This window comes from Rhodococcus sp. NPDC004095, from assembly GCF_053604015.1.
The window spans coordinates 1-56695 of the sequence record NZ_JBSGGS010000008.1 but is presented as its reverse complement, the minus strand read 5'-3'; the positions used below and the strand labels follow the sequence as shown (position 1 = coordinate 56695).

Below are 56695 nucleotides of genomic sequence, written 5' to 3'. Positions count from 1 at the left end.
GGGCCCGCGTCACCGAGGACCGCGGGGGTTCCTACTGCCGGGCCGACGCGGTGGAGATCATCTCGGCTTCGGCCGATCGTGTCGATCCGTTGTGCCCGATCTCCGGGCCCGGCGGCGCGGGCTGCTGTGATCTGTCCCACGCGACACTGTCCGCGCAGCGGGCGATGAAATCGTCGGTGGTCGCCGAGCAACTGCACCGTCTCGCCGGGATCGAGCGCGACGTCGAGGTCGAGGAGCTGCCGGGAACCGGGGCAGGCGCGGGTTGGCGCACCCGGCTGCGGCTCGCTGTCGACGCCGACGGCCGCGCCGGCTTCCACGGCTATCGCAGCTCGGACGTGATCACGAATCTCGCCTGCCCGCAACCAGTTTCGGGTGTCTACGACGGGTTGGCCGAGCGGTCGTGGCGTCCCGGTGGCGAACTGCAGGTCACCGTGGACGCGGCGGGGGACCGGCACGTGGTCGAGATCGAACCGGCCCAGGTGAGCCGCACCGGCCGTCGGAGCCCCGGCAGGCGCGGCGCGACCGCCCGCAGGGCGGCGACGGCCCGGCCGCGCCGCGAACACGTGGTACTCGGGAGCGGGCGCGCCGTGCAGCGTGTCGGTGACCGGGAGTGGGAGCTGTCGGCGACCGGATTCTGGCAGGCGCATCGCGGGGCGGCGCAGCGGTACTCGGAGGTGGTCGCCGAATGGTCGGGGCTCGGCGTGGGTGACACCGCCTGGGACCTGTACGGCGGGGTCGGTGTGTTCGCCGCCGCGCTCGCGGGGCAGGTGGGGGAGCGCGGCACGGTCGTCTCGGTGGAGTCGAGCCGCGGAGCCGTCGAGGACGGCAGGCGCGCGCTGTCGGATCTGCCGCAGGTCCGGCTGGAGTCGTCGCGGGTGGAGAAACTGGTCACCGCGCTCCCGGGCCCGGTGTCGACGGTCGTCCTCGACCCGCCGAGGTCCGGCGCGGGCCGTGCGGTGATCGAGGCCGTCGCGTCCGCCGGGCCGCGCACGGTCGTGCACATCGGCTGCGATCCCGCGGCCTTCGGCCGGGACGTCGGCCTCTATCTGGGGCAGGGGTACCGGCTCGCGCAGGTGCGGGCCTTCGACGCCTTCCCCCTCACCCATCACATGGAGTGCATCGCGCTGCTGCAGCGCTGAGGGTCCGCGCCGCGGCGCGCTCGCCTCGCGGGCCCGGACGTGTGGCCCCCGCCGGGAGGTGGGGTGTGAATCACACCCCGGAGACCCTGCCTCTACTTGCTTGCATAATGCAATCAATATATACTTGCATAACGCAAGCATATTAAAGTTGGCTTTACTTTTCCTGGGGGCTTCCCGTCATGACCGTGCAGACCACCACCGCGCAAGACCTGGTGGAGGAGGTGTTCCTCTTCGGTCGTACCCTGCGCAACCTGCTGGGCAACGCCGACGAATCCGGGCTGCCGCCCGCATTGCTGGGCGTCCTGCACGTTCTCGCGGGTTCCGCGCCGTGCAGGCAGAACGAGCTCGCCGTGAACCTGTGCGTCAGTCAGTCGTCGCTAAGCAGGCAGATCGCCGACCTCGTCGACGCGGGTCTCGTCGAACGCCGCACCGACCCGGCCGACGGTCGGGCCTCGTTGGTGCAGTTGTCCGACGCCGGAGTCCGGTTCCTCGCCGACAACAGGGAACTGCGAGCCGCCCGTCTCCGGCGGATGCTCGCGGACTGGAGCCAGGGCGAGGCCGAAGACGCATTGGCTGCCCTTCGGCACCTCAAACTGACCTTCTCGTCACCGGCTCGGACCCCCGTGACCGGCGCCACCGCACCACTCAAAGGGGGATTTCGCGCATGACCACCACCGAATCCACCGTCGGGCACCACGCCCCGCCGGAGCAGCTGATGACACACCGGGAGATCCTCGAGGTGCTCGCCGGACTGCTCGCCGCACTGTTCACGGCGTTGATCAGTTCGACCATCGTGTCCACGGCGCTGCCGACGATCATCGGTGACCTCAACGGCAGCCAGACCCAGTACGCGTGGGTGATCACCACCTCGCTGCTCGCCACCGCGGCGTCCACGCCGATCTGGGGCAAGCTTTCGGATCTCTACAACAAGAAGTTGCTGGTCCAGTCCTCGATCGTCATCTTCGTCATCGGGTCCGTCATTGCCGGCCTGTCGTCGACGGTGCCGATCCTCCTCGGTGCCCGGGTGATCCAGGGCATCGGCATGGGTGGTCTGACCGCGCTGGTCGTCGCCATCATCGGAACGATCATCCCGCCGCGCGATCGCGGTCGGTACTCGGGCTACATGGGTGCCGTCATGGCGGTGTCGATGGCGGGTGGGCCGGTGCTCGGCGGTGTGATCGCGGACAGCCTCGGCTGGCGCTGGTGCTTCTTCGTGTGCGTGCCGCTCGCTGTCATCGCCCTGTTCCTGCTGCAGAAGACGCTGCACATCGACACCACGCGTGTCGAGGGCGTGAAGATCGACTGGCTCGGTGCCACCCTGCTGACCGCGGGCGTGTCCGTGCTGCTCATCTGGGTGTCCTTCGCAGGCAAGGCCACCTACTACGACTGGATCTCCACCGAGTCCGCACTGATGGTCGGTGCCGGCCTGCTGCTGCTGATCGCCACCGTCGTAGTGGAGAGCAAGGCGTCGTCGCCGATCATCCCGCTCAAGATCGTCGTCGAGCGGACCACCGCCCTCGCGATCATCGCGTCGGTGGCTGTCGGCATCGGTCTGTTCGGTGCCACCACCTTCCTCACCCAGTACTTCCAGACCGCGCGTGGCTTCTCGCCGACGGAAGCGGGCCTCCTGACCATTCCGATGGTGCTCGGCATGCTCACCGGCTCCGTGGTGTCGGGTCTGCTGATCACCCGGTTCGGTAAATGGAAGGGATTTGTCGTCGCGGGTGCCACGCTGCAGGTGATCGGCTTCGCGTTGCTCTCGACCGTCGATCACGAGACCGCGATCCCGGTGATCGGGCTGATGATCGCGCTGCTCGGCCTCGGCACCGGCATGTTGATGCAGAACGTGGTGCTCGCGGTGCAGAACACGGTGAGCGTCCACAACGTCGGCGCGGCGTCGAGCGTGGTCGCGTTCTTCCGCACGTTCGGCGGCGCGATCGGTGTCTCGGTGCTCGGTTCGGTCCTGGCCACCCGGGTCACGGAGCTGACGGCCGCCGGCTTCGCGAAGCTCGGCATCGACTCGCACACCCCGGGCGGCGGCGGGAACCTCAATCTCGCCGCCCTTCCCGAGCCGGTGCGTGAGGTGATCCGGGCCTCCTACGGCGACGCGACGGGCCGGATCTTCCTGATCGCCGCCGTCGTCTCCGTGGTCACCCTGATCGCCGTGAGCCTGCTGCCGAACAAGGCGTTGCGCACCACGATCGACCTGAAGCCGTCCGAGGCGGATCAGGAATACGCCAAGGTGTAGGCGCACACGAAAGGCCCGGTCCCACACCAGGGGCCGGGCCTTTCGCATGTTCAGGACTTGCGGTTGTACAGCCGCATCGTGATCGGCCCGAAGACGATCACGAAGCCGGCGCACCAGGCCAGCACGACGCCCAGTTGCGCGGCGTTCACGTCACCGGCCATCAGCCCGCGGATCGCGGTGACCAGATGACTGATCGGGTTCACGTTCACGAACGACTGCAGCCAGCCCGGCATCGTCGACGGGTCGACGAAGATGTTGGACGCGAAGGTGAGCGGGAACAGGATGAACATCGACACGCCCATCACCGCCTGCTCGGTGCGCATCAACATCGCGAACATCGTCCAGACCCACGACATCGAGAACGAGAACAGCAGCAGCAACGCCACGGAGGCGACCACACCGACGACTCCGCCCGCGGGCCGGAACCCGAGGATGAGGCCGAGCACCATCACGATCACCGACGCGATCGTGTAGCGGACGAGATCGCCGAGCAGCGCGCCCACCAGCGGGGCCGGCCGCCAGATCGGCAGCGACCGGAACCGGTCGAAGACGCCCTTCTCGATGTCCTTGTTCAACGTCAGCCCGGTGTACATCGTGATCATCACGACCGTCTGCACCAGGATGCCGGGGATCAGGAACTGCACGTACGCCTCGGTCGAGCCGGCCAGCGCGCCGCCGAACAGGTACGTGAACATCAGCGTGAACATGATCGGGAACATGGTCACGTCGAACAGTTGCTCGGGGACGTGCTTGATCTTCAGCAGGGCCCGCCACCCGAAGGACAGCGACGCCGCCACCGCGCCGGAGCGCTTCGGCCGGGGTCCGTCGAGGGCAAGGGCGGCGCTCACCGCGGCGGCGGGTGAGGTGGTGACTGTGGTGGTCGTCATGCCGGGGTTTCCTCGAGGTCGGAGTCGGCGGGCCGGCCGGTCAGAGCGAGGAACACCTCGTCGAGGCTCGGCTGCCCGAGGGCGAAGGTGGTGACCGTGATCCCGGCTTCGTTCAGCGCGGGCAGGGCGCGGGCGACGCGCTCGCTGTCGTCGATGCGGGCGGTCAGTGCGGCGGGATCGGATTCAACGGTGACGTCGACGCCGAGCGCCGCCCTGAGCACGTCGGCGGCGTCGGCGCGTCGGCTCGGGTCCGCGACCCGCACGTGCAGGGCACCGGACCCCACGGACGCCTTCAACTCGCCGGTGGTGCCCTCGGCGATGACGCGCCCGTGGTCGATCACCGCCACCCGGTCCGCCAACTGGTCGGCCTCGTCGAGGTACTGCGTGGTCAGCAACACGGTGGTGCCGCCCGCGACGAGTGCGCGCACGATCTCCCAGACCTGGTTACGGCTGCGGGGATCGAGACCTGTGGTCGGTTCGTCCAGGAAGATCAGTTCCGGGGTGACGAGGATCGAGGCGGCGATGTCGAGTCGGCGCCGCATGCCGCCGGAGTAGTTCTTCACCTGTCTGCCGCCCGCCTCCGACAGTTCGAACGCGGCCAGCAGCTGGTCGGCGCGGGCGCGGGCGGCGGATCGGGAGAAGCCGTACAGGCGGGAGAGCAGGACGAGGTTCTCGGTGCCGGTCAGGTCCTCGTCGAGCGATGCGAACTGCCCGGTCAGGGCGACCTTGCTGCGGACGGTGTCGGCCTCGCGGACCACGTCGTGTCCGAGGACCCGGGCGGTCCCGCCGTCGATGTCGAGGAGGGTGGCCAGCATGCGGATGGTGGTCGTCTTGCCTGCACCGTTCGGGCCGAGTACGCCGTAGACGCCGCCGCGGGGAACGGCGAGGTCGACGCCGTCGACCGCGACGTTGCTGCCGAAGCGTTTGACGAGTCCCTTGGTGTCGATCGCGAGGTCGGACATGGGGTTCAGACTGTCCGATTTCGGCGGACCGGGCAACGCAATTACCGAATGACGGCGTCGCCCGGCGCGGTGTCTCCTTGCACGGAAATGCCGCGAATCGCCGAATCGAGCTGCGCATACGCGCCGGTCACCAGCCGGTTCAGGATGGACAGTTTCAGGGTCGGCGCGGCATCGGTGAGCTTCGCGAATCGGCCGGGGCCCATCACCGCGATGCGGGCCGGTGTGTCGGCACGGACGTCGTTGAGGAAGGTGCGGCCGGTCAACGTGGGAATCTCCCCGAACGTCATGCCGGGAGCGAGCGTGGAGATCCTTTTCCCGGTGCCGTTCGGTCCGGCGACCACGGTGCTGATCCGTCCGGACAGGATCAGCGCGATCCCGATGCCCTCGTCGCCGCGGTGGACGATGGTGTGCCCGCCGGGCACGTCGACGAAATCGAGTTCGGCTCGCACCAGCTCGAGCTGGTGCTCGTCGAGGTCTGCGAGCAGCGGATGGTCCGTGAGCTCGATGGACTCGGGGATACGGCCCGCGGCGCAGTGCCGGTCCAGCACCACGGTCTCCGCCCATTCCAGAGCGCTGTCGAGGTCGACGAAGACCCGGCCCTGTCCGGACGGGTCGAGGCTGGAAGCGGTGTTCCCGAGGTGGCTGTCGGGATCGACGAAGGCGCAGGGCAGGCCTCGGGCATCGAGGTCGGTGCGCATCTCGGTGAGCATGCGGCGCGCGACGTCACCGACCTCGTCGACGCGACGAAGGTCGACGACCAGGGCCTCCAGGTCCTGTACGCGCTCACTGATGGCCCGGACCGCGGACTCGGCGCCCGCGAACAGCAGGTCCCCGTGCAGTTCGTAGATGCGCGTCCGGTGACCGACTCGATCGAGTGTCGCCCGCTCGGCATCGGTGCGACGCTGCCGCGACGGCGCCTCCGCGACGGTGTAGCTGGACCGGATCGCCGACCGGGCCGCGCGGGTGACGTGCAGGAAGTGCAGTTCGAGAGACCTCGACAACTCGCGGCACGCCTGGACCCCGCGCACGCTGTTGCCGTGCGAGTCCAGACGGGGGGAGTGCACCGCGATCCCGATCTGGCCCGGCAGTACCGCGAGCACGCCGCCTCCCACCCCGCTCTTCGCGGGTAGCCCGACCTGGGTGATCCACTCGCCGGCCGCGTCGTACATGCCGCAGGACGTCATCACCGAGAGCACCTGCTCGACGTGGGCGGGGGACAGGGCGACGCGGCCGGTCCGCGGGTGGGTGCCGTTGTTCGCCAGGGTCGCCGCGATCAACGCGAGGTCGCGGCAGGTGACGTTGATCGAACACTGCCGGAAGTACAGGTCGACCGCCTCGTCGGGATCATCGGCGATGATGCCGAACGAACGCAGCATGTGGCCGATCGCCCGGTTTCGGTGCCCGGTTCGTGCCTCCGACGTGTAGACGGCCTCGTCGACTGTCAGCTCCCGCCCCGCGTATGCCGAGTAGCACCGGCGGATCCGCTCGAACCGCGCGGCCGGGCCGGCACCGGCGATCAGGGACGCGGCGGTGATCGCACCCGCATTGATCATCGGGTTGCGGGGCCGTTCGGTGACGGGGTCGAGGCTGATCTCGTTGAAGGGCTCTCCGGACGGTTCGACGTCGATCTTGGCGGCGACGGAGTCCGGGCCGTTGTCGGCGAGGGCGAGTCCGTAGGTGAGTGGTTTGGAGATCGACTGGATGGTGAACTCGACGTTCGACGCTCCCACCTCGTAGACGTGGCCGTCGGTGGTGGCCACACACAGTGAGAACGTGTCCGGCGGTACCTCGGCCAGCTCGGGGATGTAGTCGGCGAGGGCGCCGGCCCGGTTGCCCAGACACCGCTCGTACACCTCGCCGATGATCGTGTCCACGACAGTGCGCATGCCGACCAGGTTGTCACTCGCGGCCGCGCCGTGCAGGTTGAGCCCGTCCCGGGCCGTGCAGGTCGAGCCCGTCCGGGGCGGCGCGCGCTGTGAGGTGACTCACCGCGGAAGGCATAATGGACCAGGCAGCGCGGCCGCACGACAGCGTCCGACGGTATGCCTGGCGGTGTTCGGATACCGGGCTCCGTAGACTGACCGGGTCGACCGGTGGTCGGTCGGCGGGTTGTTGTGCAGTACTGCGGAGGGAGCGATCTCGTTGGGTGTTCTTTCTCGAGTTCAGACGCCCGGTGATCTTCGTGGTCTGACCCTCGCCGAGATGCGTGAGCTCGCCGCCGAGGTGCGCGAGTTCCTGGTGCAGAAGGTGTCCGCGACGGGCGGGCACCTGGGACCGAACCTCGGCGTGGTCGAGCTGACCCTCGCGGTGCACCGGGTCTTCGACTCGCCGAAGGACGCGGTGCTCTTCGACACCGGCCACCAGGCGTACGTGCACAAGATCGTGACGGGTCGCCGGGACGGGTTCGACTCGCTCCGCAAGCAGGGTGGTCTGTCGGGTTACCCGTGCCGGGCGGAGTCCGAACACGACTGGGTCGAGTCCTCCCATGCGTCGGCGGCGCTGTCGTACGCGGACGGGCTGGCGAAGGCGTTCGCGCTCACCGGGCAGGACCGGCACGTCGTTGCCGTCGTCGGTGACGGTGCGCTGACCGGTGGCATGTGCTGGGAGGCCCTGAACAACATCGCCGCGGGCAGGGACCGCTCGGTGGTCATCGTGATCAACGACAACGGCCGCTCGTACGCGCCGACCATCGGTGGCCTCGCCGACCATCTCGCGGCGCTGCGGCTGCAGCCCGGCTACGAGAAGGTCCTCGACAACAGCCGGCGAATTGTCAAGAAGATGCCGTGGATCGGCCGCGCCGCCTACCAGTTCCTGCACGGCATGAAGGCCGGAATCAAGGACATCGTCAGCCCGCAGGTGATGTTCACCGATCTCGGGATCAAGTACCTGGGCCCGGTGGACGGCCACGATCAGGCGGCGATGGAGTCGGCGCTGCGGCGGGCCAAGGACTTCGGCGGCCCGGTGCTCGTGCACGCCGTCACCCGCAAGGGCATGGGATATGCGCCGGCCGAGAACCACAAGGCCGACCAGATGCACGCGACCGGAGTCATCGATCCCCGGACGGGTCGCTCGACCAGCGCCCCGGTCCAGGACTGGACTTCGGTGTTCTCCGACGAGCTGATCGCCCAGGCGCGGACACGCGAGGACGTCGTCGCGATCACCGCTGCGATGCCCGGCCCGACCGGCCTGGCCGCGTTCGGCGAGGCGTTCCCGAACCGGATGTTCGACGTCGGGATCGCCGAACAGCACGCGGTCACGTCCGCTGCGGGCCTGGCTCTCGGTGGCCTGCACCCGGTGGTCGCCGTGTACTCGACCTTCCTCAACCGCGCCTTCGACCAGTTGCTGATGGACGCCGCACTGCTCAAGCAGCCGGTCACGCTGGTCCTCGACCGCGCCGGCGTCACCGGCCCCGACGGCGCCAGCCACAACGGCATGTGGGACTTCTCGCTGCTGGGGATCGTGCCGGGCATGCGGGCGGCCGCGCCGCGGGACGCCGCCACCCTGCGGGAGGAGCTCGGTGAGGCACTCGCGGTCTCGGACGGCCCGACGGCCGTGCGGTTCCCGAAGGGCGCGGTCGGCGACGACATCCCGGCGCTCGAGCGGATCGACGGGGTCGACGTGCTGGCGATGCCACCATCGCGGCGCGAGGACGTGTCACCGCAGCGGCGCGGCGACGTGCTGATCGTGGCGGTGGGCTGCTTCGCCGCGATGGCGCTGGAGACCGCGAACAGACTGGCGCAGCAGGGCATCTCGGCCGCGGTCGTCGACCCCCGGTGGGTGTTGCCGGTGCCGCGTCCGGTCGTCGAGATGGGCCGCGACTTCTCGATGGTCGTCACCGTCGAGGACAGCGGTGTGCACGGAGGCATCGGTTCGGCGGTCTCCGCTGCGTTGCGGGCCGCGGGCATCGACACCCCCGCGCGCGACGTCGGCGTTCCGCAGCGGTTCCTCGACCACGCCTCGCGGGACCAGGTGCTCGCCGAGGTCGGCCTGACCGCTCAGGACCTCGCCCGCCAGATCACCGGCTGGGTGGCCGGGCTCCGGTCCGAGGAGGACGCGCCGGCCGCCCCGAACGCCGCGGACAGCGACATCGTCACCCCGAAGCCGTGACCGGGTGTGCCGGGGCCGCGTGACGGCCCCGGCGCCGGGCCTCAGCCGGCGGCTTCGAGTGTGCGGCCGCGGGTTTCGGTCACGAGCTTCCACACCACGAAGAACGAGATCGCGGCCATCACCGCGTAGGCGCCGTAGGTGAGCGAGAGGTTCCAGTCGGCCAGGGCCGGGAACGTCGCGGAGACCAGGAAGTTCGCCACCCAGTTGGACGCGGTCGCGATGCCGACGGCCGCCGCGCGTACCCGGTTCGGGAACATCTCGCTGATCAGCACCCACACCACGGGGCCCCAGGAGAAGGCGAAGAAGAACACGAACGCGTTGGCCGCGATCAGCGCGACGGTGCCGGCGGTGCCTTCGAGGGTGGCGACCGACTCGCCGATGTCGTTGGTGGTGACCGTTGCCGAGCTGAAGCAGATCGCGGCGGTCGCCAGGGAGACGGCCATGCCGACCGAACCGATCAGCAGCAGCGGCTTTCGCCCGATCCTGTCGATCACGGCGATCGCGACGAAGGTGCCGACGATGTTGACCAGTGCACTGACGACGCTGATCAGCAGCGACCGGTCCTCACCGAAACCGACCGCCTCCCACAGGGTTGCCGAGTAGTAGAAGATCACGTTGATGCCGACGAACTGTTGCAGCGCGGCGAGCGCGATGCCGACCCACACCAGCGGCGCGACACCAAGCGGCTTCGAGAACAGTTGGCGCAGTGTGGTCTTGGTGCGGTGCTCGCTGAGCGAGGCGCGGATCTCGCCGATCCGGGCGGTGACGACATCGTCCCCGCCACCTTCCAGATTCGCGAGGATCTTCCGCGCCGCGTCCTCGCGTCCGCGCAGCACCAGGAACCGGGGCGACTCGGGGATGGTGAAGCTCATCAGCAGGTAGAGCAGGGCGGGTACCGCTTCGAGGGCCAGCATCCACTGCCACGCCTCGATGCCGGCCAGGTGTTCCCGGGCCCCGCCGGCGGCCTGGTTGAGTGCGTAGTTGACGAGCTGCGAGATCGCGATGCCGAGCACGATGGCCAGCTGGTACATCGACCCGAGCCGGCCGCGGATCGCCGCGGGGGCGATCTCCGCGATGTACGCCGGTGCGATCACGGATGCGAAGCCGACCGCCACACCACCGACCACTCGCCACGCGGTCAGGTCGTAGATGCTGAAGGGGAACGCCGAGCCGAGCGCGCCGACGAGGAAGAGGATCGCCGCCAGCTGCATGACCTTGATCCGGCCGAGCCGGTCGGCGATGTCGCCGGCGATCCAGGCGCCGAGTGCGGCGCCGAGCAGTGTCAGCGAGACGGTCAGACCCGTTCCGCCGGCACCGATGTCGTATTTGTCGCGGATCGCGCCGACCGCGCCGTTGATCACGGCGGTGTCGTAGCCGAAGAGGAATCCGCCCAGTGCCGCCGTGGCGGCGATCATCAGCGCGTGCCCGACGGCGGCCCTCGCGGCCCCGGATCCCGTGCCGCCGAAGGCGGTGTCGCTCGTTGCCATGTCAGCCCCCAGACTCTCGGCCTGAATGCCTCCGGGCCGACGCGCCGTTGCGTCGTGACACACCCGCAGCATTCTGACGCTACTGCGAATCCGGCTCGTGCGCGCGGTGGCCACGCGACTGCGCCCCGGGGCCGAGGCTCCCGGGGCGCAGTCGCGGATCGACGTGTCGCGAAATCAGCCGATGTTGGCGGACAGGTCGGGAATCATCCGGTTGACCTGGTCCTCCCAGTTCTTCCAGTTGTGTACGCCGGTGGCGGGGTAGTCGTAGTGGGCGTTCGCGCCACCGAGGGTCGACATCCGGACCTCGAACGCGCGGGTGTTGGCCAGCGCCAACGCCTCGAGGGGCACCGACTGCACGATGCCGAGGGCGTCGCTCACGTCGCCCGCGCCGGGGACGCCGCTGCCGGAGGCGATCCACAGCCGGGTGTTGTTCACCTTCAGCATCGGCGCGAAGACGAAGGGGTCCATCCGCAGCCACTGCGGTCCCCATGGGGGCGCCATCGCGTCGATGTTGAAGCCGCCGGCCGAGATCATCGCGGCGCGCAGCGCCTCCCGCATGCCCGGAGCGGAGTTGTTGAGGAACCCGGAGTACGACCCGGCGAAGCTGAACTGCTGCGGGTGGTACGCGGCCAGGGTCAGGGCCGCGCTGCCGCCCATCGAGAGACCGAACACACCGTTGCGGTTCGAGCTGAAGCCCAGCCGGGAACCCAGTGCGTCGGGAAGCTGCTGCGTGAGGAAGGTCTCCCACCGGTACGTGTTGGCCTTGCCGTCGACGTTGCCTCCGGCATCCGAGCTGCCCAGCGCCGACGACCCGCCCGAGCTGCCGGTGGAGGACCCGAGATCGCCCGGGCCCCATGTGCTCGGCGCGTTCCAGTCCGCGTAGAAGCTGGACTGGCCGCCGACCGGCATCACGACGTTGATGTTCGCCGCGGTCAGGGCCCGTGCGACGTTGGTTTCGATCTCCCAGCCGTTGAGATCGTCGCGGGCCCGCATGCCGTCGAGGGCGTACACCACGCGATCGGTGTTGCCGTTGGCCGCGCGGAAGATGCGTGACTTGATGTCCCCCATGTCGGATCTGACCCAGAAGTCGAAACCGAAGTTCGGGTCGTATGCCGCGTTCGCGGTGCCCACGGGACCTGCTACCGACGCCCCGAGCGGTAGCACGATCGCCATGGACACCAACACCGAGCGTTTGAGCCAGGACCCGGCTCTTCCGCCCTTCACTTGTCTGACTCGCATCCCTTTACTGGCCTTTCGTCCGTGCGGCCGTGCACAGCCGCAGGTTCACGGGTTCGTGCACTGTATCGCGGTGTGCGCGCGGTGAAGGCCGGACGACACGATCGTGATGCAATCGGTGACAGGGCCCATTGCAGTTCGCCGCCACGCCGATGCGGGGAAGATCGCAGGTCGCAGGTGTGCCCGGGAGAGCGTGCATGCACCGGCGGGCGCGGCACGGGAGACACCCGTCGCCGCGCCCGCCGATGCGGTCTCGCGCTGCCGGTCAGACGCTGGCAACACCCTCGGCCAGGAACCGCTTGCCGTTGACGGCCTCGGAGGTGCCGGTGCGGTCCAGGTACGGGGTGATGCCGCCGTTCCAGAAGCCGAAGCCGCCACCGAGGATCAGGCACAGGTCGATGTCCTCGGGGGCCGCGACGACGCCTTCGTCGAGCATGATCGCGATCTCCTCGGCGAACGCGCGCCGGGTGCGCTCGAGGACTTCCTCCGCGGTGGACGGCTTGTCGCCCTGCGGCCACAGTGCGGCGACCTCGGGGTCGACGACCTGTCCCTCCGGACCGTAGGTCCACACGCCGGGCTTGCGGGCCTCGACGAGGGCCTCGAGCCCGGGGGAGGACTTGAACCGGTCGGGGTACGCGGCCTGCAGGGTCTCGCCGGTGTGCAGCGCGACGGCCGGTCCGACGAGGGCGAGCAGGGTGAACGGGCTCATCGGCATACCGAGTTCGGCGACCGCGTTGTCCGCGACCTCGAACGGGGTGCCCTCGTCGACGGCGGTCATGACCTCGCCGAGGGTGCGGGTGACGAGCCGGTTGAACACGAACCCGGGCTTGTCGGCGCACAGCACCGCGGACTTGCGCAGCGTCTTGGCGGTCGCGAACGCGGTTGCGAGGGTGGCGTCATCGGTCTTCTCACCCTTGATGACCTCGAGCAGCGGCAGCACCGCGACCGGGTTGAAGAAGTGGAAGCCCACGACCCGCTCCGGGTGCTTCAGGTCCGAGGCCATCTCGGTGATGGACAGCGAGGAGGTGTTGGTCGCCAGGACGGTCTCGGGGGCCACGTGCTCCTCGAGTTCGGCGAACACCTTCTTCTTGACGTCCATGTTCTCGAAGACGGCCTCGATGACGAAGTCGGTCTTCGCGAACGCGGCCTTGTCCAGCGAGCCGGAGACGAGCGCCTTGAGGCGGTTCGCGGCGTCGGGGGACAGCCGGCCCTTGCCCTGGAGCTTGTCGATCTCGGCGTGCACGTAGCCGACGCCCTTGTCGATGCGCTCCTGGTCGATGTCGGTGAGGATCACCGGCACCTTGAGCTGCTTGACGAACAGCATCGCGAGCTGGCTGGCCATGAGGCCGGCGCCGACGATGCCGACCCCGGAGATCTTGCGGGCCAGGGACTTGTCCGGTGCTCCGGCCGGCCGCTTGGCGCGGGAGTTGACGAGGTTGAACGCGTACAGGCCGGCGCGCAGTTCGTCGGTCATGAGCAGGTCCGCCAGGGCCTCGTCCTCGGCCGCGAAACCGGCGTCGAGGGTCGCCGGGTCGGTGAGGTCGATGGACCGGGCGGCGTCGAGCAGTGCGACGGTGCGCACGGCGCCGGGGGCGTTGTTCTTGGTCTTGCCGGCGACGATCGCCTGCGCGCGGGCGATGGCCTCGTCCCAGCCGGCGCCGCGGTCGATCTCGGGGCGGGCGGGGACGATCTCTCCGGCGAGGACCTTCGCCGCCCAGGCGAGGGACTGTTCGAGGAAGTCGGCGGAACCGAGCACGACGTCGGCGAGTCCGAGCTTGGCGGCCTGGGCCGCATTGATCGTCTTGCCGTTGTTCAGCGGGTTCTCGACTGCGATGGTCACGGCGTTCGCGGGCCCGACGACGTTCGGCAGCAGCTGGGTTCCGCCCCATCCGGGGACCAGGCCGAGCATGGCCTCGGGCAGGCCGAGGGCGGGCACGTTGTCGGCGTAGGTGCGGTAGTGGCAGTGCAGGCCGACCTCGAGGCCGCCGCCGAGCGCGAGGCCGTTCACGAACCCGAAGGTCGGGACGGTGGACTCGCGCAGCCGGCGGAACACCTTGTGGCCCAGACGGCCGAGTTCGAGGCCCTGCTCGCGGGAGCTGATCGACGGGACGCCCTTGAGGTCGGCACCGGCGGCGAAGATGAACGGCTTGCCGGTGACGGCGATGGCGGCCGGGTTGGCGGCGAACGCCTCGTCGAGCGCGGCGTCGAACGCGAGCAGGCCGCGCGGGCCGAAGGAGTTCGGCTTGGTGTGGTCGAAGCCGTTGTCGAGGGTGATCAGCGCGACGGGGCCCTCGATGCCGGGGACCGAGACCAGCTTGGTGTAGGCGTTGGTCACGACCTCGTCGGCGAAAGCGCTTGTGATGTCGGTCATTTACTTGGCTCCCGCCTGGTAATCAGCGTGGTTGGGGTTCTCCCAGATGACGGTTCCGCCCATGCCGAGGCCGATGCACATGGTGGTCAGGCCGTAGCGGACGTCGGGGTTCTGCGCGAACTGACGCGAGAGCTGCGTCATCAGGCGCACACCCGAGGATGCGAGCGGGTGGCCGCATGCGATGGCGCCGCCCCACTGGTTGACGCGCGGGTCGTCGTCGGCGATGCCGAAGTGCTCGAGGAACGCGAGCACCTGCACGGCGAACGCCTCGTTGATCTCGAACAGGCCGATGTCCTCGATCTTCAGGCCAGTGCGGGCGAGCAGCTTCTCGGTCGCCGGGACCGGGCCGATGCCCATCACGGCGGGATCGACGCCCTGGAACGCGAAGCCGACCATCCGCATGCCGACCGGCAGGCCGAGCTCGGCGGCGGTGTCCTCGCCGGCGAGGATGCAGGCGGTGGCGCCGTCGTTCAGTCCCGCGGCGTTACCGGCGGTGATCCGGCCCGCGGGGCGGAACGGGGTCTTGAGCGCGGCGAGGTCCTCGATCGTGGTTCCGGGACGCGGCGGCTCGTCCTCGGTGGCCAGGCCCCAGCCGTTCGCGGCCCGGGTGGCGACCGGCGTCAGGGTGTCGGCGATGAAGCCGGCCTTCTTCGCGGCGTCGTACTTGTTCTGTGAGGCAACCGCGTAGGCGTCGGTGCGCTCCTTGGTGATCGACGGGAACCGGTCGTGCAGGTTCTCGGCGGTGTTGCCCATCACCAGGGCGGATGGGTCGACAAGCTTGTCGGTCATGAACCGCGGGTTCGGGTCGGCGCCCTCACCCATCGGGTGGCGGCCCATGTGCTCGACGCCGCCGGCGATGACGACGTCGTACTGGCCGAAGCCGATGCCGGACGCGGTGGTGGTGACGGCGGTCATCGCGCCCGCGCACATGCGGTCGATCGCGAAGCCGGGCACGGTCTCGGGCAGGCCCGCGAGGATGGCGGAGGTGCGGCCGATGGTCAGGCCCTGGTCGCCGGTCTGCGTGGTGGCGGCGACGGCCACCTCGTCGACGCGCTCGGGCGGCAGCTGCGGATTGCGGCGCAGCAGCTCACGGATCGCCTTGACGACCAGGTCGTCGGCGCGGGTCTCGGCGTAGATGCCCTTGGCCCCGGCCTTGCCGAACGGGGTGCGGATGCCGTCGACGAAGACGACGCCCCGCCCCTGCGAAGTGGATGGAGACACGCTGATTCCTCCTGGTGGAGACTGCTCACCGCCAAGGTCCGGGGTGAGGCTCGGGTTGCCCTCGTAGCGAGTCGTCCCGCATTCGCTACCGGTCAGTAACTTACCCTACGTCAATACCGCGGGTACCGACACTGGGGAGGTGTCGGGGTGGTGTCCCACTGCTCGCGCGGGCGCCGGCCGGTTGCGGTTGGGCCGTTCACTCGTGATTCGCCTCGCTACCGCTGGGTAAGGTTGCTCGTCGAGCATCGGTTCGACGAGGGGAAGGTGGCGCAGTGGTGTTCACCAGATACGTCGCGATCGGCGACAGCCAGAGCGAGGGGCTGAACGACGGCGACGACGACGGCGGCTACCGCGGCTGGGCGGATCGGCTGGCCGAACGGATCGCCGTGGTCGAGCCGGACGTCCGCTACGCGAACCTCGCGATCCGAGGCCGGTTGGCCCGGCAGGTGCGGGAGGAGCAGCTCGCACCCGCCCTGGCGATGCAGCCGGACCTGGCATCCGTCGTGGCCGGCGTGAACGACCTGCTGCGCCCGAAGTTCGATCCCGCCGCGGTCGCCGCGGAACTGGAGATGGCGTACTCGGCGCTGAGCGCCGCCGGCGCACGCGTGCTCACCATGGCGTTCCCGACGCTCGGCGCCGGAATGCCGGGCGGCGGCGCGATCATGGCGCGGATCTCGGCGTTGAACACACAGATCCGGGCGGCGGCCGGCCGCCACGGCGTCGTGGTTGTCGACCTCGAGGCGTACCCGGTGTCCACGGATCCGCGGCTGTGGAGCTGGGACAGGCTGCACCTCAACGAGGTCGGACACGACCGGCTGTCCGCCGCCGCGGCAAGCGCGCTCGGCCTCCCCGGTGCCGATCTGAGCTGGCAGGAGGACCTGGGGCCGTTGCCGCCGAGGGCGCTGCCCGACCGGGTGCGCGGCGACGTCGAGTGGGCCGTGCGATTCCTCGGTCCGTGGCTCGGGCGGCGCCTGCGCGGCACCTCCTCTGGAGCGGGCCGGACAGCGAAACGGCCGCAGCTGACGCCGGTGCGGTGAATCCGGGCGGTGCCGCCCGGGTCAGTTGGCCGAGTACCGGTACTCGAGCACCGGCTCACGAGCGAGCACGTCCCCGCGTTCCGTGATCGTCAGCGCGGTCGGGTCGAGGGCGTACTTCACCGACCGGTTGGTGACCGTGAAGCCGTCGTCGGTCGCCTTGGGGTCGTCCAGTTCGATCTCCGACCCGTCGTGGTCGCGTCGGCCCATGTAGTAGTAGCGCCCCGCGTCGGTCCGGCAGACCACGATCGTGGACTCGTCCGTCCGCGCCACCACGACCGCCGGGTTGGTGCGGTTGCAGCGCGGACCGCTGCCGTCGGTGAATCCCTGCGCGTCCGCACCGTCGACGTGGCCGACGAAGTCCATCGGCGCGCCCGCGGCCTCCGACGACTTGGCCGCCTGACCGGGCGGCACCTTCTTGGTGGTGGTGGTGGCCTTCGTGGTCGTCGCCGGTGCCGGGACGAGGACCGTCTCGGTGTGTGTCGGCGCGGCGGTGGTCGTGACCGGCGCCGGCGGCGCCGAACTCGCGGTGACCGACGATGCCGACGCGGCGTCCGGACCGCGGTCACCGAGCAGCCATGCGGTGGCTCCGGCCGCCGCGAGGGCGGCGACCGCCGCACCGGCCGCAACCGGAACCAGGAGTCGGCGAGGACGAGTCGGGGTTGCAGTCGCCGGCGCGACGGTCGTCATGGTCGGTGCGACGGCCGTCCCGGCCGGCGTGACAGTGGTCACGGTCGGCGCGACGGTCGTCGGGGGCACCGGCGTCGACAGATGGGTTGTCGGCGTCGGCACCGCGACGGTGGCGGGGGCACCGCCGATCAGCGCGGTGTTTGCGGCAGCGGCCAGAGCGCCCGACGACGGGAACCGATCCGTGGGGTTCTTCGCCATCGCCCGCGCGATCACCGCGTCGAGGGCGGGCGGCAGGTCCGGGCGCACCGCCGTGACCCGAGGCGCGGGCAGGTTCAGGTGCGCGTGCACGAGATGGGCAGTGTCGGATCCGGGAAACGGCAGCTGCCCCGTCAGCAGGTGGTACAGCGTGCACCCGAGTGCGTACTGGTCGCTGCGCCCGTCCAGCGTACGGCCCTCGAGTTGTTCCGGCGACGCGTACTGAAGGCTCGCAACGACCGTGCCGGTGCGGGTCAGGGCGGTGGCCTCGAGGCTCTTCGCGATCCCGAAGTCGGCCAGCAGAGCTCGCTCCGGGTCGCCGGGCCGAGGCGAGGTCAACAGGATGTTCGCCGGCTTGACGTCGCGGTGCAGCACCCCGTGCGTGTGGGCGTGGTCCAGGGCGCGGGCGATGTCCGCGACGATCGCGACCGCGCGCGCGGCGGGCATCGGCCCCCGGCGCAGTGGCGTCGCCGCATCGGTGCCGTCCACGTACTGCATCGAGATCCACAGCTGCTCGTCTCCACCACGCGGGTCGCGTTCCGCTCCACCACGCGGGTCGCGTTCCGCTCCACCACGCGGGTCGCGTTCCGCTCCACCACGCGGGTCGCGTTCCGCTCCACGGTCGTAGACGGTGACGATGTTCGGGTGGTCGAGCCGCGCCGTGTGATCGGCCTCGCGCAGGAAACGGTCCCGGCCCTCCGGGTCGCGGGTCAGCGCGGGGTCGGGGAGTTTCAGCGCGACCAGACGCGGCAGGCTCGGATGCGCCGCCAGGTACACGCTGCCCATGCCGCCGGAGCCGAGTCGCCGCTCGATCCGGTACCCGGCGAACACACTGCCCGGCTGTAGTTCTCGCGCGCTGATGCTCCACCCCTGACCTGGTCCGTGCAAACGTCGGTCAGCATATCCGGGCGGGTCGGCACCCTCGGCGGACGTGCGTCTCGGGCCCGGTGGGACCTGGGTGGCACCGGCCCGCCGCCGTTCGGTTTCGCGGACCGCCCTTCCGGGTCCCCGGAGCCCGGTAGCCTCGGGATCCCTGTGTCCGAGCGGCTGATCCGGGAGGGGAGTCGGGGCGAATGGTCAGTTTCTTCACCAGGCAAGGCGATCGGCTGGTCGCGGAGAGGTTGGCGGTCAGTCATTGGGCGCCGACGCAGTTGGGTGGGCACGCCGTGTGCGGTCTGCTTGCCCGGCAGCTCGAAACCCATTGTCCTGCCGGATTCGTCCCGGCCCGGATGACGGTGGACCTCTTCCGGCCCGTGTTGAACGCTCCGATCGAGGTGCGCAGCGAAGTCGTGCGTGAGGGGACGCGGATCGCCGTTGCGGATGCCTCGATCGTTCAGGACGAGCAGGTACGGGCGCGTGCGTCGGTGGTGTTCCTGACTCCCGGTGCGGAGCCGGCCGGCCGGGTGTGGAGCGCCGCGCCGGACCTGCCGTTGCCACCGGAAGGGTGTGTGTCCCCGCACGGTGCCCCGCCGCTCTTCAAGAGTGGTGGTCGTGACTGGTCGCCCGACTACGCCGCGAACCAGAACGCGGACCGCAAGACCTCGTGGCACAGTCTTCCTCCGCTGGTGGCAGGGGAACCGATCTCGCCGTTCCAGCGCGCCGCGGTGCTCGGCGACACGACGAACCAGGTGTGCCACTGGGGTTCGCACGGTGCCGGCTACATCAACACGGACATGACGCTGACGCTGTCGCGACTGCCCGTCGGCTTCGAGCTCGGTCTCCGCGCCGACAACGCCGTCGCGGCCGACGGCGTCTCGATCGGCACCGCGACCCTCTACGACCGCACCGGACCGCTGGGGACCTGTGTCGTCACCGCGTTGTCCAACGCCCGCAGGCAGATCGATTTCACGGCGCCGAGGCCGGTCTGAGGTCCGCCGTGGAACCGCCTGTCGCGGCGGCCAAACGGTGATGGAAGGTGGCGAGAAGGACGGCACCCACCGCCACGGGCAGAAAGTACGGGTAGACGACCACCACCGGAGTGGTGGACGGGCCGATGGTGTTCATCAGCGCCAGCGCCCCCAGCAGCGGGCAACCGGCGAGACCAGCGGCGGCGGCCCAGGCGACGGCGCGCCGGGGGACCGCGGCCGGGGCCAGGCAGAGGACGACGGGGACGGCGAGCACGGCGATCAGACCGAAGCCGAAGTAGGCCAGCGCCGAGGCCGCGCACTCGGCGGGGGACTCGATTCCTCCGGGGTTGCCGACGGCGAAGTGGCCGAGTTCGCAATCGGTGAACTGCAGCATCGGCTCGCGTGCGACCACGACGCCGAGGACGGCCGCGAGGATCGCGAGGACCACCCATTCGGCGCGCAGCAGGATCATTCGGCGATCCTGCCACGGCGCCGCACGGGACGGTCAGATCGACGCGCGTCTCTGCGGTCGTCGGACCAGCGCGCGTCTCCCGGTCGTCAGACCAACGCGCGACCGGTGCGGATCCGCCACCGCAGATCGGCCATCAGGTAGTTGTAGGGGAACTCGCGAACGATGCCGGGCAGGAACCGGTTGACGGTCGCGATCGCCTTCATCAGGCGATCGAATCGGCGCTGGTCCCGGCTCGTCCAGGAATAGTGCATCTGGTCGCGGAACTCCTGCGGGAGAAAGCCTTTGGTGATGAACAGGTTGAGCGGTCCGAGCAGCTTCGCGAGGATCGGGTTGGCGAACCCGGCGCGGGCGATGATGTCGAGGTGGGCGCGAACCGCGTCGTCGATGGACACCTTCTTCATCGCCTCGGTCCAGTACTCCTCGAACGCGTCCCGATTCTCGGGCCACATCTCCTGCTTGACCTGCAGTGTCGTCCCGAACACTGCGCCCCGCTGGTAGTAGTACTCGCGCTCGGCGGGGGTGTACTCGCCGCGCAGGACGCGATGGGTGTCCTCGAATCCGCGGTAGATGCAGGCCGCGACCCACAATTGCAGCTCCGGATCGAACGCGTTGTACTCGACCGGGCTGTCCTCGTTGGACCGGACCTGTGCGTGCGCGCGGTTGACGCCGCGGCGATAGAGCCGCTTCTCGTCGTCGGTACCCATCGACGCCACCGCGAGATACTGCAGCGTGGTGCGGCTGCGTTTGATCGGATGGTCGAACAGGCGCCCCGACTCGACCTTGCTCTCCATCACGCCGTAGCCGACGCCGGGCCACGAGAGTTGCATGATGACGTTCGCCGCGCCGGCCATCAGGGAGACGCCGTCGACCTGGGCGAGCACGGGCCCGCCGTCGATCGCCCGCACGGCGGCGCTCCCCCCGGTCGCGGACCGGGCGGACGCGTCCTGCGCCTGCGTTCCCTGTGTCGACGAGTCGTCGCCGGTCACATCCCCATCAGACTGCTCCAGCACCGACATCTGCCCCTCCAGACCGTTCGATTCTCCGCTATCTGATCACGACCGTACTCACATATATGTGGTGCGTCCAGCGGTCGGTGGAAAGATGATCGCCATGACGTCGTCGGCGCGGGTCTACGCGGGAGTGGAGGGCGATCAGCGGCGCGCCGAGCGGCGCGCCCAGCTGATCGAGGCGGGTCTCGACCTGCTCGGTGGACCGGAAGGGGAGTCGACGCTGTCGGTGCGCGGTGTCTGCAGGCACGCCGGCCTCGCGACCCGGTACTTCTACGAGTCCTTCGCCGACCGTGACGCCCTGACGGTGGCGGTGTACGACCACGCCACCTCGCGCATCGCCGAGTCCACGCTGGAAGCGGTCGCCGATGCGCCGAAGCAGGAGCGGGCACTGGTGCGCGCCGGCGTCGCGACCATCGTCCGCGAGATCTCCGAGGATCCGCGCCTGGGCAGGCTCGTGTTCTCCGGCCCGGTCACGTCCGTTCTGGCACAGCGGCGGCTGGAATCGGCCCGGATGTTCGTCGGACTGACCACCGCTCAGGCGGTGGACTTCTACGACCTGCGGTCGGGTGCCGACGTCGACCTGGCCGCCCACTTCGTCGTCGGGGGCCTGGCGCAGATCCTGACAGCGTGGCTCGACGGCAATCTCGACGTCGCGGCCGATGTGCTCGTGGACCGGTGCACCGACCTGATGCTGGCGGTCGGCACCCTGGTGTAGCTCAGCGCCCGGCTGTGTCCCGGTTCACGCTCAGGGCGTGTGCGAGAACCGGTGTGGTCAGCTCGCGCTGCCACGGTCGGGCGTCACCTTCGGCCAGCGCGGCGTCGACGAAGTCCTCCAGAGCCGAGGCGCTTTCGCCGCGGTGGTCGGCCGGGTCGAAGTCCCAGCACAGCCGGCGGACCAGCTCCGGGGTCAGCAGGTTCTCGACGGGTACGTGCACCCGCTCGCTCAGCGCGGACATCTCGCTGCGGGCCGCGGTGAGTCGATCGGCGGCTTCGGGGTGCTTGCGGGCCCAGCGATTGGCCGGCGGTGGACCGGTGAACGGTTGGGTGAGGGGCGGCAGGTCCGCCTCGGGCAGCGCGCGGGCCCGTTCCAGCGCCTGCAGCCACACCCGCGAGGACCGGCGCTGGCGAGGGCCGCCGAAGACCGGCAGTGCGCGCAGGGCGTCCACCGACCTCGGGTTCGCGCTCGCGGCCGCGACGATCGCCGAATCGGGCAGGATCCGGCCCGGAGCGATGTCCCGTCGGCTCGCGATCTCGTCGCGTGCCTGCCACAGTTCCCGAACCGCGGCGAGCTGCCGGGGTGACTTGAGGGAGTGGATCTGCGAGGTGCGACGCCAGCGGTCGGACTTCGGCTTCGGCGGACCGGCGAGGCGAACGTGCTCGAATTCCTGTGCCGCCCATGCGGCCTTTCCCTGAGCATCGAGCTCGGCGGCCATCGCGTCACGCAACTCCACCAGCACCTCGACGTCGAGAGCCGCGTAGTTGAGCCACGATTCGGGCAGCGGTCGGCGGGACCAGTCGTCGGCGCCGTGCCCCTTGCGCAGTTCGAGGCCCAGCATCCGTTCGACGATCGCTGCCAGCCCGACCCGATCGAAGCCGGCGAGCCGCCCGGCGAGCTCGGTGTCGTAGAGGACGGCCGGGCGCAGGCCGAGCTCCGCCATCCCGGGCAGGTCCTGATCGGCGGAGTGCAGCACCCATTCGAGCGGATTGATCGCCTCGGCGAGCGGGCCGAGATCGGCGGCGATCGGGATCGGGTCGACCAGCACGGTACCGGCACCCGCGCGCCGGAACTGCAGCAGGTAGGCACGATTGGAGTAGCGGAAGCCCGAGGCACGTTCGGCGTCGACGGCGAGCGGCCCGGTGCCTGCCGCGAGGCGGGCCGCCGCCTCCGCGGCCATCCGGGGAGAGTCGACGACCTCGGGCAGTCCGTCCGCCGGGGTCAGGAGGGGGACCGCGGCGTGCGGGGGCTCGGGGTCGCTCGACCCGGACGTGGACGACTCAGCCATGGACAGTGACTTTACGGCTCCACGGTTCGTGGCTGCTGGAGGGTCGTTTTTCGGGGTCGCTTCCGGGATTTCGCGCGCGCCGCGGCGGCCAGGTCGTCGAGTGCCGGCTCGAACGCGTCGGCGAGGTCCCACAGGTGCGGGGCAAGTTCCCGGCACGAGGTCAGACCCACGTTGAGGCTGCCGTCGAGCGACATCACTGTCACGTTCAGGCCGTTGCCGTGGAAGATCGGGCCGAGCGGATACATCGCGGTGATCCGGGCCCCGAGGAGATACAGGGGGACCGACGGTCCGGGCACGTTGGAGGTGATCAGGTTGGTGACCACCGGATGACGCTCCGCGAGACGCAGCGATGCGTACGCCCGCATCACGCCGCCGAACAGGGTGGGGGCCGCGAACTGGGACCAGTCCTGCAGCAGTGTCGCGCCGAGCGACGCGTTGTGCGACTTGACCATCGTGTTGTGGCTGTTGGTCTGCATCAGTCGCTCCACCGGATCGGCGATCTGGGTGCCCAGCTGGGTGAACATCCCCGAGAGCTGGTTGGTGCCCGGCCGATCGGAGAGGTCGTGGACGGACACCGGCACCATCGCCACCAGCGAGCTGTCCGGCAGTTCGTCGCGGGCCTCGAGGTAGCGGCGCAGCGCCCCGCCGACCATCGCCGTGACCACGTCGTTGACCTTGACGTCGAAGGTGTTCTTGACCAGCTTCACCTTCTCGAGGTCGAGTTGTGCCCAAGCGACGGTGCGGTGCCCGGTGATCGCGCTGTTGAAGGAGGTTCGCGGCGCCGTGAACGGCGCGGGCATCGCCTCGCCGCGGCGTGCCCGGCGGATCCACTTGGGCAGCAACGTGACTCCGCCCGGCAGTGCCCGCGCCACCTTCAACGGCCGGGTGGCGAACCCGATCAGCCCGCTGACCGCCAGGTCGAGGGTGCCGCCGGGCCCCGCGCCGCGCTGCTCCGGGTCGGGTTCGGGCCGGGGCGCGTCGGGGGTCAGGCTGCACAGCTGGGCGAGCACCATCGCGGCGGTGACGCCGTCGACGTTGGCGTGGTGCATCTTCGTCATCAGCGCGACCGACCCGTCCGCGACGCCTTCGATCACCCACATCTCCCACAACGGGATCGTGCGATCCATCTGCTGACTGGCGATGTGGCCGCACAGTTCCTCGAGTTCGTCGCGACCGCCCGGCGCGGGTACCGCCACCCGGTGCAGGTGCCGGTCGATGTCGAAGTCGGTGTCGTCGATCCAGGCCGGATGGTCGAGGTTGAACGGCGAGTCGTACAGCTTGCGGCGGAAACTCGGCATGTCGCGCAGGCGATCCGCCAGTTCGGCCTTGAAGGCGGGATAGCTGTAGCCGCCGGGGACGGTCGAGACGTCGAGGATCACAAGGCCGCACACGTGTAGCAACTGTGTGGGTGTCTCGAGGTAGAGGAACGTGGAATCCAGACCGCTCAGTCTCTCCATCGGTACATGCTAAAGCGGGTGCCGGCGTGTGGACCGGCGAACGGACAGGCGGTGACCGATGCCACCTCAGCGACCGAGTTGGGTGATCCCGGCCGGGGGCAGGCCCGCAGCGGCCGCGAGTACCTCGCAGAACGCCTCGACGTGCGGGGCGAGCGATGCGGTCGCGGCGGTCCAGGACGCGCGCAGTTCGAGCTGGTGCGCCCGCGGGGGTCCGGCGATGTCGCCGTAGCGGACCGAACTGGTCGCGGTGACCGTGCCGCCGAGCGCGGTCACGTGCTCGTGGTGGGCGTCGAGCGCGTCGACCAGCCAACTCCACGCCACCTCCGGGAGCAGCGGGTCGGCGGCGAGGTCCGCTTCGAGATCGGCCTGGATGTACGCGACGAGCCGCATCGTGCCGTTCCATGCCTCGTCCCCGGCCGGGTCGTACAGCAGGATCAGCCGCCCGAACGCGTCACCCTCGGATTCCTCGGAGACGATGTCGGAGTCCGGGTGCCGGACCTCCGCGCCGATCGCGTAGCTGTACGGGGCCAGCCGCTGGGGCGGGCGGATGGGGCCGATCTCGATCTGCGGATGGACCGATGCCGTGTGCATCGACTCGACGGCGCTGCGGAACTGCGCTGGCTCGGCGTTGGGTCCGGACATGGTCACCAGTCGGACGGTAGACCGGTCCCGACGGGCCGCGCGGTAGGCGCGCCGGTCCGGGGGTGAGCCCCGGCAAATAAAACTGTCGTCTGACAGGTATTGCGGAAAAGATTCGGGCCGAGACGTGCGGTAATAGCGCGTAGCGTGCGATCGAAGGTCGGACCCGAGGTCCAACAGTGGAGGTGCGTCGAGGCGGCCACCGTGCACCGTCGCGCCGGTCGAGTGGGCCGCCGTCTTTGGGTGTCGCACGCGGGCGTCTGGCAGCATGGCCACCACAGGACGAATCGGGCGACGAGCGTTGGGACACATGAGCGATCTGGAAGACACGAATTCGGCGATGGCCACCGGGGCGCGGTATCCGTACCGCAGGCGCCTGACCGACGCACCGCTCCTGGCGGCCGCATCGGGTCGCCGGCCCGTCCACCGTCCGGTGTGGTTCATGCGTCAGGCCGGGCGTTCCCTACCCGAGTACCGCGAGATCCGCGCAGGCATCGGCATGCTCGAATCGTGCTTCAACCCCGAACTGGTCTGTGAGATCACCATGCAGCCGGTCCGTAGGCACAAGGTCGACGCCGCGATCCTGTTCTCCGACATCGTGGTTCCGCTCAAGGCCGCCGGGGTCGATCTCGACATCGTCGCCGGCACCGGCCCGGTCGTGGCGAACCCGGTGCGCACCGCGTCCGACGTCGCGGCGTTGCCCCGGCTGCGTCCGGAGGAGGTCGGCGCGGTCACCGAGGCCATCTCGCTGCTCACCACCGAACTCGGCGGCACCCCGCTGATCGGGTTCGCGGGCGCGCCGTTCACGCTGGCGTCGTACCTCGTGGAAGGCGGCCCGAGCCGCAACCACGAGCGCACCAAGGCGTTGATGCACTCCGACCCGAAGACCTGGCACGCGCTGCTCGGCGCCCTCGCCGACACCACCATCGCCTTCCTCAAGGCGCAGCTGCACGCCGGCGTCGACGCGATCCAGCTGTTCGACTCGTGGGCCGGAGCGCTGTCGCTGGCCGACTACCGCACGTTCGTGCTCCCGCACTCGCAGCGGGTGTTCGCCGAGATCGCCGAGGCCGGGGTGCCGCGCATCCACTTCGGGGTCGGCACCGGCGAACTGCTCGGGGTGATGGGGGAGGCCGGCGCCGACGTCGTCGGCGTCGACTGGCGGGTCCCGCTCGACGAGGCCGTCCGGCGGGTCGGACCGGGGAAGGGGCTGCAGGGCAACCTCGACCCGGCCGTGCTGTTCGCGGGCTGGCCTGCGATCGAGAAGGAGGTGCGCCGCATCGCCGGGGAGGCCGACCGGGCCCTCGCGTCCGGCGCCACCGGGCACATCTTCAACCTCGGCCACGGCGTGCTGCCCGACACCGATCCGGCGGTCCTGACCGACGTCGTGGAGCTGGTGCATTCGCTGTGACCACCGTTGCGGTCGTCGGGGGCGGCATTTCCGGACTCGCCGCGGCGTACCGGCTCCGGACCCGGCTCGGCCCGGACGCCCGGATCCTGGTGCTGGAGGAGTCCGACCGGTTCGGCGGAAAGCTGCGCACCGTCCCGATCGCCGGTGACCCGGTCGACGTCGGCGCCGAGGCGTTCATCGCGCGCAGGCCCGAGGTGCCCGCGCTGCTCGCCGAACTCGGCCTGACCGATCAGGTCGAGAATCCTTCGGGAGCACGACCGCTGCTCTGGGCGGACGGCCGGCTGCACCCGCTGCCGACCGGCACGCTGATGGGCATCCCCGCGCGGGCCGATTCGCTGGCCGGTCTGGTCGACGCCGCCACCCTGGCTCGGATCGAGGGCGAACCGTCCACGCCGCTGCAGTGGGACCGCGGCAGCGACGTCTCGGTCGCGGCCCTCGTCGGCGCCCGCTTCGGTGAACAGGTGGTGCGCAGGTCCGTCGACCCACTGCTCGGTGGCGTGTACTCGGGCCTGTCCGACACCGCGAGTGTCCGGGCCGCGGTCCCGGCGCTCGCCGCGGCACTCGACGCGGGCGCGACGAGCCTGACCGAGGCCGTCCGGACGGCATTGCCACCCCAGTCGGACGCGCCGGTGTTCGGCACGCTGCGCGGCGGCTACGGGGTGCTGCTCGACGCCCTGCGGACGGCGTCGGGTGCCGAGTTCCTCGATTACACCCCCGCGACCGGCTTGCGTCCCGCGGGCGACCGCTGGTCGCTGGATCCGGTCGGTGAGGTGGACGGGGTGATCGTGGCACTGCCCGCGGACCGGGCCGCCACCCTGCTCGCGGACGCGGCATCGGAGGCGTCCGCGCAGGCCGCCCGCATCCCGCTCGCGTCGTCCGTCGTCGTCGCCCTTGCGCTGCCGAAAACAGCTGCGCTGCCGGAGAACTCGGGGATCCTCGTCGCGACGGGAGAGGATCTCGCGGCGAAGGCGTTCACGCTGTCGTCGCGCAAGTGGCCGCACCTGGCGCAGCGCGAGGTGACGCTCGCCCGCGCGTCCTTCGGCCGGTTCGGTGACGCGGCGATCGTCGACGCGGACGACGACCAGTTGATCACCCTCGCCCGCGCCGACCTGGCGACCGTCACCGGGGTCACCGACCAACCGGTCGCCGCGTTCGTCCAGCGGTGGCACGGAGGGCTCCCGCAGTACCGCGCCGGGCACCTGGAGATCGTCGACCGCCTGGAGGCGGCGATCGCGGGAGTCGACGGCATCGAGATCGCGGGCGCGATGCTGCACGGCGTCGGCGTGCCTGCCTGTGTCGCCTCCGCCACCACGGCGGCGACGCGGCTCGCGGCGCGGGTGGCAGGATAGGGCCATGGCACGCCTCGATTACGACAAGCTCAATTCCACCCTGCGCTACGCGATGTTCTCGGTGTTCCAGGCCCAGCCCGGTGTCCTCGGTGACGACCGCGCCGCCGCGGTGAAGAACGCCCAGGACTTCTTCGACTCGTTCGAGGACACGGACGTCGTCGTCCGTGGCATCTACGACGTCGCCGGCGTGCGCGCCGACGCGGACTTCATGATCTGGACCCACGCGGAGAAGCTCGAGGATCTGCAGAAGCTGTACGCCGACTTCCGGCGGACCACCGACCTGGGCCAGGCGAGCGACCCGGTCTGGTCGAATGTCGCACTGCACCGTCCGGCCGAGTTCAACAAGAGTCACGTCCCCGCGTTCATCGCCGGCGAGGATCCGGGCAACTACATCTGCGTGTACCCGTTCGTCCGGTCCTACGAGTGGTACCTGCTGCCCGAGGCGGAACGCCGCACGATGCTCGCCGATCACGGGAAGGCCGGGCGCGGCTACCCGGACGTGCGCGCCAACACCGTGCCCGCGTTCGCGCTCGGCGACTACGAGTGGATCCTCGCGTTCGAGGCTCCCGAACTCGACCGGATCGTTGACCTGATGCGTGACCTGCGCGCCACCGAGGCCCGCATGCACGTGCGCGAGGAGACGCCGTTCTTCACCGGCCCGCGCGTGTCGGTCGAGCAGCTGGTCAACTCCCTGCCCTGAGGGACGCCCCGGCGGCCGGGACGGATGGATGCCGTTTCCGGCCGCGCCAGGGCCGTGATGTGACATTCTCCGTGGTGGAACGACGGCGGTACCCCACCTGCATGGGCTGAGGTGCCGTCGTCGGGTGTACAGGGCAGGCCACCACGGAGGGACCCACCATGTCGCATCGCTTCTCCCAGGTCACCAGGCGATTGAGCGTCGTTCTCGCTCTCGCCGCAGTGTTCACCGCCGTGGCACCGGCGGCGGCCGCACCGAACAACGGCGCCCCGCCGGGCGAGCCGAACAACAAGAAGGTCACCGTGATGACCAGGAATCTGTACCTGGGCACGGGGCTGACCGACATCGTGACCGCGACGACGTTCCCGCAGTTCGTCGAGGCGGTCACCCGGGCCCGGCAGAACGTGATCGACACCGACTTCCCGGCGCGCGCCGAGGCGTTGGCGACCGAGATCCAGCGCAGCGGCCCCGATCTGGTCGGGCTCCAGGAGGTCTCGCTGTGGCGGACCCAGACGCCGTCGGACCTCAACGGGCCGAACGCGACCACCCCGTTCCAGGACTTCCTCGCGATCCTGCAGACCGAACTCGCCGAACGCGGCCTGTCGTACACCGCGGTCGCGACGTCGACCAACGCGGACGTCGAGGCCCCGTACCTGGACCCGGCCGCGCCGGTGAATCCCGCGGTCGGCCTGCCGCTGTCGGACATCCGGCTCACCGACCGCGACGTGATCCTGGCCCGCTCCGGGGTGGCCACGTCGAACCCGCAGAACGGCCACTACGCCGCGCAGCTCACCGTGCCCACCGCGGCCGGTAGGCCGGTGACCTTCACCCGCGGCTGGACCTCCGTCGACGCGACCGTGAACGGGGCCGCGTTCCGGTTCTTCAACACCCACCTCGAGACCGAGTCCCCGGCGCCGGCCATCCAGGTCGCGCAGGGCGCCGAGGCGCTCGGAATCGTCAACTCGAGTCCGCTGCCGGTGATCGCCGTCGGCGACTACAACTCCGATGCCGCGGGGACGACGACGCCGACCTACGCGAACCTGATCGCCGGAGGTCTCGTCGACGCGTGGCCCGCCGCCAACCGCTCGGCGGCCGGACAGACCTGCTGCCAGAACGAGCTGCTGACGAACCCGGTCTCGGAGAACGGCACCCGGATCGATCTGGTCCTGACCAAGGGCGACTGGCAGGCCAAGAATGCGACGTTGGTCGGCGCGGAGCCGTTCCGTGCCTCACCGGCGCCGCTGTGGGCGTCCGATCACGCGGGCGTGGTGGCCGAGCTCAAGCTGAAATAGGGGCCGGTGGCACACTGGCCACCGTGACTTCGGAGCCGGTACGGCGCCAGCAGATGGCGCACTGGGGGATGTTCGAGGCGGAAGCCGTCGACGGTGACGTCATCGCAGTGCACCCGTTCGCCGGTGACGCAGACCCGTCGCCGCTGCTGGCCAACGCGATCGGTTCGGTGCGGCACCGGTCCCGGGTCGCCGGGCCTGCGGTGCGCCGAGGCTGGCTCGAACGGGGCCCGGGGCCGTCCGATCGGCGTGGTGCCGACGAGTTCGTCGCCGTGTCCTGGGCGGAGCTGACCGAGCTGCTTTCCGGGGAACTGCGCCGGGTGGTCGACACCCACGGCAACCGCGCGATCTACGGCGGCTCGTACGGCTGGTCGTCGCCCGGCCGGTTCCATCACGCGCAGAGCCAGGTGCACCGGTTCCTGAAGATGCTCGGCGGCTACACCCGCTCCGAGAACAGCTACTCGCTCGGCGCCACCAGCGTGATCATGCCGAGGGTGATCGGCACCCACTGGAAACTGTTCGCCCGCGCCACCAACTGGGACGTCATCGCCCGCGAGACCGACCTGATGGTGTGCTTCGGCGGCGTGCCACTCAAGAACACCGCCGTCAACGACGGCGGCACCAGCAACCACCCGACCCGCGGCGCACTGGACGCGCTGCGCGCCCGCGGCGGTGAGATCGTCTCGATCAGCCCGCTGCGCGACGACATGCACGGTGCGGCGCGGTGGCTGGCGCCGCGGCCCGGCAGCGATGTGGCGATCATGCTGGCGCTGGGCCATGTGCTGGCCACCGAGGGGCTGGCGGACCGGGCGTTCCTCGACCGCTACACCGTCGGCTACGACAAGTTCGAGGACTATCTGCTGGGCCGCAGCGACGGCGTCGCCAAGGATCCCGCGTGGGCGGCGGCGCTGTCCGGCCTGCCCGCGCAGACGATCGTGGACCTCGCGCGCCGGATGGCCGCCGGCCGCACCCTGGTGACGGTGACGTGGTCGCTGCAGCGGGTCCGGCACGGCGAACAGGCACCCTGGGCGGGCGTCACCCTGGCCGCGATGCTCGGCCAGATCGGCCTGCCCGGAGGCGGCTTCGGACACGGCTACGGCTCGATGAACGAGCCCGGCCTCGCCCCGGTGCCGTACCCGCTGCCCACCCTGTTCCAAGGCCAGAATCCGGTGCCGGATTCGATTCCGGTGGCCGCGATCTCGGACCTGCTGCTGAACCCGGGGCAGGAGTACGACTACAACGGCGAACGGCGCACCTTCCCGGACATCCGGCTCGTCTACTGGGCCGGCGGCAATCCGTTCCACCACCACCAGGACCTCGGCCGGTTGCGCCGGGCTCTGGCCCGGCCCGAGACGATCGTCGTCCACGATCCCTACTGGACGCCGATGGCCCGTCATGCCGACATCGTGGTCCCCTCGACCACCGCGCTCGAACGCGACGATCTCTCGTGCACCCGCAACGACCCGCTGCTGGTGGCGATGCAGGCCGCCACGCCGAGGTATGCCGACGCGCGTGACGACTACGACACCTTCTCCGCGTTGGCGCACCGGCTCGGGTTCGGGCACCGCTTCACCGAGGGCCGCACGTCGGGGGAGTGGCTCGAGCACCTCTACGAGCAGTGGCGCAGCTTCGTCCTCGCGGACGGCGGTGAGGCACCCGGGTACGACGAGTTCCGGTCCCGCGGTCACGTGGAGATGCGCACCGAGGACGGCCTGACGCTGCTCGAGGACTTCCGCGCCGATCCGGATCGCAACGCGCTGCGTACCCCGAGCGGGAAGATCGAGATCTTCTCCGTCGACATCGACGGCTTCGGATACGACGACTGCGCCGGGCACCCCACCTGGTACGAGCCGCAGGAATGGCTCGGCGGTGAGCGCGCGGCGACCTATCCGCTGCATCTGATCGCGAACCAGCCGCGCACCCGCCTGCACAGCCAGCTCGACCACGGGCGTACCAGTCAGGCGTCGAAGATTCGCGGGCGAGAGCCGATCCGTATGCATCCCGATGCGGCGGACGCGCGGGGTGTCGCCCCAGGCGACGTGGTGCGGGTGTTCAACGACCGCGGCGCGTGCCTGGCGGGTGTCGTGCTCGACGCCGAGATGCTGCCGGACGTGGTGCAGCTGTCGACGGGGGCCTGGTACGACCCGCTGGACCCGGCCGATCCGAATTCGCTGTGCGTGCACGGCAATCCGAACGTGCTCACCCCGGACATCGGGACATCGAGATTGGCGCGTGGCAGCACCGGCCAGCACGTGCTGGTGGAGATCGAGAAGTTCGAGGGGGAGCTGCCGCCGATCCGGGCCTACGACCCGCCGGTGGTCCGGTCGCCCTGATGCGGCGGATGTGACCGCTCTACGGGATTCTCCGCCCGAATCGTGGTCACGCGAACGGCCCACCCCGCAGGATGGACATGCCGGACGACCTGTCCGCGCCGACATCACGGGAGAGGGCACACACGCCAATGGGGGTTTACGCGGTCACCGGATCCGCATCGGGAATGGGCAACGCGGTCGTCGAGAGGCTGACCGCGGCCGGGCACACGGTTGTCGGCGTCGACATCGCCGGCGCGGACGTCGTTGCCGACCTGTCCACTCCGGAGGGCCGTCGCGCGGCGGCAGAGAAGGTGCTCGCGGCCGCCGGCGGGCGGCTGGACGGGGCGGTGCTGGCGGCAGGGTTGGGACCCACGCCCGACCCGGACCGGCCCCGAATGATCGCGCAGGTCAACTACCTCGGAGTGGTGGAGCTGCTGCAGGCGTGGCGTCCCGCCCTCGCCGCGGCCGGGAACGCCAAGGTGGTGGTCTTCTCCAGCAACTCGACGACCACCACGCCCGCGGTTCCGCGCCGGACCGTGCGCGCGCTGCTGGACGGCGACGCGGACCGCGCAGTCCGTTCGCTGCGGTTCCTCGGCAAGGCGGCCCCGCCGCTCGCGTACGCCGCCTCGAAGATCGCGGTCAGCCAGTGGGTGCGGCGCGCCGCGGTCACCCCCGAGTGGGCCGGCGCGGGAATCCGTCTGAACGCGCTGGCTCCCGGCGCGATCCTCACGCCGCTGCTGGAACGTCAGCTGGCCACCCCGGCCGAGGCGAAGCTGATCAACCGGTTCCCGGTGCCCGTAGGCGGCTTCGGTGATCCCGGCCATCTCGCCGACTGGGCGGTGTTCATGCTGTCGGAGGCGGCCGAGTTCCTCTGCGGCAGCGTGGTGTTCGTCGACGGCGGATCCGACGCCTACTTCCGCCCGAAGGACTGGCCGCGGTCGGTGCCGATCCGCCGGATCGGCGGCTACATGTGGCGGATGTGGGCGTTCTCCCGCCGGTAGCAGCGGCGACCGGCCGCCACCGCGATCCGGTCGCGGCCGCCCGAGAACCCGGCGGCGTGCCGCTGTACGGCGTACGGTGAACGTTCATGAGCCGAAACGGTGCATTTCGGGGACGACGAGACCGAGCACTTCGCGGGCGGCCCGCCCGGCTGGTTCGGGGGCGAACCGCCCGTGCGGCCTGCGCCGCGTTCGCTGTGACACTTCTCCTGGGCGCCTGCTCCGACGACTCGGGTGGCTCGGAGTCGGCGTCCGCATCGGGGACGACGCCCTCCGGAACCGGGACGGCGACTCATACGATCGACCAGGCGACGCTGCAGGCGGCGCTCGAGACGGGCGCGACGGAGTTCCTGTTCCCGGGCGCGGTCGCGTTGCTGCGCACCCCGACCGGCACCGTCACCGCGACCTACGGGACCACCGAACGCGGTGGCGGCGCACCGGCGAACCTCGACGACCACATCCGGGTCGGCTCCAACACCAAGACGTGGACAGCGACCGTGATCCTGCAGATGGTGCAGGACGGCAAGATCGCGGTGTCCGATCCGGTGTCGAAGTACCGGCCGGACGTTCCCGGCGGCGACGGCATCACCATCGAGCAGCTCCTGGACATGCGGTCCGGCCTGTACAACTACAGCGAAACCCCGGAACTCAACGAGGCGCTCGACAACGACCCGCAGCGGGTGTGGACGCCCGATCAGCTGCTTGCGCTCGCCTTCGCGCACCCGCCGTACTTCCCGCCCGGCCAGGGCTACCACTACTCGAACACCAACTACGTGCTGCTCGGCCTGATCGCCGAGCAGCTCGACGGCAAGCCGCTGCCGCAGATCTACCGGGACCGGATCTTCGGTCCCGCGGGGCTGACGAGCACCTCGTTCCCCGACGCGGCTGACACGACGATCCCCACCCCGTACTCGCACGGGTATTTCTTCGGCTCGAACATGCTGACCCTCACCGACCCGGCCCTGCCCGCCGACATGCAGGCCGCGGCGAAGGACGGCACCCTCGCGCCCAAGGACGTCACCAACGCGAACCCGTCGTGGACGTGGGCGGCCGGACAGGGCATCTCCACCGCGAACGACCTCGCGACCTGGGTGGAGGCGCTGGCGGGCGGCAAGGTGCTCGACGCGGACATGCAGGCGAAGCGGATCGCCAGCGTGAAGCCGACCGACCCGAGCAATCCCGAGGCCGCCGGCTACGGCTGGGGGATCGCGAAGATGGGGCCGATGTACGGGCACACCGGTGAGCTGCCCGGGTACAACTCGTTCATGGGATCCGACCCGGAAACGGGTGTCACCCTGGTCGTGTGGGCGAACCTGGCGCCAGGCGCCAACGGCCAGGATCCCGCCTCGACGATCGCGAAGGGCCTGATCGAGAAGATCTACGCGGGCTGAGTTCACAGACCCAGGGCGGCCTGGACCTCGCGCAGCGCGCGGGCGGAGGCCAGCAGACCGTCGGCCTCATCTGAGGACAGCGGGACCTCGAGCGCCCTGGTCGCGCCGCGGCCGTCGACGAGGGTGGGCAGCGAGAGGCACACCCCGTCGATGCCGTGGGCGCCGCGATGCAGCGTCGACACCGGCAGAACGCGATGCTCGTCGCGGAGCACGGCCTCGATGATCCGGGCCGTCGACAGGCCGATGGCGAGGTTCGTCGCGCCCTTGCCCTCGATGATCTCGTAGGCGCTGCGCACCACTTCCGTGGAGATCTCGGCGCACGTGGCCGCGCCGAAGAGCGGCCCGTCGCCCGCGTCGTACCGCAGCGCCGGCACACCGCCGACGGTCGCGCTCGACCACAGGGTGATCTCGGAGTCGCCGTGTTCGCCGACGACCAGGGCGTGCACGTTCTCCACCGCGATCCCGACTCGCTGCGCGATCAGGAACCGGAGTCGTCCGGAGTCGAGCACGGTGCCCGACCCGAAGATGCGTGGTGCCGAGTCGAGCCCGACGGCACGGATCGCGGCGAAGGTGACGATGTCGACCGGGTTGCTGACGAACAGCACCACCGCATCCGGTGACAGGTCGAGCAGGGCGGGGGTGAGTGCCTGCGCGAGTTCGACATTCGCGGCCGCCAGGTCGAGCCGGGACTGTCCCGGCCGCTGCTTGGCGCCCGCGGTGACGACGATCAGGTCCGACCCCGCGGTCACGGCGAGGTCGTCGGAGCCCTCGATCCGGCACGGCGGAGCGAACTGGGTGCCGTGATTGAGGTCGAGCACCTCGGCCCGCACCTTGCCCGCGTTGGTGTCGTACAGCGACAGCGCGTCCGCGGTCCCGCGGATCAGGCAGGCGTACGCGACCGCGGTGCCGACGCTGCCCGCCCCGATGATGGAGACCGTGGACTTGCGGGTGGTTTCCGTCATGGTCCGATCGTCCCCGCCGTCGGGGCTCCGCGCAGTCCCAGTGGCGGCCTACTCGGCGGGAACCAGGCGCAGCGAGATCGAGTTGATGCAGTACCGCTGGTCGGTGGGGGTCGGGTAGCCCTCGCCCTCGAAGACGTGGCCGAGGTGGCTGTGGCAGTTCGCGCACAGCACCTCCACCCGGCGCATGCCGAGCGAGTCGTCCGCGCGCAGGACCACCGCGTCGGTGTCGGCGGGGTCGAAGAAGGACGGCCAGCCGCAATGGGACTCGAACTTCTCCCCGGACGTGAACAGCAACGCATCGCACGCCCGGCAGTGGTACTCGCCGACGGTCTTCGTGTCCGTGTACTCACCGACAAAGGGACGCTCGGTGCCCGCCTGCCGGAGCACCACGTATTCCTCGGGAGTGAGCTTCTCGCGCCACTGCGCGTCGGTGAGCTCGAAGCCGGGTCCGCGGCCGGTGTCGTCGGAGGCCGCGCCGCGGCCGGTGTCGGAAGTCATGGCACCACGCTACTCAGGGTGCGCCGGTTCAGCCGACCGGAACCTTCTCCGGTTCGGGTTCGTCGAACACCGGGTCGATGCCGCGGTCGAGTCGGCCCTCTCGCTTCGCGGTGAGGTAACGGGCCACGAGGACACCGCAGATCACCAGAAGCAGCAGGCTCCAGCCGAGGGTGGTCTTCATGTACTCCGCCGCCCGCCCGGTCGCCGGGAAGCGGCCGGACAGCCAACTGTCGAACGTCATGAACCCGTACACCGCCAGCCAGGCCGGCCAGTTCCGCATCACCGAGTTGCGGAGCACCACGCTCATCAGCAGCGGCAGGAGCATCATCGAGTAGTACATCTGGCCGAGCGAGCCGATCAGGAAGTATGCCGTCATCAGCACGCCGGTCGCGGTGGTGAGGAAGAACAGCCGGTCCTCGCGGTAGTAGCGGTACAGCAGCCACAGCGACACCAGCACCACCACCGCGAAGATCGCCCGCAGCGCCAGGATCATCCAGGTCGGCAGGTCGTAGTAGGCGCCGTTGCCGACGATCGCCGAATTGAAGTAGTCCCGCGACTCCATCAGGTACGGCAGCGTGTGGTGCACGAACTCCATCGGGTCCGCGGACAGCGGCCACGCAATCGCCGTCAGCACGAGTGGGACGCCGACCGCCGTGACGAGGGCACGCCACTGCTTCGTCACCAGTGGCAGCAACAGCAGCGGTGCGAGAACGGGTTTGATCGCGAGTGTCAGCCCGATCGAGACACCGGCCCAGGCGTCCCGGCGACGCAGCAGCAACAGTAGGAACGCCACCTCGCCGAGGAGGATCAGCCCGTTGATGTTGGTGAAGACGAGCGTGTTGGTGACGGTCTCGCTGGCGAACATGCCGAGCAGCAGGATCGGCGCGGCGACGGAGTCGAGGGCGAGCCCGAACATCTTCAGCAGCAGGTAGCCGGCGATGATCACCGCGACCGCGTTGCCGAGGATGAACAGCCAACGCGACCGTTCCGGGTCGATGATCGCGATCGGCGAGAGCAGCAGGGTGCCGCTCGGCGCGTACAGGTAGTGCGGGTCGACCCAGTTGAAGTTCGCGGTGTACACCGGCTGCCGGTTCAGGAACGCCAGCGCCGCCTTGTACACCGGCGTGAAGTCATCCGTGCGGGCTCCGTTGACGGCCTTGACCAGCACTCGATGCAGCACGGTCATGATCGCCAGCGGCCACAGCGCGAACTTCACCACCTCGGCTGTCGTCCGGGCGGTGCGTGGTTCGAGCTGTCGAAGGAACACCGGTGGCACGGTACCCGACCGGAGGGGGTGAACCACCCAAGACACCCACCTCGAACTCAGCCCGGGCAGGCTCCGCCGTCGGGCGGCAGGATCCCGGCCTGCGCGTACCCGGCGACCGCGAGTTGCGCACACTCCGAGTGCGGCAGCGCCGGATGCCCGGATCCGAGCCACGCGATGGTCGCCGTGGGGGTGCCGACCGCCGCGAGCACGCCCGTCGCGGACGAGGAACCGTCACCGGCCACCGGGTCGGCGGCGCCGGCGACGGTGAGGGTGGCTGCCGTCGCGGCATTCGGGGCCGGCGCAGGCGGGGTCGTCGGCCACGATGCGCACAGCAGCAGGTCCAGCGCGCCCTCGGGACCGAACACCGGATACCGCTGACCCCAGTCGGTCATCAGCTCCCGCACCCGACCCGGCGTCGGCCACTGGCGGCCGTCCGAACACCGGGCGACGAACTGTCCGTCGGTGCGCGTCGCGGCGGCGGCCGCGTCGATCCGCCACTGCAGGGCGCTCGTGTCGCCACGGCCGGCGGCCGCGAGCGTGTCCGCGAACTCGCGGACCTGGGTGCCGACGTCGCCGCGCGGGGAACCGAACTGGTCGGTGAGCGCCGTGAGCAGGGCGTTCGCCGAGACCTGCCCGAGATCGCCGCGTCGGGCCCGGTTCGCCAGGTCGGTGACCGCGCCGACCGGATCCAGACCGAGCGCACATTCGAGTGCCACGCACTGCCGGGCGAAGCCTGTCAGGGCCGCCTCGCGGCCCCGCACCACGGACTCCGCGCCCGTCGCCGCGTCCGCGCCGACGACGGAGGGGGAGTCGAGGACCAGCCTGCCCACCGCGTCCGGGTACTCGGACGCGTACGCCAGCGCGACGTCCACCCCGCTGCCCGTCGCGAGCACGCCGATCCGGTCCACGCCCCATGCGCGGCGCAACTGGTCGAGATCATCGGCGGCGTGCGGGGAGTCGAAGGACAGCTCGTGGGGTTGCAGGAAGTCGGTGCACGCGGTGGTGGCGTCCCGGCCGAGCGCAAGGACGGTGTCGACGGCATCGCCGCCGGCGACGGGCGGCGGAGTGAACTGGCCGAGGTCGAGCATCGCGCGGCGCAGCTCCGCGGTCATCGGATCGGTGCACTCGATCGGCGTCGAGGTGCCGATGCCCCGCCGGTCCAGCGCGACCAGTGGTCGGGTCGAGAGCAGCGATCCGATCGGAGCCGCGGCCAGCGCGGCGAGGGTGCCGGTCGAGGAGCGGTCGGCGCCGGACGTCAGGACGAGGGGAGCGGCGTCGGTCGGGGTCTGCGGCAGGCGGGCCCGCAGCGCGCCGAGGGAGAACGCGCCGTGCATCGCACTGGCGGCGTCGACGGGCGCGGCCAGTTCGGCGCACTCGAGGACCAGCCCGGCCGGTCCGGGGCCCAACCCGAGCACGTCGAGTGTCGACTGCGTGCAGTCCCGCCAGTCCAGGTCGTGGACCGGGACGGGCAGGTCCGGCACCGATCCGGGCAGGTCGCCGCTCGGCTCGGTGGTCGCACGGTCGCGGTGTTCGACGACTGCGACGTCGGGCCGCACGCTGGGCCCCGCGCCGCACGCCGTGCACAGCGCGATGACCAGTGCCGCCAACCCCAGTGTGCGCATGCGTCACAGCCTGCCAGGTCGCTCGCGCACCCAGCGGGTCAGCATCGTGCCGTCGTCGTCGGCGAGTACGTGCGCACGGCGCATCGGGCGCGGTGTCGCCGACGGAGACGCCGTGATCCGGCCTGAGGGGCCCGCAACCAGAACCGGTGACGTGGTCAGGCACAGTTCGTCGACGGCGTCGTCCGCGAGCAACTGCCCGAACAGTGTCGGACCGCCCTCGCACAGCACCCGGTGCAGCCCCCGTTCGGCGAGCGCGGCAAGGATTCCGGCGGTCGGGACGCTGCGCTCGCCGACTTCGAGCACGGTGGCCCCGGCCCGGGTGAGGGCGCCGGTGCGCTCGGCCGGTGCCTCGGTGCCGGTCAGGATCAGCGGCGCGACCTCCGTGTCCGTCAGCAGTCGTGAGCTCGGATCGAGGTGCGCACTCGCGGTGACCACCGCGATCGGCGGGACCGGTGCCTGCCCCCGCTCGACGCGCCTGCGGCGGGCGTCGGTGTCCGGGGCCGCGCCGCCGTAGTTCTCGGTCCGCACCGTGGACGCGCCCACGAGAATCACGTCCGCGAGTTCGCGGAGGATCGTGAACAATCGGCGATCTGCGGGCGTGCCGAGCCCACCCGAGGTACCGTCGGTGGCCACGGCGCCGTCGATGCTGGACACGAAGTTCACCCTGATCGACGGCGCGCCACGGTCCGCGGGGTAGGGGTACAGCCCGCGGATCTCTTCGTCGCGGAGTGGTGTGAGGTATCCCTCAATATCGATGCGGCGCATACTGTCGATAACAGCACGTAGATACGCTGTTTACATGCAACAGCGCCTTGTCGATCGTAATCCGGTGGTCCTTGCCGACCAATTGATCGCGCAGATGGTCCCGCCGGCGATGTTCGACGAGGTGAGTTTCGGCTCGTACATCCCCGATCCGAACGAGCCGAGCCAGGCCGCCGCAGTCCGCAAGGCGGAGGAGTTCGCAGGCAAGGTCGCGAAGATTCGCTCCGGCGGCCGCCGCGGTCTCTTCGGCAAGAAGGCGCCGTCGACCGGCGCAGGCCTCTACCTCGACGGCGGGTTCGGTGTCGGCAAGACCCACCTGCTGGCGTCGATCTTCCACAGCTCGCCCAGCCCGAAGGCGTTCGGCACGTTCGTCGAGCTCACCCACGTCGTCGGTGCGCTCGGCTTCAACAACGCCGTCGAGCAGCTGTCGAGCCACAGCGTGCTGTGCATCGACGAGTTCGAGCTCGACGATCCGGGCGACACGATGCTCGTGTCCCGGCTGCTGACCGAGCTCTCCTCCCGCGGTGTGTCGATCGTCGCGACGTCGAACACCCTGCCCGGCCAGCTCGGCGAGGGCCGGTTCGCCGCCCAGGACTTCCTGCGCGAGATCAAGAAGCTCGGCTCGATCTTCGAGACCATCCGCGTCGACGGCCCCGACTACCGGCACCGCGACCTGCCGCCGGCTCCGGAGCCGATCTCGTCGGAGGAGCTGCGCGAGCGCGCCGAGTCCACCCCGGGGGCGACCCTCGACAACTTCGACGAGCTGTGCACGCACCTGAGCACCCTGCACCCCTCGCGATACAACAAGCTGATCCAGGACGTCACCGCGGTGTTCCTCGACGGCGTGCACCCCGCACAGGACCAGTCGGTGGCACTGCGCCTGGTGGTCCTTGCCGACCGTCTCTACGACGCCAGCATCCCGGTGACCGTCTCCGGTGCGAAGCTCGACGAGATCTTCACCCCCGAGATGCTGGCCGGTGGCTACAAGAAGAAGTACCTGCGCGCCACCTCGCGTCTGCTCGCGTTGTCGCGTTTCGAGGTCCCGGCCTAGCCTTCGCACCTACCATCTGCGCCATGACGTTTCGCGTGGTGCAGTGGGCGACGGGTGGGGTCGGGAAAGCGGCGATCGAGGCGGTGCTTCGGCATCCGGAACTCGAACTGGTTGGCTGCTGGGTGCATTCGGCCGACAAGTCCGGGCGGGACGTCGGCGAGCTGATCGGCGGCGACCCCGTCGGTGTCCTGGCGACCGACGACGCCGACGCGTTGCACGCGCTCGACGCCGACTGCGTGATCTACAGCCCGCTCGTCGCGGACAAGAAGGTCGTCGCGTCCCTGCTGGCGTCTGGTAAGAACGTCGTCACTCCACTCGGCTGGTTCCGTCCCGCCGAGCGCGACGCCGCACTCGAGCAGACCGCCCGCGACGCGGGGGTCACATTGCACGGCACCGGCATCGACCCCGGTGGCATCACCGACCTGTTCCCGCTCGCGCTGTCCGCGATGACGTCCGCCGTCACCTTCGTCCGCGCCGAGGAGTTCTCCGATCTGCGCGGGTACGCGGCACCGGATGTGCTGCGGTGGGTCATGCGATTCGGCGGCACGCCCGAGGAAGCCGCGGACGGTCCGATGCTCGGGTTGCTGACCGGTGGGTTCACCCAGTCGCTGCGGCTGATCCTCGACGGCATGGGATTCGACCCGGGCGCCGAGATCCGTACCGGCCACGAGATCGCGGTGGCGACGACGCCCATCGACAGCCCGCTCGGGGTGATCGAACCGGGAGCCGTTGCCGCGCAACGCTTCCGGTGGGACGCCCTGATCGACGGCGAGCCGGTCGCGCGGGTCGCGGTGAACTGGCTGATGGGAGAGGAAAACCTCGATCCGCCGTGGACGCTCGGCCCGGCCGGGGAACGCTACGAGGTGGCGATCGAGGGCACCCCGAGTTCGCTGATGACGTTCACCGGGTTCAACTCCGACGCGATCGCCCGAGCGGAACACCCCGGTCGCTCCGCGGGCTCCGCTCCTGCCGACCCCAACCCCGGCATCGTCGCCACCGCCAATCACCTGGTGAACTCGGTGCCGTACGTGTGCCGCGCGGAACCGGGCATCAGGACCTACCTGGACCTGCCGCTGATGACCGGCCGTGCCCACCCGAAGCTGGGGCCGCGCTAGAAACCTCGCTGCAGGACGAAATCGTGATGCAGTTGGTCACCGACCTTGAAGCGTTTGGTCCCCGCCCGGCCGAAGCCCTGCTTCGCGTAGAAGCGTTGGGCCCGAAGGTTCTCCTGGTTGACGCCCAACCAGACACCGGCGACCCCCGCGCTCCGGGCGTGCTCGAGGGCCGCGGCCATGAGGTGGTGCGACACCCCTTCGCCGTGGTGATCGGGGAGTACGTACAGCTTGCTGATCTCGACGGTGGGCAGCACCGTCACCGCGGCCCGGACGTCCGCATCGTCCGGGAGGCCGTCGACGAGCATCGCGTACCCGACGATGCTGCCGTCGATGACGGCCTTGAGCACCGTCCGGTCGGGCGCGGCGAGGTACTCGGTGAACCGCTGCTCGGACAGCACCGTCGCGAGGAAGTCGTCGACGTCGTCGGCGGTGACCGACGGCGGGCAGGCGAGCGGGAAGGTGACCGCGGCGACGGCGGCGAGTTCGGCGGCGTCGGAGGCGGCGGCGGTGGAGACGGTGACGGTCACAGCTGCGCCACCGTGTCCTTGGCCTGGCGCAGGCTCATCCCGGTGTGTTCGCAGAGCAGTCGCGCTGCCTTCGTCTCCTGGCCCGCGTCCTTCAGTGCCCGCAGTTCCGGCGCGAGGTCGGACCAGCCCCCGCTGGGTGGCACACTGTCGGGCCCTGCGGTCGGAACCCATTCGCCGCGCGTGACGGCGTCGATCGCCGCCTTCGCGTCGGCGAGTCCGAGTCCGGTGCGCTCACGCAGCAGCTTGATGGCATGAACCTGCTGGTGGTCGGCGACGAGGCGTTCGATCCGATCTCGGGTCCCGAGGTCGAGGCCCCGGATGAAGGGGTTGTGCGGGTTCGGGAGTGGGGTCTTGCGGCGAGTCAGCAACCACACGGTGACGACGGCGACGTCGACGAGTACGAGCATCACGATGAGCCAGCCCCAGTTCGGCATGGTGCCAGTCAACCACTACCCGGAGCGGTCAGGGGAAGTCGGTGTCCCGGGTTGCCTCGCTATCCGGCGCGGTCCGCGGAGAACGGAGCCCGCCGTACGCGGTCCGGGTGGAACGCAGGCGCGAGAACGATCAGGGCGACGGCGAACGCGAGTGGGATCGCGAAGCCGACCCTCAGGTTGGACACCGCCGCGACCGCCCCGACGATGCCGCCGCCGATCACCGTGCCCGCGTAGTTGAACAGATTCAGGCGTGCCACGACGGCATCTGTCTGGTCGGGCGGGGCGAGACGTCCGGCCGCGCTGAAGCACAGCGGTGCGACGACCGGTGCACCGAGACCGACGACGAGGAACCCGACGATGGCCATCGCGGGACCGGTCGCGAACACGACCACCAGCAGTCCGATCGCGCCGATGGAGGCGCCGACCCGGACCACCGCGATCTCGCCGTATCGGCGCACCCAGAAGTCGCCGGTCAGGCGGGACACCAGCCCGGCGCCCTGGTAGGCGGCCACCGCGAGGGCCGCGGTGCTCGCACTGGCCAGCAGCAGGTCCTTGAGATACAGCGCGGACCAGTTGCCGACGGCAAAGTCGATTGCGAAGAACAGGGCCATCGCGACACCGAGCGCGAGAAACGGACGCAGCGGCACGGACAGCGGGGCGGCGGGGGAGTCGAACTTCTCGTGACCAGTGACGAGCAGTCGGGGGCCGAGCAGCGCGGTCCCGACCGCGACGACCGCGGCGGCGACGAGCAGCGACACCCCCAGGCTCACGTCGAGTCCGGCGCAGGCCGAGACGAAAAGGGCGCCGACGATTGCACCGACACTCCACACCGCGTGGAACGACGACAGAATCGACCGGCCGTACCGGTGCTGGATCGCGACCGCCTGCATGTTGGCGGCGGCGTCGACCATGCCGAGACCGATCCCGTACACGGCGAAGCCGGCGAAGAATGCAACCGTGTTGTGGGAGAACGAGATACCCGCGCCTGCCACCGCGATCACGGACAGTCCCGCGCGCAACGTGGTCCTGCTCAACGTGCGGGTGGCCACGAACTCGGCGAGCACGCTGCCGACGCCGGCGACGAGCGAGACGGTGACGACGGCGACGACGATCGTCGTGTCCGTGAACCCGAACTTGTCCTTGAACTGGGGGAGCTGGGTCAGCAGGACCGCGAGGAAGAAACCCTGAAGCGCGAACGCCCCCGCGGTGGACACGCGGGCGCTGCGGTGCTCGGGCGTGGGGTGCGTCATCAGGTCGTAAGTGCTTTCGCCGGGCCCGCCGACATCAGTGATCGAGCGGGCAGTTGTTCACGAATTGAAACACCACACTGGACGTGCGTCCAGGAAACGGTCAGACTCCGTCCATGACTGTCGCCGAACCGATGCTTCCGAACGACTTCCTGTGGGGGGTCGCCGCGGCCGCCTACCAGATCGAGGGCGCCGTCGACGTCGACGGCCGGGGCCGGTCGATCTGGGACGAGTTCTGCGAGCGGCCGGGCGCGATCGTGCGCGGCGAGAGCGGCGCGGTCGCGATCGACCACTACCACCGGTATCGCGAGGACGTCGCGCTGATGCGTGAACTCGGCGCCGGCGCGTACCGGCTGTCGGTGTCGTGGCCGAGGGTCCAGCCGACCGGCAGCGGCGCCGTCAACGAGGCCGGTCTCGACTTCTACGACCGTCTGATCGACGAACTGTGTGCCGCCGGGATCGCTCCGGCGGTGACGCTGTTCCACTGGGACCTCCCACAGTCGTTGCAGGACACCGGCGGATGGCTCGCCCGCGACACCGCCGCCCGCCTCGCCGAGTACGCCGACATCGTAGGCCGCAGGCTCGGGGACCGGGTCGACATGTGGATGCCACTCAACGAGCCCGTCGTGCACACCCTCTACGGTCACGCGCTCGGCGTGCACGCGCCCGGCCACCAACTCGGGTTCGGTGCCCTGCAGGCGGCCCACCACCAACTGCTCGGGCACGGGTTGGCGGTGCAGGCGCTGCGGGCGGCGGGGTGCGACAACATCGGCATCGCATCCAACCACGCCCCGGTCCACGCGGCCAGTGACGCCGACGCAGACGTCGAAGCCGCCGAGATCTACGACCACATCGTCAACTGGACGTTCGCGGACCCGGTCCTGCGCGGCGCCTACTCCGCGCCCGAACTCGCCGCGATCCTCCAGGGTCCGGTCGAAGACGACCTGAAAATCATTGCGCAGCCGCTGGATTGGTTCGGAATCAACTACTACGAGCCGACCGTCATCGCGGCACCGACGTCGGACGAGGGCAGCACCGGGGTGCTCGAGGTGGACCTGCCGCCCGGCATGCCGTTCCAGCCGGTCTCACTCGACGGCTACCCGCGTACCGATTTCGGGTGGCCGATCGTTCCCGACGGCCTGCGCGAGATCGTGCAAACCTTCGCCGACCGGTATGGTGACGCCCTTCCTCCCATCTACATCACCGAATCCGGGGCATCCTTCCACGACGCCGACCCGGACGGTGCCGGACGCGTGCGGGATCAGCGCCGCATCGACTACCACCGCGACCACCTGCACGCGCTGCGGTCCGCGATCGACGCCGGAGTGGACGTGCGCGGCTACTTCGTCTGGTCGATCCTCGACAACTTCGAGTGGGCGGCCGGGTACCGGGAACGGTTCGGGCTGGTGCACGTGGACTACGACACCCTCGAGCGAACCCCGAAGGACTCCTACTTCTGGTACCGCGACCTGATCGCCGCGCACGCGGCGAGTCGAACGATCACGCCGTGACGGCGTCGAGGTCCTGCCGCCAGTCGTAGACGACCTCGGTGCGCAGCAGGATGTCCTGCACCGAGCGTCGTCGCGGGTCGAGGACCACCCACAGCAGCCCGACCGGGAAGAACACGCACGTCACGGCCCGCAGAACGGCGATCGGCCAGCCGACCCGGCGGTGCTCGCGGGTGGTCACCCGCAGTCCCATCGCCAGTGATCCGACGGTGCGACCGGTCGTGGCCCAGCATCCGGTCAGGTACACCACCGAGGTCGCCAGCCAGGCGGTGAGTGAAAACAGCGGCGCGGGTTCGGGGAACGTGAACTGGTGCGGCGACAGCAGCAGGCGGACGAAGACCAGTGACAGGTATCCGAGTCCGAGCAGTGCCAGCACCACACCGAGGTCGATGGCCGCGGCGAGGACGCGGGTCACGATTCCGGCGGGACGGCGTTCGGGCAGATCGTGTGTCACAGTTCGGACCCCGCGTCGCCGGCCGGGTATCCGTGATTGTGCCGGTCGCGCCCGAACAGTCGCCCGACGAAGCCTGCGACCGCATCGTCGGCCTGCATGCCCTGACTGCGCACCCCGCGCACCGCCTCCTCGGAGAGTGACCCCGTGGAGTCCCGAATGATCTGGGGCAGGTCGACACCGTCGATGACCTCGTTCGCCAGGCCGAGCAGATCCACCCGCGCGATGATCGCGTCGATGTCGATCCGCCGCGCTATCGCGTCGATGTCGATGCGGGCCGCGGCGGCGTCGAGGTCCACCCGGTCGACCTGCCTGCCGAGGTCCACGGTGTCGACGACGGCGTCGAGGTCCACCCGGCGGATCACGTCGTCGACGTCTACTCGGCGCACGATTGCGTCGACGTCGACGCGGGCCGCGACGGCGTCCACGTCGATGCCCTCCGCGATCGCGTCGAGGTCGACGTGGTCGCGGACGATGCGCGTGAGATCGACCTCGAGCAGCGCGGCCGCCACCACCTCGCGGACGACGGTCCGTAGCACCGTTCGGGCCGCGGCGGTCGCCGTGCGCACCGCCGCCTCGCCGCGGTCGATCGTGGCCGTGGTGACGGAGTCGATCAATCCGCCCACCCCGGGGACCACACGGACGGTGTCCAGGGTGGTCCGGGCGGACCAGCGGACGAGGTCGACGGCGCGGGCCGCAGCGCCGACCGCGAAAAGCAATGCGTCGGCGTCTCGACCGACACCGGCCTGCGGGGCCACCGGCGGGTGAGCGCCGGATGCGGTGACCATGGTGGTGTCCTCTCGACGCAGCGATTGTCTGTCTCCACCAAGTACATACCCGATTCGCAACCGGGTCGGGGGTGTGACGCACACAGATGTCCGCTGTTCGGCGCACAGCAGCACAAACACGTCGGGCCCCCGGAGTTCCGGGGGCCCGACGTGTTGAATTATGGTGCGCGATACTGGGATTGAACCAGTGACCTCTTCCGTGTCAGGGAAGCGCTCTCCCGCTGAGCTAATCGCGCGGGCTCACATGTGTGAGAGGTGGAGACGGGAATCGAACCCGTGTGCACGGCTTTGCAGGCCGTTGCCTCACCACTCGGCCACTCCACCGCAAGGGTTGGATACACCCTCTCGAGCGGATGACGGGATTCGAACCCGCGACCCTCACCTTGGCAAGGTGATGCGCTACCAGCTGCGCTACATCCGCATTGCAATCTCGGGGGCGTTGCTTCCTCCGGGCTGCGAGAAGGAACAGTAGCCCATCGAATGCATCCACCACAATTCGGCTGGTCAGGATGTGTTTTGTGGGGTTGGTGTGGTGAGTGGGATGTGGCGCCGGGCAGCACTCGGGCGCCGGCCCGGGGTCAAACGGAGCCGTGGCGCCAAACGTGGCAGGGGCGATGCGTGCCGAGTGGGGTGGGGGGATGGCCCGGGCTCGGGGGCAACGAAACGGGGAGACAACAAAAAGGACCCCGGGAAATCCCGGGGTCCTGTCTGTTCCGAAATGGTGGTGCGCGATACTGGGATTGAACCAGTGACCTCTTCCGTGTCAGGGAAGCGCTCTCCCGCTGAGCTAATCGCGCGCGCTTGGTCGTGCTTGAGAGGTGGAGACGGGAATCGAACCCGTGTGCACGGCTTTGCAGGCCGTTGCCTCACCACTCGGCCACTCCACCGCAAGGTTGAGTCCAACCTCTCGAGCGGATGACGGGATTCGAACCCGCGACCCTCACCTTGGCAAGGTGATGCGCTACCAGCTGCGCTACATCCGCATTGCAACCTCGGGGGCGTTGCTGCCTCCGTGCTGCGAGATGAAACATTAGCCGACGCGGTGTGAGCCGACAAATCGCCTGGTCAGGGTGCGTGAATGCAAACAACACCGGTGCAATTCCCCTGGCGGCGCGAGGTCGCGGGCATCCTGGCTGCTGCAGAAGGAAGGAAGAAGGCAGGAAGAAGGCGCGGAGGACTACATGGCAGGACACAGGGACAGTGCCCCGCCGGCGGATATCGGTTTCTGCGGGCCGTGGGCAGGTTCGCGGCTGTACCGCGTACAGGCTTGTGACCAGCCGGTTTTCCAACCGTCGCGGAGCGTGCTAGTTTTTTCCTCGTTCGGCCGCGAGAGTTCATCCGCGCGGCACGGTCCCGTGGCTCAGTGGGAGAGCGTCCGCTTCACACGCGGAAGGTCGCTGGTTCGATCCCAGCCGGGACCACCACAGAAAAGGCGGTTGCGAGGGTTCTCGCAGCCGCCTTTTTGCTGTCTAATGGTTCGCCATGACGTTGGTTCACGGGTTTCCCGCCGTCGTCGACGACAACGCACACACTCTTGTTCTCGGCTCGATGCCGAGCGCCCCGTCCCTGGTGGCGGGCAAGTACTACGCCAATCCGCGCAACAGTTTCTGGCCGATCATGGGCGAATTGTTCGGTGCCGGACCCGAATACCCCTATCCGCTGCGCCTGCGGACATTGCAGGACCACGGCGTCGCGCTGTGGGATGTGCTGATGGCGTGCCGCCGTCCGGGCAGTGCAGACGCTGCCATCGACCCCGGGTCGGAGGTGCCGAACGACTTCGATGCCCTCTATTCCCGGCACCCCGCGATCGACCGGGTCTTCTTCAACGGGGCGAAGGCGGAGTCGGCGTACCGGACGACGGTGGTGGCGGCTGGGGCGCACCCGAGGGGCGTGGCCCTGGCGAGGCTGCCCTCGACGAGTCCGGCGCACGCCGCGGTTGCGGTGGAGTCGAAACTCGAGGCGTGGCGGGTCCTCGTGCAACGCTGACCGGTCGCTCCCGCGTCGGTACCGTGGATACGGTGACGGAACAGGTGCGCGACGAGAACCGGTGGATGCGGGCGCGACGACGGATCGCGTCGAATCCGGTCATGAATCTGAGCTATCGCATCGCGGTCGGGGTGATCGGCACCCTGGTCCTGGTCGTCGGCATCATCGCCATTCCCTATCCCGGACCCGGCTGGCTGATCGTGTTCGCCGGGCTCGGGATCCTCGGCTCCGAGTTCGGCTGGGCGTACCGCCTGCTGCATTTCGCGAAGGGCAAGTACGACGAGTTCATGGAGTGGTTCGCCCGACAGTCCATGGTCGTCAAGGTGCTGTCGGCGCTGGCGACCGCGGTGATCGTCGTCGCGACTCTCTGGGTGCTCGGGGCGGTCGACCTGGTCGGCGGATGGTTCGGGCTCGAGTACGCGTGGCTGGAATCCCCGCTGTAGCAGGAACGACGGGGGAGCCGCGATGAACGATTTCGAGTCCGGCCTGCCCGGCCGTGTCCTCGCGGACCCGACGTGGCTCGCCGCGCGGGTCGACGACACCGGCCGCAGGTGGGCCTGTCGTGACCGCCGGGTCGGCGCGACCCTGTGGTGGTACTCGGTGAGCTCGGAGCTGGTGGCGACCCTGACCGCCGAGCTGCTGCGGACCGGCGGGGCTCCGGATCCCGCACTCGAACACTGCACCGTCGTCCCGCGCGCGGACGGTCACCTCGACATCGTCCGGAACGACCGGGTGCTGCGTGATCCGACCGAGCTGTCCGGCGAGCTGCGACGCACCCTCGCGGCGATCATCGAGCCACTGGCCCGCGTGAGCGGTGCCGGCGTGCCTGCGCTCTGGGCGATCGCCGCAGATTCGCTCGGGAACCGGGCACTCGACGCCGGGACCGCGCTCGGCTCGCCGGCCTCGGGTAGCGCCCTCGCGGTCCGGCTGGCCGAACTGGTCGGCCCGCCCCTCCCGGTGCCCCGGTTCGTCGACGTCGGGCCACGCCGCTTCCTGCGCCGGACCTCGTGCTGCCTGATCTACCGTGCCCCCGCAGCGGTCGCCGCGGGCGACCCCGACGCGGTCGAACGCGCGAAGTGCGTCAGCTGTCCGCATCAACGACCGGAGGTGCGGCGCGCTCGCCTGGCGGCGCTGTAACGGAGGGTGGGCAGGCCGATCGGTCGGGCGTGCGGGCCGATCCGTGCGGGGTGCCGATAGCATGAGTGCGCATTGCCGCCGCCGACACCAAGGTCGGCCCACCAACCGAGGAGCACATCGCCGTGACCACGCCTGCATCAGTAGCCCCAGCCGCCCGCGTCCGGGTGCCTGCCGGGACTACGGCCGGCACCGCGGTCCGCGAGGCGGGACTGCCCGGCAAGGGATCCGACGCGATCGTCGTCGTCCGGGACGCCGAAGGCAACCTCAAGGACCTGTCCTGGATCCCCGACACCGACGTCGAGGTGGAGGCCGTCGCGGCCGACACCGAGGACGGCCGCAGCGTGATCCGGCACTCGTGTGCACACGTGCTGGCGCAGGCCGTGCAGCAGGAGTTCCCGGACGCCAAGCTGGGCATCGGCCCGCCGATCAAGGACGGCTTCTACTACGACTTCCAGGTCGCCGAGCCCTTCACCCCGGAGGACCTGACCCGCCTCGAGAAGCGGATGAAGAAGATCGTCAAGGACGCGCAGCGCTTCTCCCGCCGCGTCGTCGAGGACATCGAGGACGCTCGGACCGAGCTGGCGAACGAGCCGTTCAAGATCGAGCTGATCAGTGACAAGTCCGGCATCGACGATCCCGAGGTGATGGAGGTCGGCGGCAACGAGCTGACGATCTACGACAACCTCAACCCGCGCACCGGCGATGTGATCTGGAAGGACCTGTGCCGCGGCCCGCACATTCCGACCACCAAGTACATCCCGGCGTTCAAGATCACCCGTAGCTCCGCCGCCTACTGGCGTGGCAACCAGGAGAACGCCCAGCTGCAGCGCATCTACGGCACCGCGTGGGAGTCGACCGAGGCGCTCGACAATCACCTGGAGCTGCTCGCAGAGGCCGAGCGTCGTGACCACCGCAAGGTGGGCGCGGAGCTGGACCTGTTCTCCTTCCCCGACGAGCTCGGCTCCGGCCTGCCGGTGTTCCACCCCAAGGGCGGCATCATCCGGCAGGAGATGGAGAACTACTCGCGGCAGCGGCACGTCCAGGAGGGCTACGAGTTCGTCTACTCGCCGCACATCACCAAGCAGCACCTGTACGAGGTGTCCGGTCACCTCGACTGGTACCGCGACGGCATGTTCCCGGCGATGCACATCGACGAGGAACTGAACGAGGACGGCACCGTGCGCAAGCCGGGCCAGAACTACTACCTCAAGCCGATGAACTGCCCGATGCACAACCTGATCTTCCGCTCTCGCGGCCGGTCGTACCGTGAGCTGCCGCTGCGGCTGTTCGAGTTCGGCTCGGTGTACCGGTACGAGAAGTCCGGCGTCGTGCACGGACTGACCCGCGTTCGCGGCATGACTCAGGACGACGCGCACATCTACTGCACCAAGGAGCAGATGCGCGACGAGCTGACCACCACGCTGCAGTTCGTGCTCGGCCTGCTCAAGGACTACGGCCTCGACGACTTCTACCTCGAGCTGTCGACCAAGAATCCCGACAAGTTCGTCGGCGACGACGCGCTGTGGGAGGAGGCCACCGATACGCTGCGCGAGGTCGGTGAGGCGTCCGGACTGAACCTGGTCCCGGACCCGGGCGGCGCCGCGTTCTACGGCCCGAAGATCTCCGTGCAGGTTCAGGACGCGCTCGGCCGCAGCTGGCAGATGTCCACCATCCAGCTCGACTTCAACCTGCCCGAGCGTTTCGACCTCGAGTTCACCGGCACCGACGGCACCAAGCAGCGCCCGGTGATGATCCACCGTGCCCTGTTCGGATCCATCGAGCGGTTCTTCGGCGTGCTCACCGAGCACTACGCCGGCGCGTTCCCCGCGTGGCTGTCGCCGGTGCAGGTGGTCGGTATCCCCGTCGCCGAGGCGTTCGAGGACCATCTCCACCACGTGATCGCCGGGCTCCGCAAGGCCGGTGTCCGCGCCGAGGTCGACGCCAGTGACGACCGGATGCAGAAGAAGATCCGCAACCACACCACCCAGAAGGTGCCGTTCATGCTGCTCGCAGGCGAACGGGACGTCGAGGCCGGGGCGGTCAGCTTCCGGTTCCGTGACGGTACCCAGGTCAACGGGGTGCCCGTCGCCAAGGCCGTCGAGGTGATCGTCGACTGGATCGCGCGCCGCGACAACGCCTCGCCGACGGCGGAACTGCTCGGGGATCTCACATGACCGAGACCCCCCGGCAGCCGGAGGCTCCGGATTCCACTCGCCGGTCCGAGCCGCCGATGGTGGACACCGGTCCCGGCGACCCGGACCGACTGCAGCGGCTCTGGTCGCCGCACCGGATGTCGTACATCGCGGAGGCACCGAAGGCTGCGGCAACCGACGAGGGGCCGTTCACCGCGATCCCGAAGATGAGCGACGAGGAGGGCCTGATCGTCGCGCGCGGCGAGCACGTCTACGCGGTGCTCAACCTGTACCCGTACAACCCGGGTCACATGATGGTGGTGCCGTACCGGCGGGTGGCGGCACTCGAGGACCTCACTCCCGGTGAGTCGGCGGAGCTGATGGCGTTCACGCAGCAGGCGATCCGCGTCATCAAGCGGGTGTCTCGACCGGACGCGTTCAACGTGGGTCTGAATCTCGGTGCGGCAGCGGGTGGTTCGCTCGCCGAGCACCTGCACCAGCACATCGTGCCGCGGTGGGGTGGGGACGCGAACTTCATCACGGTCCTCGGTGGCACGAAGGTGATGCCGCAGCTGCTGCGGGAGACCCGGGCGCTGCTGTCGGCGGCGTGGCAGGAGCTGTCCACCGGCAGCGGAGGCGAGTAGATGCTGAGCATTCTCGGTCGGGCGTCGGTGTCGAAGGTGACGGCACCGCTGGGCCGGGCGCTGGTGGGCACCGGACTGACGCCGGATGCGGTGACCGTGTTCGGCACGGTCGCCAGCGTGGCCGGTGCGGTGACGCTGTTCCCTTCCGGGCACCTGTTCTGGGGGGCGATGTTCCTCTGGTTCTTCGTGATGTTCGACATGCTCGACGGCGCGATGGCGCGGGCCCGTGGCGGGGGCACCCGCTACGGCGCCGTGTTGGACGCGACCTGCGACCGGATCGCCGACGGTGCGATCTTCGCCGGGCTCGCCTGGTGGGCGGTCTACCACGAGGGCAGTCGCTCGTTGCTGGTCGCGACGCTGATCTGCCTGGTGACCTCGCAGGTCATCTCGTACGCGAAGGCTCGCGCCGAGGCGAGCGGGTTGTCCGCCGACGGTGGTCTGATCGAGCGTCCGGACCGGTTGGTCATCGTCCTCGTCGGCGCCGGGTTGACCGGCATCGCAGGGCATTTCGGGATCGGCTGGCTCGAGTGGGCGGTGTACGTCGCGATGTGGATCCTCGCCGTCGCCAGTGTGATCACGGTGTTCCAGCGCGTGCTGGCGGTGCGCAACTCGCCCGGTGCTCGGGAGCTGCTGCCGACGGGCAAGCCCGACGGTCAGGCGTCGGCGCAGTGAGTCTCGCGGAGCGGGCGAGCGACCTGGGCTACGCCGCCGGATGGCGCCTGGTCCGCGCACTGCCGGACCGGCTCGCCACCAGGATCTTCGATCTCGGCGCCGACTTCGCCTGCCGCCGTATGGAACGCGCGGCTCGCCGCGGCGCCGGACCGGACCAGTTGCGGCGCAACCTGGCCCGTGTCCTCGGCGTCCCGCCCGAGCAGGTACCCGACGAGCTGATTCGGGCGTCGGTGCGGTCCTATGCCCGGTACTGGCGGGAGGCGTTCCGGTTGCCGTCGATGGATCTGGAGGAGCTGGGGCGCCGGCTGGACTCGAAGATTCAGGGCAAGGAGCATCTCGAGGCCGGGCTCGCGGCGGGCAAGGGCGTCGTGCTGGCGTTGCCGCACACCGGGAACTGGGACATGGCCGGTGTCTGGTTGGTGCAGAGCCACGGCCGCCTCTCGACCGTCGCGGAACGGCTCAAGCCGGAGTCGCTGTACCAGCGGTTCGTCGACTATCGGGAGAGTCTCGGTTTCGAGATCTTCCCCCTCAGCGGCGGTGAGGCGCCGCCGTTCGCGCAGCTCGCGGACCGGCTGCGGGCAAACCGGGTCGTGTGCCTGCTCGGTGAACGCGACCTCGCCAAGCGTGGCGTCCCGGTGACCTTCTTCGGCGAGCCGACGCGGATGCCGGCCGGGCCCGCGAAACTGGCGATCGACACGGGCGCGGTCCTGCTGCCGGTGCACTGCTGGTTCGAGGGCGAGGACTGGGGCTTCTCGGTTCACCCCCCGATCGACACCAGCGGCGGGATCGGGCCCGCGACCCAGGCGCTCGCGGACCGGTTCGCGGACAACATCGCCGCGCACCCGGCGGACTGGCACATGCTGCAGCCGCTGTGGCTGGCGGACCTGTCCGACGCGCGCCTGGCTCGAATGGAGTCGTGACGTGAAGATCGGGATGGTCTGCCCGTATTCGTTCGACGTGCCCGGGGGAGTTCAGGCGCACGTCGTGGAGCTCGCGCAGGTGCTGATCGAGCGCGGGCACAAGGTCAGTGTGTTGGCGCCGGCGTCGGAGGGCACCGAACTGCCCGACTTCGTCGTCTCGGCCGGACGTGCCGTCGCGATTCCGTACAACGGATCCGTCGCCCGGCTGACGTTCGGACCGGTGTCCTATGCGCGGGTGCGGCGCTGGATCGCCGACAACGAGTTCGACGTGCTGCACATCCACGAACCGAACGCGCCGAGCCTGTCGATGCTGGCGATGAAGATCGCGGAGGGCCCGATCGTGGCCACCTTCCACACCTCGACCACGAAGTCGTTGGTGCTGAGCACTTTTCAGGGCGTCCTTCAGCCGTACCTGGAGAAGATCACCGGTCGGATCGCGGTGTCCGAGCTGGCCCGGCGCTGGCAGGTCGAGTCCCTCGGATCGGACGCGGTCGAAATCCCGAACGGCGTGGACGTCCCCGCATTCGCGAACGCGCAGCCGTTGGAGGGCTATCCGCGTCCGGGTGGCACGGTGCTGTTCCTCGGCCGCTACGACGAGCCGCGCAAGGGGATGGCCGTCCTGCTCGGCGCGCTGCCGACGCTGGTGGAACGGCATCCCGACCTGCAGGTGCTCGTCGTCGGCCGCGGCGACGAGGATCGCCTCCGCAAGGAGGCAGGCCGGTACGCGAAGCACCTGCGGCTGCTCGGGCAGGTCAGTGACGAGGAGAAGGCGTCGGCGCTGCGCAGCGTCGACGTGTACTGCGCCCCCAACCTGGGGGGCGAGTCGTTCGGCATCGTCCTGGTCGAGGCGATGGCGGCGGGTGCCCCTGTCGTCGCCAGCGAGCTCGACGCGTTCCGCCGGGTGCTGCGGGACGGCACCGCCGGAATGCTGACTCCGATCGGGGACTCGGCAGCGCTGGCCGCGGCCCTCGATGCCGTGCTCTCCGACCCGGACCGGCGCCGCGCCCTGATCGACGTCGCGTCGGAGGTGGTCGCCGAATACGACTGGCCGGTGGTGGCCGAGCAGATCCTGCGGGTGTACGAGACCGTGACCGTCGGTGCACACGGTGTCCGGGTGGAGGCGTGATGACGCTGTCGGCCACGACCATCCTCGTCATCGCGCTCGTCGTCGCGGTCCTCGTTGCGATCGCGGTCTGGGCGTACGGCACCGCGAACCGGCTCGACCGGCTGCACGTTCGCTCCGACCTGTCCTGGCAGTCGCTCGACGCGGCTCTGGCGCGCCGTGCCGTCGTCGCTCGCGCGGTCGCGGCCGCGGTCGTCCCGACGGGGTACGCGTTCGGGACGGCGCCGCCACCGGAGCTGGACGGGCAGCGGCTCACGGCATTGGCGGATCGCGCGGAACACGCAGACCGTGCGCAGCGGGAGCAGGCGGAGAACGAGTTGTCGGCGGCGCTGGCGGCGGTACCCGCGCAGGCTCTCGCGCCGCAGTTGGTGGCCGAACTCGCCGATGCCGAGGCCCGGGTGCTGATCGCGCGGCGGTTCCACAACGATGCCGTCCGGGACACCCTGGCATTGCGCACCCGGCGACCGGTGCGCTGGCTGCATCTCGGCGGAACCGCCCCGCTGCCCACCTATTTCGAGATCGCCGAGCGCACCACCGCGTCCGCAGGGGCCGGGCAGGGCGTCGACGAGATGCGCACCTCCGCGCGCGTGGTGCTCGTCGACGACGACGATCGCGTGCTGATGCTGCGTGGGCACGACCCGCAGGTGCCGGACGTGTACTTCTGGTTCACCATCGGCGGCGGCGTCGAGGCGGGGGAGAGTCTGCGCGAGACCGCGGTCCGGGAGATCCGCGAGGAAACCGGCCTCGAGATCGATGCCGCCGAACTGCGCGGACCGATCTGGCGCCGGGTGGCGGTGTTCCCCTACAACGGGGACGTGATCCGCTCGGAGGAGTTGTTCTTCGCCTTGCGGAGCGCCGCGTTCACTCCGCAGCGAGGTGGCTTCACCGATCTCGAGCGGCGGGCGATCTCCGGGCACCGGTGGTGCACCCCGGCCGACATGCGGTCGATCGCGGCCGGCGGTGAGGTGGTGTATCCGGAGGACCTCCCGAACCTGGTTGGTGAGGTTTGCGAAGTTCTCTCCCGGGCCGAGGAACCCGAGGTCCGGTCCATCCGCTGAGGCACTAGGATCGACGGTACGCACCGGCGGGGGGCCGAGCTTGCCGAGCTTCGAGCCCACGTCCGTGGCGGTTCCGAGTAACAGGCCACTACCGATGGAGTTTGCCGTGAGCACCCCCGATACCGCCCCGACGACTGGAACGGCCCGCGTCAAGCGGGGCATGGCCGAGATGCTCAAGGGCGGCGTGATCATGGACGTCGTCACCCCCGAGCAGGCGAAGATCGCCGAGGACGCCGGTGCCGTCGCCGTCATGGCCCTCGAGCGGGTCCCGGCCGACATCCGCGCCCAGGGCGGCGTCTCGCGCATGTCCGATCCGGACATGATCGACGGCATCATCTCCGC

At 69.9% G+C, this 56695-nt stretch carries 49 protein-coding genes, 7 tRNA genes and 1 pseudogene (1 of these 57 cut by a window edge); 28 read left to right on the top strand and 29 right to left on the bottom strand.

Annotated features, from left to right (window positions below; all coding sequences use genetic code 11):
* From ACWEPG_RS16785 to ACWEPG_RS16775, 3 genes are all read left to right on the top strand, one after another.
* Window positions 1–1139: the 3' portion of a class I SAM-dependent RNA methyltransferase gene (locus ACWEPG_RS16785; RefSeq protein ID WP_452594828.1), read on the top strand. The gene continues 130 nt to the left of window position 1, outside the view; only the last 1139 of its 1269 coding nucleotides appear in the window; its start codon lies beyond the left edge, outside the window; its stop codon occupies window positions 1137–1139.
* A 179-nt stretch (window positions 1140–1318) separates the two neighbouring features.
* A complete protein-coding gene (locus ACWEPG_RS16780) occupies window positions 1319–1807 on the top strand; it encodes a MarR family winged helix-turn-helix transcriptional regulator (RefSeq protein WP_450115930.1) in 489 nt (162 codons plus the stop codon).
* A complete protein-coding gene (locus ACWEPG_RS16775) occupies window positions 1804–3387 on the top strand; it encodes an MDR family MFS transporter (RefSeq protein WP_452594827.1) in 1584 nt (527 codons plus the stop codon). Before ACWEPG_RS16780 ends, ACWEPG_RS16775 begins: the two co-directional genes overlap by 4 nt.
* Before the next feature lie 50 nt (window positions 3388–3437).
* Here ACWEPG_RS16775 and ACWEPG_RS16770 read toward each other — a convergent pair whose 3' ends face one another.
* From ACWEPG_RS16770 to glsA, 3 genes are read right to left on the bottom strand one after another with little or no spacing between them, the layout of a single operon-like run.
* Window positions 3438–4274, bottom strand: a complete 837-nt coding sequence (locus ACWEPG_RS16770; RefSeq protein WP_450115932.1) for an ABC transporter permease — start codon at window positions 4272–4274, stop codon at window positions 3438–3440.
* The gene (locus ACWEPG_RS16765) at window positions 4271–5236 is read right to left on the bottom strand and encodes an ATP-binding cassette domain-containing protein (protein ID WP_450115933.1); all 966 of its coding nucleotides are present in this window, start codon (window positions 5234–5236) and stop codon (window positions 4271–4273) included. Before ACWEPG_RS16765 ends, ACWEPG_RS16770 begins: the two co-directional genes overlap by 4 nt.
* 41 nt (window positions 5237–5277) lie before the next feature.
* Window positions 5278–7122, bottom strand: coding sequence for a glutaminase A (gene glsA / locus ACWEPG_RS16760; RefSeq protein WP_452594826.1), 1845 nt, complete (start codon window positions 7120–7122; stop codon window positions 5278–5280).
* A 256-nt stretch (window positions 7123–7378) separates the two neighbouring features.
* On the opposite strand from glsA, the gene dxs reads away from it, so the two are divergent.
* Window positions 7379–9343, top strand: coding sequence for a 1-deoxy-D-xylulose-5-phosphate synthase (gene dxs, locus ACWEPG_RS16755; RefSeq protein WP_452594825.1), 1965 nt, complete (start codon window positions 7379–7381; stop codon window positions 9341–9343).
* Between the two features lie 41 nt (window positions 9344–9384).
* Here the strand turns inward: dxs and ACWEPG_RS16750 are convergent, their stop codons facing one another.
* From ACWEPG_RS16750 to ACWEPG_RS16735, 4 genes are all read right to left on the bottom strand, one after another.
* Window positions 9385–10830, bottom strand: coding sequence for a sugar porter family MFS transporter (locus ACWEPG_RS16750; RefSeq protein WP_450115936.1), 1446 nt, complete (start codon window positions 10828–10830; stop codon window positions 9385–9387).
* Between the two features lie 174 nt (window positions 10831–11004).
* The gene (locus ACWEPG_RS16745; RefSeq protein WP_450115937.1) at window positions 11005–12069 is read right to left on the bottom strand and encodes an alpha/beta hydrolase; all 1065 of its coding nucleotides are present in this window, start codon (window positions 12067–12069) and stop codon (window positions 11005–11007) included.
* Between the two features lie 262 nt (window positions 12070–12331).
* Window positions 12332–14437, bottom strand: coding sequence for a 3-hydroxyacyl-CoA dehydrogenase NAD-binding domain-containing protein (locus ACWEPG_RS16740; protein WP_450115938.1), 2106 nt, complete (start codon window positions 14435–14437; stop codon window positions 12332–12334).
* Window positions 14438–15658 (bottom strand): thiolase family protein, encoded by a 1221-nt coding sequence (locus tag ACWEPG_RS16735; RefSeq protein ID WP_450115939.1) that lies wholly within the window; start codon window positions 15656–15658, stop codon window positions 14438–14440. It abuts the gene before it with no gap.
* 275 nt (window positions 15659–15933) lie between these two features.
* Between ACWEPG_RS16735 and ACWEPG_RS16730 the strand changes: the two genes are divergently transcribed.
* Window positions 15934–16695, top strand: coding sequence for an SGNH/GDSL hydrolase family protein (locus ACWEPG_RS16730; protein ID WP_450115969.1), 762 nt, complete (start codon window positions 15934–15936; stop codon window positions 16693–16695).
* A gap of 21 nt (window positions 16696–16716) precedes the next feature.
* On the opposite strand, the gene ACWEPG_RS16725 is transcribed toward ACWEPG_RS16730, so the two are convergent.
* The gene (locus tag ACWEPG_RS16725; RefSeq protein WP_450115940.1) at window positions 16717–18408 is read right to left on the bottom strand and encodes a serine/threonine-protein kinase; all 1692 of its coding nucleotides are present in this window, start codon (window positions 18406–18408) and stop codon (window positions 16717–16719) included.
* Window positions 18409–18650: 242 nt separating this feature from the next.
* Here ACWEPG_RS16725 and ACWEPG_RS16720 point away from each other — a divergent pair, with 242 nt between their 5' ends.
* A complete protein-coding gene (locus ACWEPG_RS16720; protein WP_450115941.1) occupies window positions 18651–19445 on the top strand; it encodes a thioesterase family protein in 795 nt (264 codons plus the stop codon).
* Here ACWEPG_RS16720 and ACWEPG_RS16715 read toward each other — a convergent pair.
* On the bottom strand, window positions 19423–19896 hold the full coding sequence (locus ACWEPG_RS16715; RefSeq protein WP_450115942.1) for a hypothetical protein: 474 nt from the start codon (window positions 19894–19896) through the stop codon (window positions 19423–19425). The genes ACWEPG_RS16720 and ACWEPG_RS16715 overlap by 23 nt on opposite strands.
* Before the next feature lie 86 nt (window positions 19897–19982).
* Complete coding sequence (locus tag ACWEPG_RS16710) at window positions 19983–20747, bottom strand: oxygenase MpaB family protein (RefSeq protein ID WP_450115970.1); 765 nt, start codon at window positions 20745–20747, stop codon at window positions 19983–19985.
* A 250-nt stretch (window positions 20748–20997) separates the two neighbouring features.
* On the opposite strand from ACWEPG_RS16710, the gene ACWEPG_RS16705 reads away from it, so the two are divergent.
* Entirely contained in the window at window positions 20998–21621 is a 624-nt protein-coding gene (locus ACWEPG_RS16705) for a TetR/AcrR family transcriptional regulator (protein ID WP_450115943.1), read from the top strand.
* A gap of 1 nt (window position 21622) precedes the next feature.
* Here ACWEPG_RS16705 and ACWEPG_RS16700 read toward each other — a convergent pair whose 3' ends face one another.
* From ACWEPG_RS16700 to ACWEPG_RS16690, 3 genes are all read right to left on the bottom strand, one after another.
* Window positions 21623–22909: an HRDC domain-containing protein gene (locus tag ACWEPG_RS16700; protein WP_450115944.1), complete on the bottom strand. Its 1287-nt coding sequence runs from the start codon at window positions 22907–22909 to the stop codon at window positions 21623–21625.
* 11 nt (window positions 22910–22920) lie between these two features.
* Window positions 22921–24366: a WS/DGAT/MGAT family O-acyltransferase gene (locus ACWEPG_RS16695; RefSeq protein ID WP_450115945.1), complete on the bottom strand. Its 1446-nt coding sequence runs from the start codon at window positions 24364–24366 to the stop codon at window positions 22921–22923.
* A gap of 66 nt (window positions 24367–24432) precedes the next feature.
* Entirely contained in the window at window positions 24433–25008 is a 576-nt protein-coding gene (locus ACWEPG_RS16690) for a DUF3000 domain-containing protein (RefSeq protein WP_450115971.1), read from the bottom strand.
* 307 nt (window positions 25009–25315) lie between these two features.
* Between ACWEPG_RS16690 and hemE the strand changes: the two genes are divergently transcribed.
* The 7 genes from hemE to ACWEPG_RS16655 all read left to right on the top strand — a co-directional run bounded on the left by hemE (window position 25316) and on the right by ACWEPG_RS16655 (window position 34449).
* A complete protein-coding gene (gene hemE / locus ACWEPG_RS16685; RefSeq protein WP_450115946.1) occupies window positions 25316–26413 on the top strand; it encodes a uroporphyrinogen decarboxylase in 1098 nt (365 codons plus the stop codon).
* The gene (locus ACWEPG_RS16680) at window positions 26410–27762 is read left to right on the top strand and encodes a protoporphyrinogen oxidase (RefSeq protein ID WP_450115947.1); all 1353 of its coding nucleotides are present in this window, start codon (window positions 26410–26412) and stop codon (window positions 27760–27762) included. The genes hemE and ACWEPG_RS16680 overlap by 4 nt, the downstream gene beginning before the upstream one ends.
* Window positions 27763–27766: 4 nt before the next feature.
* Entirely contained in the window at window positions 27767–28462 is a 696-nt protein-coding gene (gene hemQ / locus ACWEPG_RS16675; RefSeq protein ID WP_450115948.1) for a hydrogen peroxide-dependent heme synthase, read from the top strand.
* A 158-nt stretch (window positions 28463–28620) separates the two neighbouring features.
* Window positions 28621–29751, top strand: coding sequence for an endonuclease/exonuclease/phosphatase family protein (locus tag ACWEPG_RS16670; RefSeq protein ID WP_450115949.1), 1131 nt, complete (start codon window positions 28621–28623; stop codon window positions 29749–29751).
* Window positions 29752–29804: 53 nt separating this feature from the next.
* Window positions 29805–32081, top strand: coding sequence for a molybdopterin-dependent oxidoreductase (locus ACWEPG_RS16665; protein ID WP_450115972.1), 2277 nt, complete (start codon window positions 29805–29807; stop codon window positions 32079–32081).
* 128 nt (window positions 32082–32209) lie between these two features.
* A complete protein-coding gene (locus ACWEPG_RS16660) occupies window positions 32210–33061 on the top strand; it encodes an SDR family oxidoreductase (RefSeq protein WP_450115950.1) in 852 nt (283 codons plus the stop codon).
* A gap of 194 nt (window positions 33062–33255) precedes the next feature.
* The gene (locus tag ACWEPG_RS16655; RefSeq protein WP_450115951.1) at window positions 33256–34449 is read left to right on the top strand and encodes a serine hydrolase domain-containing protein; all 1194 of its coding nucleotides are present in this window, start codon (window positions 33256–33258) and stop codon (window positions 34447–34449) included.
* Between the two features lie 2 nt (window positions 34450–34451).
* Here ACWEPG_RS16655 and ACWEPG_RS16650 read toward each other — a convergent pair whose 3' ends face one another.
* From ACWEPG_RS16650 to ACWEPG_RS16630, 5 genes are read right to left on the bottom strand one after another with little or no spacing between them, the layout of a single operon-like run.
* On the bottom strand, window positions 34452–35411 hold the full coding sequence (locus ACWEPG_RS16650; RefSeq protein ID WP_450115952.1) for a lactate/malate family dehydrogenase: 960 nt from the start codon (window positions 35409–35411) through the stop codon (window positions 34452–34454).
* Window positions 35412–35459: 48 nt separating this feature from the next.
* Window positions 35460–35909, bottom strand: a complete 450-nt coding sequence (msrB, locus tag ACWEPG_RS16645) for a peptide-methionine (R)-S-oxide reductase MsrB (protein ID WP_450115953.1) — start codon at window positions 35907–35909, stop codon at window positions 35460–35462.
* Between the two features lie 28 nt (window positions 35910–35937).
* Window positions 35938–37176, bottom strand: a complete 1239-nt coding sequence (locus ACWEPG_RS16640; protein WP_450134659.1) for a glycosyltransferase family 87 protein — start codon at window positions 37174–37176, stop codon at window positions 35938–35940.
* A 56-nt stretch (window positions 37177–37232) separates the two neighbouring features.
* Window positions 37233–38798 carry an alpha/beta hydrolase gene (locus ACWEPG_RS16635; RefSeq protein WP_450115955.1) on the bottom strand — a complete coding sequence of 522 codons (1566 nt, stop codon included), beginning with the start codon at window positions 38796–38798 and terminating at the stop codon, window positions 37233–37235.
* A 3-nt stretch (window positions 38799–38801) separates the two neighbouring features.
* Entirely contained in the window at window positions 38802–39563 is a 762-nt protein-coding gene (locus ACWEPG_RS16630) for a pyrimidine reductase family protein (protein ID WP_450115956.1), read from the bottom strand.
* Window positions 39564–39597: 34 nt separating this feature from the next.
* Between ACWEPG_RS16630 and zapE the strand changes: the two genes are divergently transcribed.
* Together zapE and ACWEPG_RS16620 are read left to right on the top strand one after the other, a co-directional pair.
* Window positions 39598–40611, top strand: a complete 1014-nt coding sequence (gene zapE / locus ACWEPG_RS16625) for a cell division protein ZapE (RefSeq protein WP_450115957.1) — start codon at window positions 39598–39600, stop codon at window positions 40609–40611.
* A gap of 23 nt (window positions 40612–40634) precedes the next feature.
* Window positions 40635–41726, top strand: a complete 1092-nt coding sequence (locus tag ACWEPG_RS16620) for an NAD(P)H-dependent amine dehydrogenase family protein (protein ID WP_450115958.1) — start codon at window positions 40635–40637, stop codon at window positions 41724–41726.
* On the opposite strand, the gene ACWEPG_RS16615 is transcribed toward ACWEPG_RS16620, so the two are convergent.
* The 3 genes from ACWEPG_RS16615 to ACWEPG_RS16605 are packed head-to-tail and all read right to left on the bottom strand — an operon-like array spanning window position 41723 to window position 43937.
* Window positions 41723–42253, bottom strand: a complete 531-nt coding sequence (locus ACWEPG_RS16615; RefSeq protein WP_450115959.1) for an N-acetyltransferase family protein — start codon at window positions 42251–42253, stop codon at window positions 41723–41725. The two genes, ACWEPG_RS16620 and ACWEPG_RS16615, sit on opposite strands and share 4 nt — an antisense overlap.
* Window positions 42250–42687: a hypothetical protein gene (locus ACWEPG_RS16610; RefSeq protein WP_450115960.1), complete on the bottom strand. Its 438-nt coding sequence runs from the start codon at window positions 42685–42687 to the stop codon at window positions 42250–42252. Before ACWEPG_RS16610 ends, ACWEPG_RS16615 begins: the two co-directional genes overlap by 4 nt.
* Window positions 42688–42746: 59 nt before the next feature.
* Window positions 42747–43937 carry an MFS transporter gene (locus ACWEPG_RS16605; RefSeq protein WP_452594824.1) on the bottom strand — a complete coding sequence of 397 codons (1191 nt, stop codon included), beginning with the start codon at window positions 43935–43937 and terminating at the stop codon, window positions 42747–42749.
* Between the two features lie 113 nt (window positions 43938–44050).
* Here ACWEPG_RS16605 and ACWEPG_RS16600 point away from each other — a divergent pair, with 113 nt between their 5' ends.
* Window positions 44051–45445 (top strand): GH1 family beta-glucosidase, encoded by a 1395-nt coding sequence (locus tag ACWEPG_RS16600; protein WP_450115962.1) that lies wholly within the window; start codon window positions 44051–44053, stop codon window positions 45443–45445.
* Here ACWEPG_RS16600 and ACWEPG_RS16595 read toward each other — a convergent pair.
* The 8 genes from ACWEPG_RS16595 to ACWEPG_RS16560 all read right to left on the bottom strand — a co-directional run bounded on the left by ACWEPG_RS16595 (window position 45435) and on the right by ACWEPG_RS16560 (window position 47664).
* Complete coding sequence (locus ACWEPG_RS16595) at window positions 45435–45896, bottom strand: RDD family protein (RefSeq protein ID WP_450115963.1); 462 nt, start codon at window positions 45894–45896, stop codon at window positions 45435–45437. The genes ACWEPG_RS16600 and ACWEPG_RS16595 overlap by 11 nt on opposite strands.
* A complete protein-coding gene (locus tag ACWEPG_RS16590; protein WP_452594823.1) occupies window positions 45893–46681 on the bottom strand; it encodes a hypothetical protein in 789 nt (262 codons plus the stop codon). Before ACWEPG_RS16590 ends, ACWEPG_RS16595 begins: the two co-directional genes overlap by 4 nt.
* A 161-nt stretch (window positions 46682–46842) precedes the next feature.
* Window positions 46843–46917 (bottom strand) — tRNA-Val (locus tag ACWEPG_RS16585).
* A gap of 17 nt (window positions 46918–46934) precedes the next feature.
* A tRNA-Cys gene (locus ACWEPG_RS16580) sits at window positions 46935–47005 on the bottom strand.
* Between the two features lie 24 nt (window positions 47006–47029).
* Window positions 47030–47102, bottom strand: a tRNA-Gly gene (locus ACWEPG_RS16575).
* A gap of 301 nt (window positions 47103–47403) precedes the next feature.
* Window positions 47404–47478: transfer RNA gene (locus tag ACWEPG_RS16570), tRNA-Val, on the bottom strand.
* A gap of 19 nt (window positions 47479–47497) precedes the next feature.
* Window positions 47498–47568: transfer RNA gene (locus tag ACWEPG_RS16565), tRNA-Cys, on the bottom strand.
* 23 nt (window positions 47569–47591) lie between these two features.
* Window positions 47592–47664, bottom strand: a tRNA-Gly gene (locus ACWEPG_RS16560).
* Between the two features lie 366 nt (window positions 47665–48030).
* On the opposite strand from ACWEPG_RS16560, the gene ACWEPG_RS16555 reads away from it, so the two are divergent.
* The 11 genes and pseudogenes from ACWEPG_RS16555 to ACWEPG_RS16505 all read left to right on the top strand — a co-directional run.
* Window positions 48031–48105: transfer RNA gene (locus ACWEPG_RS16555), tRNA-Val, on the top strand.
* 58 nt (window positions 48106–48163) lie between these two features.
* Window positions 48164–48667 (top strand): DNA-deoxyinosine glycosylase, encoded by a 504-nt coding sequence (locus ACWEPG_RS16550; RefSeq protein WP_452594822.1) that lies wholly within the window; start codon window positions 48164–48166, stop codon window positions 48665–48667.
* A 65-nt stretch (window positions 48668–48732) separates the two neighbouring features.
* Window positions 48733–49110 (top strand): TIGR02611 family protein, encoded by a 378-nt coding sequence (locus ACWEPG_RS16545; protein ID WP_450117209.1) that lies wholly within the window; start codon window positions 48733–48735, stop codon window positions 49108–49110.
* A 22-nt stretch (window positions 49111–49132) separates the two neighbouring features.
* Complete coding sequence (locus tag ACWEPG_RS16540; protein WP_452594821.1) at window positions 49133–49804, top strand: (2Fe-2S)-binding protein; 672 nt, start codon at window positions 49133–49135, stop codon at window positions 49802–49804.
* 122 nt (window positions 49805–49926) lie between these two features.
* Entirely contained in the window at window positions 49927–51978 is a 2052-nt protein-coding gene (thrS, locus tag ACWEPG_RS16535) for a threonine--tRNA ligase (RefSeq protein ID WP_450117206.1), read from the top strand.
* The gene (locus tag ACWEPG_RS16530) at window positions 51975–52580 is read left to right on the top strand and encodes an HIT family protein (RefSeq protein ID WP_450117205.1); all 606 of its coding nucleotides are present in this window, start codon (window positions 51975–51977) and stop codon (window positions 52578–52580) included. The genes thrS and ACWEPG_RS16530 overlap by 4 nt, the downstream gene beginning before the upstream one ends.
* Window positions 52581–53252, top strand: a complete 672-nt coding sequence (pgsA, locus tag ACWEPG_RS16525; protein WP_450117204.1) for a phosphatidylinositol phosphate synthase — start codon at window positions 52581–52583, stop codon at window positions 53250–53252.
* Window positions 53249–54172: a phosphatidylinositol mannoside acyltransferase gene (locus ACWEPG_RS16520; protein ID WP_450117203.1), complete on the top strand. Its 924-nt coding sequence runs from the start codon at window positions 53249–53251 to the stop codon at window positions 54170–54172. The genes pgsA and ACWEPG_RS16520 overlap by 4 nt, the downstream gene beginning before the upstream one ends.
* 1 nt (window position 54173) lies before the next feature.
* On the top strand, window positions 54174–55298 hold the full coding sequence (locus ACWEPG_RS16515; RefSeq protein ID WP_450117202.1) for a glycosyltransferase family 4 protein: 1125 nt from the start codon (window positions 54174–54176) through the stop codon (window positions 55296–55298).
* Complete coding sequence (locus tag ACWEPG_RS16510; protein ID WP_452594820.1) at window positions 55298–56353, top strand: NUDIX hydrolase; 1056 nt, start codon at window positions 55298–55300, stop codon at window positions 56351–56353. Before ACWEPG_RS16515 ends, ACWEPG_RS16510 begins: the two co-directional genes overlap by 1 nt.
* Window positions 56354–56447: 94 nt before the next feature.
* Window positions 56448–56695 (top strand): annotated as a pseudogene (locus ACWEPG_RS16505) (pyridoxal 5'-phosphate synthase lyase subunit PdxS); the annotation flags it as partial.

Excerpts from the sequence above, each read along its gene's own strand:
- ACWEPG_RS16780 (WP_450115930.1), top strand. The coding sequence starts at position 1,319 with ATGACCGTGCAGACCACCACCGCGCAAGACCTGGTGGAGGAGGTGTTC.
- ACWEPG_RS16775 (WP_452594827.1), top strand. The coding sequence starts at position 1,804 with ATGACCACCACCGAATCCACCGTCGGGCACCACGCCCCGCCGGAGCAG.
- ACWEPG_RS16770 (WP_450115932.1), bottom strand. The coding sequence starts at position 4,274 with ATGACGACCACCACAGTCACCACCTCACCCGCCGCCGCGGTGAGCGCC.
- ACWEPG_RS16765 (WP_450115933.1), bottom strand. The coding sequence starts at position 5,236 with ATGTCCGACCTCGCGATCGACACCAAGGGACTCGTCAAACGCTTCGGC.
- glsA (WP_452594826.1), bottom strand. The coding sequence starts at position 7,122 with ATGCGCACTGTCGTGGACACGATCATCGGCGAGGTGTACGAGCGGTGT.
- ACWEPG_RS16750 (WP_450115936.1), bottom strand. The coding sequence starts at position 10,830 with ATGGCAACGAGCGACACCGCCTTCGGCGGCACGGGATCCGGGGCCGCG.
- ACWEPG_RS16745 (WP_450115937.1), bottom strand. The coding sequence starts at position 12,069 with ATGCGAGTCAGACAAGTGAAGGGCGGAAGAGCCGGGTCCTGGCTCAAA.
- ACWEPG_RS16740 (WP_450115938.1), bottom strand. The coding sequence starts at position 14,437 with ATGACCGACATCACAAGCGCTTTCGCCGACGAGGTCGTGACCAACGCC.
- ACWEPG_RS16720 (WP_450115941.1), top strand. The coding sequence starts at position 18,651 with ATGGTCAGTTTCTTCACCAGGCAAGGCGATCGGCTGGTCGCGGAGAGG.
- ACWEPG_RS16715 (WP_450115942.1), bottom strand. The coding sequence starts at position 19,896 with ATGATCCTGCTGCGCGCCGAATGGGTGGTCCTCGCGATCCTCGCGGCC.
- ACWEPG_RS16710 (WP_450115970.1), bottom strand. The coding sequence starts at position 20,747 with ATGGCCGGCGCGGCGAACGTCATCATGCAACTCTCGTGGCCCGGCGTC.
- ACWEPG_RS16705 (WP_450115943.1), top strand. The coding sequence starts at position 20,998 with ATGATCGCCATGACGTCGTCGGCGCGGGTCTACGCGGGAGTGGAGGGC.
- ACWEPG_RS16700 (WP_450115944.1), bottom strand. The coding sequence starts at position 22,909 with ATGGCTGAGTCGTCCACGTCCGGGTCGAGCGACCCCGAGCCCCCGCAC.
- ACWEPG_RS16695 (WP_450115945.1), bottom strand. The coding sequence starts at position 24,366 with ATGGAGAGACTGAGCGGTCTGGATTCCACGTTCCTCTACCTCGAGACA.
- ACWEPG_RS16690 (WP_450115971.1), bottom strand. The coding sequence starts at position 25,008 with ATGTCCGGACCCAACGCCGAGCCAGCGCAGTTCCGCAGCGCCGTCGAG.
- hemE (WP_450115946.1), top strand. The coding sequence starts at position 25,316 with ATGAGCGATCTGGAAGACACGAATTCGGCGATGGCCACCGGGGCGCGG.
- hemQ (WP_450115948.1), top strand. The coding sequence starts at position 27,767 with ATGGCACGCCTCGATTACGACAAGCTCAATTCCACCCTGCGCTACGCG.
- ACWEPG_RS16670 (WP_450115949.1), top strand. The coding sequence starts at position 28,621 with ATGTCGCATCGCTTCTCCCAGGTCACCAGGCGATTGAGCGTCGTTCTC.
- ACWEPG_RS16665 (WP_450115972.1), top strand. The coding sequence starts at position 29,805 with ATGGCGCACTGGGGGATGTTCGAGGCGGAAGCCGTCGACGGTGACGTC.
- ACWEPG_RS16660 (WP_450115950.1), top strand. The coding sequence starts at position 32,210 with ATGGGGGTTTACGCGGTCACCGGATCCGCATCGGGAATGGGCAACGCG.
- ACWEPG_RS16650 (WP_450115952.1), bottom strand. The coding sequence starts at position 35,411 with ATGACGGAAACCACCCGCAAGTCCACGGTCTCCATCATCGGGGCGGGC.
- msrB (WP_450115953.1), bottom strand. The coding sequence starts at position 35,909 with ATGACTTCCGACACCGGCCGCGGCGCGGCCTCCGACGACACCGGCCGC.
- ACWEPG_RS16635 (WP_450115955.1), bottom strand. The coding sequence starts at position 38,798 with ATGCGCACACTGGGGTTGGCGGCACTGGTCATCGCGCTGTGCACGGCG.
- ACWEPG_RS16630 (WP_450115956.1), bottom strand. The coding sequence starts at position 39,563 with ATGCGCCGCATCGATATTGAGGGATACCTCACACCACTCCGCGACGAA.
- zapE (WP_450115957.1), top strand. The coding sequence starts at position 39,598 with ATGCAACAGCGCCTTGTCGATCGTAATCCGGTGGTCCTTGCCGACCAA.
- ACWEPG_RS16620 (WP_450115958.1), top strand. The coding sequence starts at position 40,635 with ATGACGTTTCGCGTGGTGCAGTGGGCGACGGGTGGGGTCGGGAAAGCG.
- ACWEPG_RS16610 (WP_450115960.1), bottom strand. The coding sequence starts at position 42,687 with ATGCCGAACTGGGGCTGGCTCATCGTGATGCTCGTACTCGTCGACGTC.
- ACWEPG_RS16605 (WP_452594824.1), bottom strand. The coding sequence starts at position 43,937 with ATGACGCACCCCACGCCCGAGCACCGCAGCGCCCGCGTGTCCACCGCG.
- ACWEPG_RS16600 (WP_450115962.1), top strand. The coding sequence starts at position 44,051 with ATGACTGTCGCCGAACCGATGCTTCCGAACGACTTCCTGTGGGGGGTC.
- ACWEPG_RS16590 (WP_452594823.1), bottom strand. The coding sequence starts at position 46,681 with ATGGTCACCGCATCCGGCGCTCACCCGCCGGTGGCCCCGCAGGCCGGT.
- ACWEPG_RS16550 (WP_452594822.1), top strand. The coding sequence starts at position 48,164 with ATGACGTTGGTTCACGGGTTTCCCGCCGTCGTCGACGACAACGCACAC.
- ACWEPG_RS16545 (WP_450117209.1), top strand. The coding sequence starts at position 48,733 with ATGCGGGCGCGACGACGGATCGCGTCGAATCCGGTCATGAATCTGAGC.
- ACWEPG_RS16540 (WP_452594821.1), top strand. The coding sequence starts at position 49,133 with ATGAACGATTTCGAGTCCGGCCTGCCCGGCCGTGTCCTCGCGGACCCG.
- ACWEPG_RS16530 (WP_450117205.1), top strand. The coding sequence starts at position 51,975 with ATGACCGAGACCCCCCGGCAGCCGGAGGCTCCGGATTCCACTCGCCGG.
- pgsA (WP_450117204.1), top strand. The coding sequence starts at position 52,581 with ATGCTGAGCATTCTCGGTCGGGCGTCGGTGTCGAAGGTGACGGCACCG.
- ACWEPG_RS16510 (WP_452594820.1), top strand. The coding sequence starts at position 55,298 with ATGACGCTGTCGGCCACGACCATCCTCGTCATCGCGCTCGTCGTCGCG.